The organism is Nostoc sp., from assembly GCF_036917615.1.
Taxonomy (GTDB): Bacteria; Cyanobacteriota; Cyanobacteriia; order Cyanobacteriales; family Nostocaceae; genus Nostoc.
On record NZ_JBALCZ010000077.1, the window covers coordinates 114895 to 172565 of the forward strand.

Below are 57671 nucleotides of genomic sequence, written 5' to 3' on the forward strand. Positions count from 1 at the left end.
TAAACTACCCGCAAAGCTTCTTTGTCATCGATTTGGATAGCATCATCAGCAGGTGCGCCTTCCATATTGGCTGTAACACGACCATTACCGATGCCTTCGGTGATGGAATTTCCTTCCATCTTGATTTCGCCGGTTTTGACATAGCTATAAAGTCCACTACCCAACGGATCGGCAACAACGCATTTAATTGCTGGATTTTTTTCTTTCAAGTACAATGTCACACCAGCAAAAGTACCACCAGTACCAGTTGCAGTTGTCCATGCATCTATTTTACCATCTGTCTGCGCCCAAATTTCCGGGCCTGTGGTTTCGTAGTGGGCGCGGCGGTTGGCTAAGTTATCAAACTGATTCGCCCAAATAGCATTTTCTAACTCAGCAGCGACTCTGCCAGATAGCTTGACGTAGTTGTTCGGGTCTTTGTAGGGTACAGCAGGGACGGGACGGACTTCTGCTCCGAGTGCTGTCAGTGCATCTATCTTTTCTTGTGACTGAGTATCGGGAATAATAATTAGGCACTTGTAGCCTTTGGCGTTGCAAATATGCGCTAATCCAATGCCAGTATTACCAGCGGTTCCTTCTACAACAGTGCCACCGGGTTTGAGTAGACCTTTCTCTTCTGCGTCTTCGATGATGTAAAGTGCGGCGCGGTCTTTGACGGAACCGCCAGGATTGAGGAATTCTGCTTTACCAAGGATTTCACATCCGGTTTCTTCACTGAAGCTGTTTAAGCGAATCAGCGGTGTGTGACCAACAGCGCCGACGAAGCCATTTTTAATATCCATTTTGACTGTACCTATGTTTTCATCTATAAAAATTTTGGCTTATAGCGGTGGCATGATTTACAGCTGATTTGCCTAAAATCCGATGATGCGTACACCTGGGTTGCCATTGGCATTCGCGTAGCGTCTCGTTAGAGAAGCCTCTGGCAGAAAAGGCATCGCCGATCAACCTGACAAAAGTCAAAAAACTGTTCGTCTGTCATTTGCATTGAGGGGGGAATTTGTACAACTAAAGGGGATGAAAGCATGATGATTTCCTCCAGGTTTTGCTGTCTACCCGACTGGCTTGTATTTCTTATTCTCACGCAAGTCATTCTTTTGGTGAGACGCTAATATTCGTTTTTGCCACAATTTTCCGGAAAGTAAGTGTATTTTGTGGTATTTAACTCCAGCTTAAGTTTAGCAGGCAATGATAAATAAACTAGTTAAATTACTGAGAGTGTTAAATAGATAAGTAAGTTAGTATACTCCATGATTAATGAGTTAATGCTGACATCATTTCATTGTCTTAGATGGGATAGACACAGATGACATCTGAAAGCGTAAGCGTAGGCTTAGACCGCCATAGGCATCGCCAAAAAGAACTTGAACACCGGGAACGTATACTACGAGAACGAGAAGTTGAATTGCGACTCCGAGAAATGGAAACTAAAATCCATGCTACCGATGCGGCTTTTCATCAAACTGTGAAGCATCAGCTAGAAAATTCCCACAAACCTTGGATGAAAAAAGTTATCCTCGGTGGAAAGCTGTTTGCTCTTAGTGTGGTAGCGCTGGTTGCAGTGAGGATAGCCTCAGTGCTGGCTAGGTTTATTATTATTGCTGCGCTTGGGTGAATGTCTTACAAATTATTTTTGGAATACCAAAAAACCAATCTTTAATAAAGGTGTAACTATGATGAGTGAGCAAGTAGTAACTGACAGATTTATTCAAGATTTAGAGCGTGTTGCTCAAGTGCGAACCGAGATTTCTGTGTGTTTGAGTAAACTGGCTGAAACAATTAATAAAGCTGAATTAGCTGGGGACTATTCATCAGGAAAACTCAGTTTAGAACGAGATATTGAAGATATTACAGTAGCTAGTAAAAATCTCAGCCAAGGTGTATTCCGCCTTTTAGTATTGGGCGATATGAAACGGGGAAAAAGCACATTTCTAAATGCCTTAATTGGAGAAAACTTATTACCAAGCGATGTTAACCCTTGTACCGCAGTGTTAACAGTTTTACGCTATGGGTCCCAAAAGAAAGTCACAATTCATTTTAATGATGGTAAAAGTCCGCAACAGCTAGATTTTCAGAACTTTAAATATAAATATACTATTGACCCGACTGAAGCTAAAAAACTAGAGCAAGAGAAAAAACAAGCCTTTCCTGATGTTGATTATGCAGTAGTTGAGTATCCTTTAACGCTACTAGAAAAGGGAATTGAAATTGTCGATAGTCCAGGATTAAATGATACAGAAGCGCGAAACGAATTATCTTTAGGTTATGTAAATAATTGCCATGCAATTTTGTTTGTCATGAGAGCTTCTCAACCTTGTACCTTGGTTGAACGTCGCTACTTAGAAAATTATATCAAAGGTCGAGGATTAACGGTTTTCTTCTTAGTTAATGCTTGGGATCAGGTGCGAGAATCATTAATTGATCCTGACGATGTAGAGGAGTTAAAAGGATCTGAGGAGAGATTACGGCAAGTATTTAACGCGAATTTAGCAGAATATTGTTATGTAGAAGGTCAGAATATTTATGACGAACGCGTGTTTGAGCTTTCGTCAATTCAAGCACTCAGACGACGGTTGAAAAATCCCCAAGCTGATTTAGAGGGGACTGGCTTTCCAAAGTTTATGGATTCACTTAATACTTTTCTTACCAGAGAACGGGCGATCGCAGAACTCCGTCAAGTCAGAACCTTAGCAAGACTTGCCTGCAATCATACCCGCGAAGCAGTTGCTAGACGTTTACCATTACTTGACCAAGATGTAAATGAATTAAAAAAACGAATTGATTCAGTGGAACCGGAGTTTAACAAACTCACAAGTATTCGGGATGAATTCCAAAAAGAAATTATCAATACAAGAGACACTCAAGCAAGAACAATTTCCGAATCTTTTCGCAGCTACGTTTTAAACTTAGGTAACACCTTTGAAAACGATTTCTTACGCTATCAGCCAGAATTAAATCTATTTGATTTTCTCAGTAGTGGTAAACGAGAAGCATTTAACACCGCACTGCAAAAAGCCTTTGAGCAATATATTACTGACAAATCTGCTGCTTGGACATTAACTGCTGAAAAAGATATTAATGCAGCTTTTAGAGAACTTTCTCGCAGCGCTGCACAATATGGCGCATCTTACAGTCAAATCACAGACCAAATTACAGAAAAGCTCACCGGACAAGACGTAAAGGTAAATACGACTACTACTGCTGAAGATGATAACTCTCCCGGCTGGGCAAAATGGGCAATGGGATTGTTATCTCTGTCTAATGGAAATCTTGCTGGTTTCGCACTAGCCGGCGCTGGATTTGATTGGAAAAATATTTTGTTAAACTACTTCACTGTAATTGGCGTTGGCGGGATAATTACGGCAGTGACAGGTATTTTTCTTGGGCCAATCGGGTTTGCGCTGCTAGGTTTGGGAGTAGGATTTTTGCAAGCAGATCAAGCACGTAAAGAGTTAGTTAAAACGGCGAAAAAAGAGTTAGTTAAACACCTACCCCAAGTGGCGCATGAGCAATCTCAGGTTGTATACAATGCAGTAAAAGAGTGCTTTGATTCTTACGAAAGAGAAGTAAGTAAGCGAATTAACGATGATATTGTATCTCGTAAATCTGAATTAGATAATCTAGTCAAGCAGAAAGAAACTCGCGAGATAAATCGTGAGAGTGAATTCAAACGTTTAAAAGATTTACAGGAAAATGTCATAGATCAGTTGCAAAAAATTGAGGCTGCGTATAGCAACTTATTAGCTTACTATAGCTAATATATCTCATTACTCTCGTTCCCAGCTAGAAGCTGGGAACGAGGAACTAACGAGGAACTATGCAACAACACTATGAAGGTTATAAGGATTTAGCAGATTCTCTCAAATCTGCATCTGCGTTACTGAATTTAGAGCGCAAATCGCAACTGCATCAAGATATAATTACCATTTGCAATCATCTGGTTAATCCTAGCTTTCGGATTGCGGTATTTGGGCCTTTTAATCATGGCAAGTCTACCCTATTGAATGCCATGCTGGGGAATCGTACTTTACCAATTGATTTAATTCCCACCACAGGCGCAGCGATTACTGTCAAGTATGGTTCTGATGTGCAAACTCGCATCATGTTCGTAGATGGCACAGAAATATATCGCAGTGGCACAGAAGTTTTACAACAATTTGCAATTCTTGATGGCAATAGGCAGATGCGAAAAGATGTAGCATCTGTGGAAGTTTTTTGTCCGCATCCCTTTTTGGAAACAGGTGTAGAATTGCTCGATTTACCGGGAACAAATGATCGAGATGAACAAGATAATTTAATTAGAGAACAACTCTTAAGTGCAGATTTAGTTATCCAATTATTAGATGCACGTAAGTTAATGACTTTGGGAGAGCGGGAAAATTTACGAGATTGGCTATTAGATCGCGGTATTAAAACAGTTATATTTGTTGCCAATTTTATTAACTTACTCGAACCCGATGATCAAAAACAAGTTCAAAATCGCCTAGTGTTTGTTGCGGAAAGCTTTCGAGCCGAATTACCTCCAGGTTTTAGTAATTTATATCGCGTCGATGCTTTACCTGCTTTAAGAGCCAGATTAAAAGGCGATGTTGCTGCTGCTAATAGTAGCGGCTTAGCAGCTTTTGAAACAGCTTTGCAAAATATTGTGGGGATTTTGCAACCAAATCGTGGTAGTGTGCGTTTGCCAAGAGTAGAGGCGATCGCTTCTCAAATCCAACTCTCATTAAAAGCTAAAATTGACCCGATTGCTATTGAAATAAAATCCTTTGATGATAAACAAAATACTAAAATCGAAATTAAACAAAAAGCAGCCAACTTAATTTCTAAAGGTTTTACTACTAGCGTAGGAGAGTTACGCGATTGGCTAGCATTACCCAAGCTACTCACAAAATATCAAGCTGATGCGGCAGCTGCATTGGCAGAAAATAACTTTAAAGCTTGGCAAACAAATACTCTTAAAAAAGACTTGAATCAATTGCAATCGGCTGCGCTGAAATGGCTTTATCAAGCTTACGAATTTTTCCAAGAGGAACGACCGCAAGATTTATTAATTCCCTTTCCTAGCGAACCGCAATTAACACTACCCTCAAAGCCAAGCAATACTGATGATTTGAGTGAACCTGGTTCCATCGCTGTTGGTGGTGGTATTGGTTGGTTGTTAGGCGGGCCGGTGGGTGCTGCTGTAGTTGGCAGTATTTCTTATTTGTTAAACAAGAATATCCAACAACAAGATGAACAATCAGCAAAGGAATCTTATCATCAGGAAGTTGCTAAACTTTGTATAACTGCAATTGAAGATTATTTCTCTCACTTCAGCAGTCAAGGGTTATCAATTTTGACTGAATATGAGCATAAAGCTGAAAAAATAATTTGCTTTGAACTCAGTCAAGAACCACTAGAAATTACTAATAAACGTGAAAGTTTGCAGGAATTACAAAACGGCTTTAATCAGTTGTTACGAGAGTTGGAAAAAGCCAAAATTGTCTCAAATTATCAACCTTATAAAGAAATACCAAAATACACAAACACTAAAAGAAAATATTCGCCACAGCCAGAGAGAGTTCAAACTTCCCCTGAAAAAGATACTGGTGTTAAGCAACAACAGGAAAATACTGCTAAGAATACTGGCACAAGGGTAGAATCTGTTTCTCCACCACCGCCAAAAGCTTCTCCCTCACCACGTCCAGAAGAGGTGGAGGCGAAATTTCGTGATTGGGAACTGAATGAAGAAATAGCGCGAATGAAAGCAGAGATGCGTAGCCCTAAGGCTTGTCGTCAGACATCGCCTGGTTTTAAAACTGGCAAACAGCAAAATACAACTCAAAGCAACAAAGCACCCAGTCAACCAAAAACCCAGACGGAAATAGATAAAATTACTCACGCTTACAGCATTTTAGGATTGCAAGCAAATGCTTCTTTGGCTGAGGTAAAGCAGGCTTATCGAACTTTAGTAAAAAAATGGCATCCAGATTTGTTTGTTAATCAGCCGCAACTGCAAAAACAAGCACAAGAGAAAATGCACTTAATTAATGAAGCTTACACAATTTTGAGTGAAAAATGAACAACAAGATACCCGGCTTATCAAAGAAGTCGGGTATCTTTAGAAACATTTCATCCTAATTTCATTTCTGGTTGCAAAGCTAAGGAGTAAATATAGAATTAGGAAACTGTTAGGTGAGACTTATGCAACTGCTATCTTTGAGGAATGGCTTTTTGGCGTTAACCTTGACTGCGATCGCTTCAGCCGGTGGGTTAATAACAGCTTGTACTAATACTGCTTCCCAGAACGAAAGCCAAGCCCCAAACGCAACTGCTACCAATGCTAGCGACAAGCAGATGGATCACAGCATGGCAATGGATTTAGGCCCAGCCGATGCTAATTTGGATTTACGGTTTATCGACGCTATGATACCGCACCATCAAGGGGCTGTGGAAATGGCTAAAGAAGCGCAGCAGAAATCAAAACGCCCTGAAATCAAAAAACTAGCAGACAATATCATTAAATCGCAGAACCAAGAAATCACTCAGATGAAGCAGTGGCGACAAGCTTGGTATCCCAAGGCGGGAGATAAACCAATGGCTTATGACAGTCAAATGGGTCACATGATGGAGATGTCATCTGACCAAACGAAAGCCATGATGATGAGTCAGGACTTAGGTGCAGCTGATGCTGAGTTTGATCTGCGCTTTATCAATGCGATGATTCCTCATCATGAAGGGGCTGTAACAATGGCAAAAGATGTATTGGGTAAGTCTAAGCTCCCTGAAATTAAGCAATTAGGTCAAGAAATTATCAAGGCACAAAATATAGAGATTAAGCAAATGCAGCAGTGGCGAAAAACTTGGTATAACAAGTGAGCCTAAGTACAGTTTTGCATAAAATCGTAGTGTTTTTAAATGCAGAGGGACGCATTGGCATTGTAGAGGGATGCATTGGCATTATAGAGGTATGCATTGGCATTGTAGAGGGACACATTGGCATTGTAGAGGGACGCATTGGTCATTGTAGAGGTATGCATTGGCATTGCCAAATTTAATTCGCTACGAATTAATGAAATGCTGTACTAATACCCAATACAGTTCAGTTAAGCATTTAATTTCTTCTCTTTGTGTCCTTTGCGTCCTTCTCTACGAGACGCTGCGCGAATGCGGTAGCCTGCGGCAAGCCGCTCCGCGTCTACGTTCAAAAAATTTATTTTTACAAAGAGTCTCAGCCTTAACTGAACTGCATTGTACTAATACCAATTCTGGTTTTGGCTGCGTCATAGTTGTCATAGATACTCATCTCCGGGCTATCCCAGTCATCTGCAAAGGTTGCTAGATGCGATCGCAAAATCTCAGCCTGCGCTTCGTTAATTCCTTGAGAGGCTAGGTCAATGTCATCCGACCTGATAAAAGTCACAATTACTCGCGTTCCTTCATCTACATCGGTAGGTTGTTCAGTAAGTTCCATTCGACCATTACGATATGTCCCTTCAACACTAGTTAACATTTATAACCTTGTTGCTTGTGAATAGTTAAACTGCTTTATAAAATTTTCTCTACCAAACTTTACTCATATTCAAAATAAACCCAGGCAATACGGACTCGCCACTAACGATAGCAGGATTATCCAAACATTCCTCTGGCAATCCAGGACGATAAATATAAACTTTACGCTGCTTACGGTCAATCAACCAGGCTAAGTGTATTCCTGGCTCCTTCATATATTCCTCCATTTTTTCTTTCAAAGTTTGGAGGTTGTCGCTGGGAGATTTGAGTTCGACTACAAAATCTGGACAAATGGGTGCAAATTTTTCTTGTTGTTCTGCTGAAAGAGCATTCCACCGTTCTAGTTTAATCCAGGAAGCATCTGGAGAGCGTTCTGCACCTGTTGATAACTTAAATCCGGTACTAGAGCTAAAAGTTATACCTGTACCATCTTGTTCCGACCAAACCCACAATTGTCCCAATATGTTACCTTGTCGATTTCCTGTCTCTGAACCAGTAGGAGGCATAATTAGCAATTCTCCAAATTTATTCCGCTCAATGCGTAAGTCACGATTCACCTGACAGAATTCAAAAAATTGTTCGTCTGTCATTTGCATTGATGACGGAATTTGCAAAACCAAAGGGGATGAAAACATCGAGATTTCCTCCAGGTTCGGATGCCTAGCCGAGTAACTATATTCTCACGCAAAGAAACAAAGACGCAAAGTTATATCTTGGCGTCTTTGCTTTTTTATCCGAAATCATTTTCAGATTTACTTGTTAGGCTGAGGAGTTACCCGCAAATAGGGTTTGACTTCCTCATAACCTTTGGGGAATTTCTGTTTGAGTACTTCTGGATCTTTGAGTGAGGGGACAATTACGACATCCTCTCCATCTTTCCAGTCAGCTGGTGTCGCCACACTGTAGTTATCAGTCAATTGCAGAGAATCAATTACCCGCAAAAGTTCATCAAAATTACGTCCTGTGCTGGGAGGGTAGGTAAAAGTGAGACGAAGTTTCTTGTTGGGGTCAATCACGAAAACCGATCGCACTGTCACAGCCGCATTAGCATTCGGGTGGATCATGTCGTAAAGGTCAGAAACCTTGCGATCCGCATCCGCCAAAATTGGGTAGTTAAGGGTGGTGCTTTGAGTTTCTTCAATGTCTCCCACCCAGCCTTTGTGGGATTCAACGTTATCAACGCTAAGTGCGATCGCTTTGACATTGCGCTTGTCAAATTCTGGTTTTAGCTTGGCAACTGTGCCAAGTTCTGTTGTGCAAACAGGTGTAAAATCAGCAGGGTGAGAGAACAGCACAACCCAGCTGTCACCTGCCCATTCGTAAAAATCGATGTCGCCGTGTGTTGAGGCTTGCGTAAAGTTGGGTACTGTGTCACCTAGACGGAGAGCCATGTGAGATTCCCTGTAGTTAAAAAAGCATATGTGTTCTACTTTGCCATCATGACATAAAACCCCTATTTCCCAATCGGGCTTTAGCGGTTTGAAACAAAATTTTAGGTTGTCACCACTCTTGGATAATAGATCGGGGAGGTAAAGATTAGTCAATCAATTTTGGATTTTGCGAAAAGTTGTAAGGAGGGTTTCCCTCCGTGGCAAACTTTTCAAGACGGATTTTGGATTTTGGATTTATTCCGCCCACAATGCACGGGGCATGAACCAAATAATTCTTTCTTCTTTAATCTAAAATTGGCAGTCAAAAGGACTGGGGACTTGTACTGAGCTACTTGTGCCGAGCGGAGCCGAGGTAAGCCGAAGTATTAGGAACTAGGGATTAGCTGACAAGCTCTAAAATTATCACCAGGGCTTTTCAAAGAACATATTTTTGAATACTCTCTCAGTGCCCAGTACCCAGTCTCTTTTATTTTTGAATAACTGATGATGATAGTAATATTTTTGGTTATTGGTGTTATCCTCAGCACAACTGCGAGTTTTGTTTTTGGAATTCCCTGGTTGATGCCGATTTTCGGTGCTGCTGTCCCCTATCCCATTTTCTTTTTACATGTGCGTCGTCAACAATATAAAAGTGCTTTTTGGTGGATGTTATTCTGGGGAGTGTTGCAGAGTATTGCCGTAATTGTAGCAACAATGATTGTACCACAAACAGCAGCAAAAAATATTCTTCGGGGACAGTCATACACTACGGAAATGTTGCACTGGATTCGCACGGGAGAAGGTTCAGAAGGTTCACTCAGTTTATTTTTACCAGCGCATTTATTGTACTACGGGATTTTTTGTATTCTCTGCGTTGTTACCTTAAGTAGTGTGGCATTGATATTTGGCACTTGGATGCTGAACTACATGAATTTTTATGTTGCAGAATTTGTGAAAGTTAGTGCTAAACGTTGGTTAGCAGCTATTTTAGGGTGGTATCCCTGGTCTATTTTGCGGATAATGGGGTTTATCGCAACTGGGGTGGCTTTAGCTGCATTAGGATTAAATCTAGTAACTCGTATCAGAGGCGAAGTTCCTAAGTCTCCCTTTCCTAAAACTTATATGTTAATTGGGATTGGTTTTGTGATTGCGGATATCGTTGTCAAAGCACTTCTAGCGCCTATTTGGCAAAAACTGCTATTGTCTGCGTTGGGTTAAATTGATTTGTTTGCCAGAATTTTCTGGTAGGCTTGGATTGTTTGCCTAGCGATCGCATCCCAGCTAAAATTTTCCAATGCATATTTTTGGGCGTTTAATCCGCGTCGTTGGCGTTCTGCGGGATTTTGCAAAGCTTCTTGCAGTAACTCTACTAGTGCTTGGACATCTGTTGCACCCACCCAACCCGACTCGCTATCACGTATCTGTTGACAAATATGCACTTGGTCAGAAATTACCACGGGTACACCTGCAACCATCGCTTCAGCTACAGCAATCCCAAAATTTTCGTAGTAGGAAGGCAAGACAAATAAATCAGCAGCTTGTAGTAAACTAACTTTTAGTTTACCAGTAACAAAGCCAGTAATTGTAGTGTGCGATCGCAGTGGTGAATTTTGAATTTGGGATATTATCTTTTGTTCGTAATCTGGATCTTGGGGATTTGTTCCAGCTAAAACAAAATGAAATTTATAACCAACCGCTAACAGCTTCTCTAGCGCTGGAATCAACAAATTTAACCCCTTTTTCGGGTCAATTCGTGACATAAACAGCACTAAAGGCACATCCTTTGGTATTTGCAACTGATCAGATACAACACTTCCCTCCTTTTTAAGGGGGGATTGAGGGGGGATCACACCCAAAGGAATCACCAAATCTGGCGTAGATACTCCAAATCTTTCTGATATTTTAGCTTCTTGATCGCTGGTAAAATGAATAGCCGCCGCACCAGCTAAATTTTGACGTTCTATAATTGCGACATAAAGCTGTTTTAATTGCTTTTTTTTGCGTAAATCAGCCGGATCGAGAGTACCCAAAGGACGGAAAATATAAGGTAGCTTTTGCTGACGACACACAATAGCAGCAGCACTAATTATTGGGGAGAATAAAGCATGAATATGTGCGATGTCAAACTCGTGAGCATGACATTTTAGCCAGTTTAATAAATCTAGGGAAAATTTGTAGCGACGAAACGGGGCACAACGAAAGTAAATTATTTCATAGCCATCTTGTTCAATTGGGCGATTTAAAGGAACATCCAGAGGTGTTTGACCATTATCACCATTACTATCAGTTGTGAGAATTGTAACTTCTACTCCCTCTTTTACCAACGCTGGAGCTAATCCTAGTACCATTTGACTAGGCCCGCCGTAAATCAGAGAAATTGAGGGAACAATTTGTAATATTTTCATTTTCTTGTAATTTGTGATTTGTCCCTTGTCCCTTGTCCCTTGTCAGTTGTCTTTTGTCCCTTGTCTTTTGTCCCTTGTCAGTTGTCTTTTGTCCCTTGTCCCTTGTCAGTTGTCAGTTGTCAGTTGTCAGTTGTCAGTTGTCAGTTGTCAGTTGTCAGTTGTCAGTTGTCTTTTGTTATTCACTAATGACCAATAACCAATGACCAATACTTCGACTACGCTCAGTACAAGTGACTAATGACTATTAACCAATTCTTGATAAAACTCTAATTGCTGTTTAGCCAAAGCTTTATTTGTGTATTTAATCATTGCCTTTTTATAACCCATTTCCCCCAGAGTGTTAGCATAATAGGGTTTATCTATTAATTGAACTAAGCAATTAGCAAGGGCTTGAGCATCACCTTCGGGAAATATTAAACCAGCATCGCCAATTACATAAGGAATTTCACCAGAATCAGAACCAATTACAGGTACTTGGCAAGCCATTGCCTCAATTAGCACATGACCAAATTGTTCTTTCCAACCAATAGAAGTTAAGGTTTTAAACTTAAAAGTTGTTTCTGAAGGCAGTACCAAAGTACTCATTAAATTGATATAGTTTGTCACCTTGTCATGAGGGACACTTTCTACCAAAATTAACCTTTCTTTAATATTGTTATCTACCGCTATTTTGATTAATTCAGTTTGTAACTCTCCGCGTCCCAGTAGTAGTAATTTCCAAGGTTTCTTTTTCAAACTGATTAAGGCTTGTAAAAGTGTTAATAAACCCTTTTCTTGCACAAATCGCCCAACAAAGCCTACCACAAAATCTCTTTTTCTAATGCCCAAATTAACTGCTAATTCTGGTTGGACTTTGGGAGTAAATAGATTTTCATCTACGCCCAGTTGTGGCATAATTTTAATTGCTCCTTGATATCCTCGTTGCCGTAAAACTTCTGCTCCATCCTGATTGCCAGAAATTATGCCGTGGCTGTGGTTGAGGTTATATTTTTCTAACAAAGAAACTGGAGGTTTCAGTTCATAGGGAAGATTCCACCAAGTAAAAAATACATTTTTGGCCTTGAGTTTTAATAGCTTATTTAAAGCAATCATTTGAGTATAAGCCAATGCTCTAGACCCTTGTTCTACCTGGATGACTTGGGGACGAAATTGTTTTAACAAAGATATCAAATCAGCACCAAAGGTAAGGAGTCCCTGATGATTTTGACTAAAATTAGAAACTGGAACTATTCTAAATGTGCCTTCATCACGGTATTCCGTTTCAATGATTCTGTTTTGCACGCCACCTGGTTTCCAGCGTTTTGGGACTACAACTGTCACTTCAACTCCCGGTTCTAGTTGAGATAAAGCGCGTAATTTTTCACAGTTGAGGTCTACGATATAAGTGTGACTAGCAACTAAGATTTTCATTGATATTTATTAATTGTTATTTATTCTTTGTCAGTTGTCCTTTGTTATTTACTAACTCCTAACTCCTAACTCCTCACTCCTAACTCCTAACTAAACTTGTTCATCCAATCGACTGTAAATTTGACCATCGTTCCATATTGATTGGATGAAAGTACTCAAGGCTTTGAAAAAACCCAAAATGTAGAAAAAAGCCCGAGTGGCAATTTTGATGGGGGAACCGCTTTTGTTGCAAGGTGGGTGTCCCAAGACGTGACAGTCAAATAAACGGCCGTATAAGCGTAAAGCTTGAGTAGGAGTAAGGTTTTTCAGCCCCAGTAAAAAATGGTTGTGGTAAAAGGTGAGTTGATATTTTAGCGATCGCATACTAATATCATGACAACCCCCTGTTTCTTCGCCTAAATGCACCAAATGGGCCTCTGGGTCGTACCAAATCTTATATCCCGTCTGTCGCACCCGCAAACAAAAATCTGACTCTTCGCGCACTGCACTACCACCAAACCTCTCATCAAACCTCAGCCCGTACTTAGTAAAAATTTCGCGGCGAAAAGACATATTACAACCCCTCGCTGTTAGTACTTGCTGGGGTTTGATGGTATGTACTAAATCAATATGATACCAAGCAATTCCTGGGTCCATAGCTTGGGGAGGCAGATATTCAATCTCTAAATCTCCTCCAGAATCACCCAATTTCATTCTGTCAAATACCCGTCCGGCCACAGCCCCCACCTCTGGGTTTTGCAAATAATTTTTTGCATGGGCTGCTAACAATCCAGCGGTTAACTGAACATCATCATCAATAAACAATATTATTTCACCAGATGACCGCCGGACAGCATAATTCCGCGCCCCTGGCAAACTTGCCCAATCTAAGCGCAACCATTTAATTTTACCTGCCCCCGCCATCTCTTCTAGGTAGGCTTGAATCTCTGCTTGGTGTTTTGGGGTTTGGTCTACCACCAAAACTTCAAAATTTGGATAGTCCTGTTTTAAGACATCCACAATGCTATCGCGTAGCGCTTCCTCTCGACCATAGGTCGGGATTACTACAGTAATTAATGGATAATTATGCATGATCTTTATTAAGTAATTTTACTATTTCTATAATAGCCTTGTAAAAATTAATTTTCATTAGCTTCAGTAAGCTGCCATTGTTTTAATTTACATTCTGACTTTTTACGGGTTCTGGAAAAGCTGTCTCCCAACCTCTCCCTTTTTAGGGGAGAGACTTTGAATTTTTCCCCTTCCCTAGTAGGGAAGCTTGCCCGGTGGTTAGGTTGGGTGTGGGTTTTTCCGCATCACCTAAAAAGTCAGAATTCACATTCAGTCAATTGTTTACACTGCTGCTGCATAGAGATTATCAAATAACTCATTTTGCTTTTCTGAGTTATGCACAATTTGCGCTTGAGTTAATGCTCCTGCACTTAAAAATTCATAATGTTCTCGTTTATCGGTTCTTTCAAGAAATTGAATGATTTGTTGCAATGCTTGCTCTGCCAAATAGTCATAGGTGCTATTAACAATTTCCCAATATTCATTACTTTTGGTTTTATCTCCTTGCTGCCAATTACTCCAGTGCCTGATTTCATTAATTGGTAATTCTAAAATATAGCCATTTTCCCCATGACGAATAAATTCTGGTAAGGCGCATACATTTGTCGTAATTGCCGGAGTGCCAACAGAAAATCCTTCAATGATACTATAGCCATAAGTATCATGTAATGTCGCCATTAATTGAAAATGACTTTGCGATAATAACTGAATTACTTTTTCATTAGGAATGTTTTTATGAAAGACAACGTTGTTTAAATCCAGCAATTTTAAATCCTCTACATATTTGGTGCGATCGGGGAAATCTGTCGGCACTCCTGAACCATGTGCTAGTTCCGAAATTATATGTACAGTAATAGGTAAACCTAATTTTTCAGCTTTCTTGGCAAGTCTTAAAGCAACAACCCCGCCTTTGCGGGCAATGTGATTTCCGATAAATATAAGCTGGAGATTTTGCGGCTCTTGATAAAGTTTCGATTGGTTAACCCTGACTGGAAAGTTAGGATGGATTACATCCACTTTCTTACTTACTTTTTCTTCTATCTTCCAACCTTCTATCCGTTTAATTAATCTCAACTTGGCATAATCAGAGATAGCGATAATCTTTTGGCAATTTTCTAATGCTAATCGATTATTTAATAATTCATAAATTGCAGCTTCACATTGATTCTGAGGATTTCTATATAAAACACGATGATCCTCAAAGGTGAGAAACCAAGGTTTATTTGTATATAAAATTCTGTTGAAAGAATGAATTGCTTGGTATCTTTCCCATACAGGTTGCCAAGCCATAAAGCTGCCTAAAGGATACCAAATTTTTTCTATAGGATATCTGCCTGCAGGAAAAGGCTTAGGACGGATGAGTGTATGCCGAGAATTTCGAGGTAGGTTTGGAATGCTGAGGTGTTTTTGACCTCCTATGATAACTTTTACCATTTTTATTTCATTTAAATTGTTTTTAGACGTTTTTTCTGGTTTTTTTGCTGAGGGTCGGCATCTTCCTTATCTTGTTTCTCCAATTCTGGTAATTTAAAAAGAACTCCCGCAAAAAACCAATAATAGACAGCAACCGGATCAACATCCAGAGGATAGTAGTAGGTGTTGTAGCTAATAAACAATATAAACACCCACAAAGCTGCTCCGTAACTGCGGAAATTACGGTTCTTTATGGAGCGATAGGTTTTAAAGCCAATAATTGTTAAACTAGTGACCAAACTCAGAAAACCTAGTAATCCAAAAATTCCAACTTCAAAAAGGACTTTGGGGTAGTAGGTTTCCACAAGCTTAGTTTTACCCATTACACGGGCAGAGTTAGTTGCTCGACCTAAGCCACTTCCCAATGGCCCGTCTACGTTTTTCCAATTCTCTTCAAATTGCTGGACGATAAAATCTTGAGGTGGTGAAGCCTCCCATCGACCTGTAAAACTCTCGGTTCTCTCTTGCACGACAACAGGGTTAGTCACAATCGCAATTCCCAAAACTAGGGCAAGTCCTATCCCTATGGGGATAAATCGTTTAAGGTTGCCAATTTGACCAGTAAGCAATAGTAAAATCCCGAAGCAGATTGGTACTAAGGCTAAGGCGATTCTCTGTCCAGAGATTACAGCATTGATAAAGACTGTCACTAAAGAACCTAAACCGACCAGCCGCCATATTAGGGAAGGGTCGGTGAAGCCGGTGGCAAAGGTAAAAAAGGTGCTAGCAATTAAGAACCATGCCCACTGCCAAGGAGCTACAAATGTACCTGGTAGGCGAATAACCCCTTCTTCGGGACTATATAAGAGCGCTCCACCAAAATAACACCGGGCTTCTAGTGATGTGACAAATAGGGCATTTCCTTCAAGACCTCTAGTGCCATGACATACACCAGTTAGTAGTAACAGGTATTGAATAAATCCCAGCACACAGCAAATCAGTGTCAGGACAATCTGGAGGCGCGATAAAAATAGTAAATCCCGCTTATCGCGAATTAGATAGTAGGCACAACCAATCAGGGGGACATAGCCTAAAAATACTTTCAGTCCTAAAATTCCCATGCCTAAGGGTATTTCTTTGGATGCTTTTTCCAATAGCCCCACACTAGGCGGGTTAAGCTGCTGACCACCATTAACGAACAACAGCGTTAACAGACTGCTACCCAAAACAATATAAAGTGGGATTTTAATGCCTTGGGGAATAATTAGGGGTAGCCCCTGTTTACGGCAAGTCTGCCAAAGTCCAATTAGCGCTGGAACGTAAAAAGCATCTTTAGCTAATTGGAGTATGGGACTATTGCCCAAGTAGTAGGTGATAGTACCCCCAATAGGTACGTAAATGATGAAGGCATATAGCGCTTGGCGCGGGTATTTATAGGAAAAAGATATGACGAGTATCCCCAAAACACCAGGAACTGCCGCTTTAATTCCACCTACGAAAAAAAGCAGAATGCCAAAGAAGACACCGCCAAAGGTGGCAGTGGTGAGTAAGCTAGTGAATTCTTTACGTGCTTGGGCTGCTTTGCGCTTTTGGGCTAACTGTTCTTTGAGGCTAAGAGTAGGAGTTTCTTTTTTAGCCTGTTTTTTTGATTTTTTATTTTTTGACTTGGATTTCGGCATAGTGGCGCTGTAGCCTATCAGCCTTAAAAAATATCTATAGCTTACATACAAATGAATTGGAATGGCTATAGCGTGTACAAGCTGAATTCATCCTTAACTGATTGAGTTAAGGATTTTCGATCAAAAATATTGAAGTTTAACTTCATTGAACCATAAAAAAGATTTTCTCCTGTTTCTACAATGTAAACTGCTCCAGGAAATGGTAATGGTTCAATAAGTTTAGCTTTGTTTTCTAATACGCCTCTGACTTTACCGTGGTCTATATAATATTTGTAGTATCCATAACCCCGATTATATTCTGCGGTTTCTGGTAAGAAATTTAAGTCATATCGGATAATATTGGATGTGCCGCACATTGAATAGAAATTTTTTCTTTTAATATATATATATTTACTACCTTCTTTATATTTATAACCTTTATTGATAAACCATCCATTAGAGTTAGGATGTTGCTTAATAAAGGCGGCTAAGTTTTGACTGATGCAATCATCTGCATCAACTGCCATAGTGTGAGTTGGAGAAAATTGACGAGCAGACATTAATCCCTTCAAGATTTTTCGCCCTTTATCTGTGTCTCCTCTAGCTATAGCGTTTGTCTCGTTGGGAGGAGGAAAGTCAACTGTAATATACGTAATCTGGGAATGATTAAATTCTATTTTTGGCTGTTCATGGCAAACGACAATAGCATGAAAATCAGGAGAGGTTTGATTGCAAATTGATTTGATGCATCTTTCAAATGATTGGGTGACACGCTCCCAGGAATTGGAAACTTGCGGACTTTTAAGTGGGATAACAAAAACAAGCATTTTATTACCTTATATAAGATAACGAAAGAACACATACAGACCTCTGTCCTTGTTATAAAAGAGGTTTACAATGTACGTAAAAATGCAAATGCAAATACTACATCTTCCGCAGATGATCAAGGCTGGTTAATTTGCAGAAGTTGTGACGACGAAAAAGCTGCACTTTTGAAATGTGAGATAGTAGCTACTCCCTTCCCCACAAAGAATACCTAATTTAACGAACCGTGAAAACGCGTCCCTTGCGCCTCTCGTAGAGAAGAGAAGGAAAAAGAAAAAGTAGATAGGTAATCTTACACGGTGAAGGGAGTAACTTAGACTGCTATGTGTTGCTGGACTTGCGAAACTAATTCATTTGTCCAGTGGCTAGCAAGGTCGGCATTGGCAGCTTCCACCATAACCCTGATCACTGGTTCTGTGCCAGAGGCGCGAACCAAAATTCTGCCGGAATCACCCATTGCAGCTTCAGCATGAGCGATCGCTTGTTGGAGAGGTTGGCAATCTTGCCATCCCAAACGGCGATCGCGATCTATGACTCGCACGTTCCGCAACAATTGCGGATAGGTCTGGAAGCTTTGATTTACTAATTCGCTAAAGGGAACACCCGCCTGTTTCACCAAAGCTGCTATATGTAACGCTGTTAATAAGCCATCTCCAGTAACAGCATAATGACGGCAAAGAATATGACCTGATTGTTCGCCGCCTAGCATTCCCCCAGTCCGCAACATTTCGGCTTGCACATATTGGTCGCCGACTGCGGTGCGAATCAAGTTACCACCAATTTGCTGCCAAGCTTTCTCAAACCCTAAGTTGGCCATGACAGTAGATACAATCAGGTTATTCGGCAGTTGCTGGTTTTGTTGTAACTGGCGTCCCCATAGGTAGAGAATGTAATCGCCGTTAACTTGCCTTCCTGTATTGTCTACTGCTAAGACGCGATCGGCGTCGCCATCGAAGGCAAAGCCAATGTCGGCGTTGTGTTCTTGTACTGTTGCACAAAGAATATCTAGGTGCGTGGAACCGCAGTTTACATTAATGCGATCGCCATCTGCTTCGTTATGCAAGCAGATTACCTCTGCTCCCATTTGTGTAAATACTGATGGTGCTAACCCGACTGCTGCTCCCCACGCCAAGTCTAAAACAATCTTCATTCCTTGAAGATTTCGGGCACTGTTCAAGGGTTTTTTCAACGCCTCGCTATAATGCCCCACTAACTCGAAACGTGAGTAATGCCGTCCGCAATTACTGATCGCAATAGGTGATATCTTGCCACGCAGTCCGGCTTCAATTTCTGCCTGCAATATTTGCGCTAACTTCCCACCATCGGCATCAAAAACCTTAATACCATTGTCTTCTGGAGGATTATGGCTGGCAGAAATCATCACTCCGCCGATGGCATTACTAATGCTGGTGAGATAGGCAACGCCAGGAGTGGGACATAATCCCAAATACCAGACCTCTAATCCTGCTGCTGTTAACCCTGCACTCAAAGCCATTGCCAGCATATCGCTGGAGTTTCTAGAGTCCTGTCCGAGAATGACTGGCCCTACTTGAGTAGCATGGTTACGTAAAACAATCCCTGTCCAAAAACCAACTTGTAATGCTAGGGGCGCACTCAGGAATTCTCCGACTCGTCCGCGAATCCCATCTGTACCAAATAAAGGATTTGCTGGTAGTGGGATTAAATTCAGTGCAAAACTGCTCTCAATCCCTTTGCCCAATCCATCAGCTTCAAAAGCAGAACCCCCAGAAATGCCCAATGTCCGAGTTATAGATGAAACCATATTTTTAAACACTCCACACAATCACACTGAAAATAGCACTTAAGACTTTATTCACCAATTTCGACATGCTTTGTCTCTTTAGAAATTCATTCTAGATTAAGCTTACTTACGTAATAATACTTAAGATTTGCCTGTTTGATTGTAAATCTTTCATGAAAGTCAGTATTGGTTTTTACATTCTCAGTAAAGTCTTCACATTGTAGCTAATTATTGCTTTTAGACCCTCAACTTTCGTCTTGATTTTGATATATATTAGTTCACACTTTGCAATGCTACTAACGAAAAAAAGCTGTAATAAATATTACCCTGTTCCCTGATAAGTGTTTTTCAGGAAAGCTGAGAATGAAAGCAAAATTTAGCTAATATAAAAAATCAAAACACCGAAATGTAAAGTTCTATTGCCTTAGCCTTGTTGCTGTGCAAAAAACTACAAAATCTTTACAGCTTAAAAAATTTTAATATAAATTCTCATCAAATAGTTTTAAGGTAACGTTTTAATGGCTTCTTTAGCCGTTAGTGAATTAAAACTCCGGCAGTTAACTTTTTAAAGTTGAGAAATTTAGCATGAGCAGCAATTTAGCAACCAAATTACGTGTAGGCACTAAGAAAGCCCACACGATGGCAGAAAATGTAGGTTTTGTCAAGTGCTTTTTAAGAGGAGTAGTCGAGAAAAACTCTTACCGGAAACTAGTTGCTAATTTTTACTTCGTCTACTCAGCGATGGAAGAGGAAATGGAAAAGCATCGCCAGCACCCAATTCTTTCTAAAATTAACTTTCCTCAGCTAAACCGCAAGTCTAGCCTAGAGCAAGACCTGAGTTATTACTTTGGTGCCAACTGGAAAGAGCAAATCAAACTATCTCCCGCAGGTGAAGCTTATGTACAGCGCATTAGGGAAATATCTCAAACAGAACCAGAACTGTTAATCGCCCATTCATATACTCGTTACCTGGGTGACTTATCTGGGGGACAAATTCTCAAAAATATTGCTGTAACAGCGATGAATTTGTCTGATGGGCAAGGAACAGCTTTTTATGAGTTTCCAGAGATTCCTGATGAGAAGGCATTCAAAGCCAAATATCGTCAAACTTTGGATGAATTACCCCTTGACGATGCTACAACCGATCGCATCGTTGATGAAGCTAACGCCGCCTTTGGCACGAACATGAAGATGTTCCAAGAATTGGAAGGCAATTTGATCAAGGCGATCGGTGTAATGTTGTACAACAGCCTCACACGGCGACGGACACGCGGCAGTACTGAACTCGTCACTGCTGAGTAAACTTTATTAAGTAAAATTTTGTAAGTCTAGGGGCAACCTCTCTGGGTTTACCTGAATAAAATCAGGCGATCGCGGGGATGTTGCCCCTACTGCTGTTTGTTAGCGATCATGGCTAAAGCTTGTGCTGCGTATTGATGACCAGGATTCAGTTTAAGTGCTTCTTGAAAAGCAGCGATCGCTTCATCTTTTCTATCGCTGTAATAAAATAATATATAACTACCTAGTCTGTAGTAAAGGCCAGATATCGGCTTCGGTTGAACTTTTGCAGCGAATTGGCGAAAAGCAGCCATAACAGACGATAATTCCTGCTTGTCATATATTGCTTCACCAGTAATTAAACAGGTTTGAAGGTGATAATTAAGTTCAATTACTTGATGGCAAATAGCTAAAGCTTCATCAAGTTTCCCCTGCTGTATGAGTGCTGTAGCTAACATTCTGTATATATGTTCATTATACCCATTGGGTTCAAGAGCAATTACTTGACGAAATGTAGCGATCGCTTCTTCTGGTTTTTGTATATTTAACAACCACATTCCTAAATCAGTGTATATCTGAACGCTAGGCTCGATTTTGAGGGCTTGTTGATAAACTCTCAACGCCGCTTCTGTTTTATTCTGATCAGATAACAGCTTTGCCAATCACACATAAGCTAAAACATCATCCGGTTTTTGTTTGATTACCGATAGCCAAAGGACTTCCGCCTCCTGGTAGTTTCTTATGTTTTCAGCGTATTTTGCTTGTTTTATCAATAGCTTAATAGTCTTAGCAGAATTCATTTACGGTAATCTCACTAATTTCTATCTACAGAATATATAAACGTCTGATTCCTAATCTAGTCAGCGATCAGGGAAAATATAAACAGGCATAATTGATTAAATAATGGCAACAAAATTAGGTAGTTTCTGCGTGATTTTCATCCTACACTGAATATTGCTGTGTGACTACTGTCTTCATCTTGTAGCGGTAGATTATCTTTATCATAGAGAACTTTCATGTGTCTGCTAAATTGTTCCTCGACAAAATAGCTGCTAGAAAATTCACTTGCAAAAGAAACCTGATGAAAGTGATAATCTAAATTCAGCAAATTGTAGACAAGTCTTAAAAAATAATCATCTATCCAAAAATCTACATCAAATAGTGAAATGCCATATTTTCCTTCCAACCTGCGATTTAAAGTTTTGAGTAACCAAGACCATTGAGGCTTGAGAGTCGGATCGATGCGGTTACCAAATACAGGATTAAAAAACTGATTTACTTGAGTTGTTCTTACATCAATAGAACATTTTCCTCTTTGGGAGAACAGCTACCTAAAAATAGATTTACCTTAGGCAAACTTTCTAAGTTATCCTGATTGAGTCTAAAACTTCTCACCAAACCCTCTGCGGATATTAACAACTCACTAAAGCGAGGAACATGCAGATAAATTCTATATTCATTAACATCTTGAATAGGGAGAGTTATGACTTGGTATTGAGATATTATGTCAGCTTGGCAAAAATCAGGTAAAATCGTTATTTTTTGATTTTCTGAAACGTAGTTGAGTACATTTTGATAACTGTGTAGCACCTGTACACCACTTAATTTGTTCATCAAAAATCCCTTTTTAGATAGTTCCTGATGAACCTCATCTAAAAGTACAATATCAGCTAGATCAATATCATTTATTTTAACTAAGCTCTGCTCATTGAGATATTTATTTGCCCCAAAGGAGACAAGCAGCATTTTATGAGTTGTTAATCTAGTACAGTGGTGTTCTTCCTTATATCCAGAGCAACTATTGAGCAAGAGATTCATCTCTAAAAGTTGATAATTTGAGAAAAATATGCTATTCTGAACTGCAATCTCTTTAATATTTCTCCCTGGAAAACAAAGCTGAAATCGCTGTAAATATTGTTTGAGCCAAACTTCTAAGATTAAATTAGTAGCCCCCAATATCAAATCTTCGCCCTCAGCGCTAAATGTTGCTTGAAATTCTTCTTGCAGATTTTCTACAGTTTCTACTAGATTAAGTGTCTGAGAAATCAATTTCTTGCCTTTATTAGTCAAGCCGATAGAGCCAGGAGAGCGATTTAGCAGAATTACTCCGAAATAATCCTCTATTTGCTTGACTTTTTTACTAATTAATGATTGACTATACCCTAGTTTTTGTGCTGCTTTAGAGAAGCTACCACAGTCATCTACTGCTTTTAAAATTTTGATGTGATTTAGGGTAATATCTTCGAGTTTAATCTTATTCATGCTGGGTAGGGCAAGATTTTTAATTACAACGGAATTAAGCTGTTCTGCTGTGTATATTCGGAGATAACTAGTTTGTGGAAGCGAATAGTGTCTTCCAACATAGATTCAAATTTGAGTACTATTAAGTCAACGCCAACAGCTTCGTATTCTTTCAGGCGTTGAATGATAGTATAGCGATCGCCAACGAGTTGAGCAGATAAACCGAGATTGGCTTCAATGGTTTAACTGATATCTAGTTTGTTGTGGGCAACTACGTTAGGATCGATTTGCTCTTGAAAGTATTTGATCTGCTGCTGATCCGCAGAACGATAAATCGCTTCTAATCTGGCTTAGGCTTCGGCGGTATGCTCACGAACAATCGCAAACGCACTCATTGCCACTTTAATCTGACGCTGGTAGCGATCGCTAGCCAATCTTTTCACTTTCTGCACCAATACTGCTGTTTTTTCAGGATCATCAGCGTTGATAAATAGATAATCTCCCTGACGAGCCGCTAAGTTAATCGCCCGGTCTGATTCACCAGCAATGAAAATGGGTGGTGTTGGTGTAGGCTTATCTGAGAGAATACCACCCGCGATCGTGTAGTATTTGCCGACGTAATTAAAAGCTTCAACTGTCCATAGCCCCTTGATTACATTAATGTATTCTTCTAATCGCGCGTAGCGATCGCTGTGGGGTAGCCAGATATCTCCATAGCTTTCTACTTCTAATTTCCACCAACCTGCAATACCACTCAGAGCGAATCTGCCATTACTGAGTTGATTTTGAATGTTTGCACTCAGCTTGGCAACGACCGCAGGCAATTTAAAACCAGGTTGTACAGCTGCAACAATCTTGATATTCTTGGTGTTCAAACTTGCTAAAGCTGCTGTAATCCAGGCGTCAGCGACATTATAGTTAGGCCCATGAACTGCATTCAAGTAATGTTCAGGAATGTAATAGAAGTGATAACCTAACTCGTCTGCCTGAACTGCCAGCTTTACCAAATCTTGAGTAGATAAATTAGCCTCATGGTTAACAACCCGCAACCATCCACCACAGACCGGCGACCAAATTCCAAACTGAAGTGGCATAAAATTTTTCCCTGTGCCTTTTTTTACCAGACATCAACTAAAATACGGTATTTATATCTCTTTACCGTGGTTTAGTAGTTCAGACTACCACATTTATTTCTACTGTGTATAGTTGCAGATGACACACGAAAATCTGTTGTCTATCATGATAGAACCCATTTAATATCTTTTTTCTAGCTAGCAGCTAGTCGTTTGAGCATTAATCGGATAAAACAAAGCTTCAGCTTGGCATTGGCACGAGCTACTTGAAGAGATAAATTTCTTTGGAGTTCATACCAATTTTCAATTAACCCTTCTGTGCGCATTAATTCTAATTGTGTAAAAGCTCGAATTGCACTAAAAAAATGAGTAAGGACTGCCTCAGTCGTCCTTACCATAAATTTACCAATACCACAGACTTGTTTAATAGCTCTGTGGTAACACTCAATTACCCAATGTATTGAATGTAATTCTTGAAATTCGGCTTTAGAGATTGAAGAGAGTGCATCGTTTTCAGAGATGTACATAATGTAATATCTGGAAGTTTCGTTTTTGAAACTCCTGCGAAATACCTTCACCCAACCAAATTTTTTCAGATGCACTATTAAACCAGTTTCTGGAATTTCTAGATTTTGGACTTGGGTAAAATTTTACCATCAACTGAACATGAGCGATTTTTAGCTATTCCAGTTAAAAACCCTAACTCCAAGTCTATAAAGAACTTTAGGTTTTTTTGGCTCGAATACCAAGTGTCAGTAGTTACTGTTTTTGGACTTAACCCCCAAGTCAAAACCTCAACAATCATCTCTGGCAAATAATCATTTTTGGTTTTCCCCTCTTGTTTGTTATAAATCCGATAATTCACAGGTGCAGACTTACCTATAGCTCTAATAGTCTGAACCCTAAATCTACCTAACATTAAGTATTATCTGTCATTTCATTGTCCCTACTAATTGGCGATCGCATCTTAAATTTCGCCCATCACCCTGGATACACATCTTGCTGTATTTATCAATGCGTAACTTCTATTATCGATTCTTTCATCAAGCCAAAGGCGCTCATGTTGCCCTTAGCACATCGCCCAGTTCTACATATCTTGAAGCCTCAATTTTTCACTTCCTCGGCGATGTCGCTTTTTCTTCCACCTCCTCTACCGTTTGTGCCACAATGATTTGAGGAATCAAAACCAAACCTAAACTCAACAGTAACGGTAATATTTTCAGGCTAACCATAGACTTTCAGCTTAAAATAACTAAGTCAATCTTCAAACCAAGCTTAATCTCAGTATTTAAGTTTGTAACCTGTAAAACTTAACACACTGAGTCAATCAGGCAAAAATATGGCTGCAAAAATTCCTGTCACAGTGATTACAGGCTTCTTAGGTAGTGGAAAAACCAGCCTAATTCGCCACCTACTACAAAACAACCAAGGACGCCGCATTGCCGTTTTAGTCAATGAATTTGGCGAACTCGGTATTGATGGCGAATTGTTAAAATCCTGTCAAGTTTGCCCGGAAGATGGTGAGGGCGACACCAATATTTTTGAATTAACTAACGGCTGCTTATGTTGCACTGTGCAGGAAGAGTTTTACCCGACGATGCAAGAGTTAATTAAGCGGCGAGATAGCATCGACTGCATTTTGATTGAAACCTCTGGTTTAGCCTTGCCAAAACCGCTGGTGAAGGCTTTTCGCTGGCAAGAAATTCGCAATGCGGCTACTGTAGATGCGGTGATTACCGTAGTAGATTGTGCGGCGGTAGCAGCGGGGACATTTGCTAGTGATCCGGAGGCGATCGCAGCCCAGCGGCAAGCAGATGATAATCTAGAACATGAAACACCTTTGCAAGAACTGTTTGAAGACCAACTTGCTTGTGCAGACTTGGTGGTATTGAATAAAATTGACTTGGTAGATGCCGAAACAAAAGCCAGAGTTGAGGAATTGATTAAACAAGAATTGCCTAGAGTAGTGAAGATTGTCGAGAGCGATGCCTACGGCGGGCTACACCTACATTCTCAACTTGACGCATTTATATTATTAGGATTTCAAGCCGCAGTCGAAGACAACTTAGATTCTCGTCCCAGTCATCACGATACCGAAGAAGACCACAACCACGACGAAGAGATTATCTCAGCTAATTTAATTTTGGATCGTACCTTTGACCCAGAAAAGCTGCAACAGCAGTTGCAAACATTGGCACAACAACAAGAAATTTACCGGATTAAAGGCTTTGTGGCAGTGCCAAACAAATCCATGCGCCTAGTAATGCAGGGCGTGGGAACCCGATTTGATAAATTTTACGATCGCCCCTGGAAACCAGAAGAGGCTAGGCAAACGCGCTTAGTTTTCATCGGTCGTGATTTGAAATCCTCAGAAATCGAATCGCAGTTAGTAGCTTTATAAGTTATGAGTTATGAGTTATGAATTATAAAAGGCTATTTAATTCAAAACCTCAAAACCAAGCTAATAACTTAAAATTCCTAATTACTAACTGATCATTTTTAACTCCTTACTTTACAAAAATATGACTATCTCTCAACTATTTAACGTTGCCAATCTTTTCGTATTGCCATTTTGGACGTTGATGATTTTATTGCCAAATTGGAAAGTTACACGGCAGATAATGTCATCTTATCTACCTTTTGTGCTGCTAGCTGGGGCATATTTATATTTGTTTATCAACAGCATTACGCCAGAAAATGCCCAAGCTTTATCGAATCCCCAATTAGCTGATATTGCGCGATTTTTTGCAGATGAAACAGCTGCTGCAACGGGTTGGATTCATTTTTTAGTGATGGATTTATTCGTCGGTCGCTGGATTTATTGGGAAGGGCAAAAAACAGCTATTTGGACAATTCACTCCCTAGCTTTGTGTTTGTTTGCTGGCCCTTTAGGATTATTGTCTCACATTTTGACTTACTGGATTGCTAAGACATTTTTCCCGAAGTTTCAGGAGAATGAAGCGGTGACGATAGAAGAAAAAGCTGCATCATCATCTGGAACATAATAGTAAGGGCGCACAGATGTGCGCCCCTACCGTTTGTTGCTCTTATTAGGTAAATTGATAATGGATAATCAGTTTACTTCCGATTACCAATTACCTGATTTAAAATCATTAAGCGTTGTCATGTCTATAGTTGGCATCTAACCAACAACGTGGTAGAACTTCACCTGAAGGAAAAACGAGATTTTCTTTTTTAAAGGGATTAGGTGGCTGTTCTTCTTCACCTTCTTGTTGTCGTCCTTGAACGACATCATTATTCGGATCAAGCAATTCCTGAATCTCAAGAATTTTTACTAATTCGCCAGTATCTTTGAGTTGTAAAAGCATAGAAATTGCCTCCATAAGTTTGCATGAGGTGTACTGGGAGTTTTAACATAAACTCGCTCACATCTCAACCGATTTAGAACGTCGATATTCCTTAAGTGATAAAGGAAATTTTTACCAGATATACAGACATAAATTACACGAGATTTATCTATGTGTATCTGTTATTTTTATTTTTATAAAATGGAGACAGCAAATAAATTCCAAATGCAGCATATCAAATCTAAAATTGAATAAGGAATGCTGACCGAGAAAATTGTCTAATTCAAATAATCTTAGTTTTAGCGATTAGATTTCGCGTTGATATTTTTCTAAAATATCTACTAAGGTCACTTGGCATTGCAGTGGAAGTAAATCGATTAAAGGAAGTTCTCTTCTGCCGCCACCAATTTTTACTGGAATTGATTGCAAGACTTTTATAACTTGGTCTTCATTTACATTTTTGGAAGTAATTAAGGGATACAACTGTTCAGCAACAAGGGTATGCAGTTTGGCATTAGATAAATAAAGATGCCATTTGGCAATGTCTATGTAGACATTTTCGCCAATTTCAGCTGCTAGGGCTTCCAGTAGTTCTGTGGTGTTAGTCTTAGCCATAAAAATAACCCTACATTGAGAAAGAGCGCGAAATCTCAGACTTTTTTAGATTATCACTCAATTAACAGGTTAATCCTACTACCACAGGTTACAATCGCCCCAGCATCAGCAGTCCGTCTTCAGGTGGATTTGGATGGAGTTTCGGTGTAGTTGGCGATCGCCGCAATATAAATTAGATGCACCAACAATATTCCTGTCCAACTTACAGTCAACCACGGCAGCCACTCCCAGGTAGTACCTTTCAAGTTGTGGAAAAACCACAAGCCAGAATTAATACTAGCAGCGATCGCCACATGGATGGCAAAATTCATCCGGTCATCTATTTTGCGGTAATCAGGGTCTTTGCGATCGGGTTCGCGAGGCCAACGAGGAGGCATAAATATTTGTTACAGATTTAAATACACCCTACTCATTCTAAGGTTTTTGGGGCATTTATGTCGCGCATATAGGCTCAATGCCTATTCTTCCTGTGTTTAGCGGGTGTAGCACTAGTGACTTCCAACTCATCATACTTATTGACTTTATAGATGATCGTCGAAAGTAACCAACTGAATACAAAGATGGCAATAATTAAGTAACCAATTGTGCCAAAGTTATCACCTAGTTGACTAATGAAATCCCAAAACGGACTTTTCAGTTGTAACTGATCACCAATAATGTTCAACGCCTCAATTCCACCAATGACCACAGCAACTAGTACAGAAACAAGGGTGATGGTCATGTTGTAGTAGAGCTTGCGGATTGGTTTGACGTAAGCCCAGCCATAAGCACCAAGCATTAAAATGCCGTCAGTGGTGTCAATCAGAGACATACCTGCCGTGAACAAAGCTGGAAACAATAGAATCGACCAGATAGGCAAACCTTTAGCTGCTTGATTGGCAGAAATCCCCAGCAGTGCTACCTCTGTCGCCGTGTCGAAGCCTAAACCAAAGAGGAAACCTAAAGGAAACATTTTCCAGCTACTATCTATTAACCGAAACAAAGGACGGAAGATGCGACCGAGTAGCCCACGTTGGTTTAAAAATTCATCTAAAGATTGCTCGTCGTAGATTCCTCCGCGCTTGACACTTTGGAAAGTCTTATAAACATCCCACAGCACCACCATATTGATCGCTGCAATTGCTAGTAGGAAAAGTGCAGAAACGGTACTGCTAATTAGCCCCCCAACCTTTTCAAAATTGGGAAAGTTGTTATGGATGGTTGTAGTGGTTAAGGCGATCGCAATAGAGGCGGCAATTACAACGGTGGAATGACCTAAAGAGAAGAAAAACCCAACAGCAACAGGTCGTTTGTTCTCCTGCATCAATTTACGGGTAACATTGTCAATCGCGGCGATGTGATCGGCATCTACAGCATGACGTAGACCAAAGCTATAAGCTAATACGGCAGTGCCAAGTAGAAGGGGGTAGCGATGGAATGCAATCAGGGCAACTACCCAGACCAAAATATTCACGCTAATCAAGAACGCATAAATGTTGATAACTTTACGTCTAACGTTTCTGGAACTATCGTTGAAAACACGCGAAAATCTGGATAGCATTTATCACTCCTAATAAAGAGATATTTCGTACAAGGTGAAAAATTAATGAGACTCAGTATGAGCTTTACCAGCATCCTGAGCCAGCTATTTCGGTTTCATTCATGAAAATTACTTATATTGACATTCATGTAAGGTTTAGTAAAACCTATCTAAATGACAAAGGTATTGCAAGCCTATGTCAAAAGTGTGGCTAGTCGGTCATACTTGATAACGGTGAGCAGCATTGGCAGGCTGAAATTTTTATAAATAGAATTTGTCAGCCCAGTAAGAAAATCCCATTCTTACTTCTTTAGGACTGACGCGCAGAAAAACTGCGTAGGCGTAGCCCGCCGTAGGCATCGCTATAAATCTGACCTAACTTGTGTAATGTTTGAGGAGTTTAATGAAACTAGATAAATTACTTGACATCCTGTTGCTCACAGGATCTGTATTACTATTCTTCACAATTCCAGCCCAAAGCCAGGAGGTAAAAGGGAGAACTTGCAACAAGTTAGTAGTTCAACTAGTACAAATGGGAATAAGAATCAATTATTACCCCGACTCAGTTCTAGACAACTAGTTCAGCCAAGCAAAAAGATTCGACCACTCAGTGAAATCAAGCATCCACTGACTAGTGCTCAAATGCTAGTGCAGTCGTCAGAACCAAATACAGAAGTTGTGCAAGTTACGGGAGTCAAACTGAATTCCACTAATAAGGGAATTGAGGTGATTTTAGAGACTACCCAAGGGGATAAATTACAACTCACAAATCGCAGTCTGGGTAATAGCTTTATTGCAGATATTCCTAATGTTCAACTGCGGTTAGCTAGTGGTAATAGTTTTCGGCAAGAAAAACCAACTGCGTAAATTACTGAAATTATAGTTTCAAATCAGGCTAATAATACTATCAGGGTAATGGTGACAAGTGAGACGAGTTTGCCTGTTGTGGAACTATATGACAGTAATGAAGGTTTGATTTTCGATATTGCCAGTGTTGCACCGACAACACCACAGCAGCAAAACCCCACTCTACTAAGGGGAGGGGAAGGAGAGAGATCACAACAAACTCAACCAGAGCAATCATCAGCACAGAGTGATGAACCGATTGAATTGGTGGTGACGGGTGAGCAAGATAGTTATCGCATACCGAATGCCTCTACTGGCACACGAACGGATACCCCTCTGCGGGATATCCCCCAATCTATTCAAGTTGTTCCTCAACAAGTGATTAAAGATCAGGGGATCATCAGGGTTGAAGATGTTCTTCAGAATGCAGCTGGAGTCACATCAGAAGGAGACTCTAGGTCGCAAACACGCACTTTTAACATTCGTGGATTTGCAGCCAGGGGACTGCGAAATGGATTCGCTCAAGTCGGGGGTTTTGGAGCGCCGCCAGACTTGGCTAACAATATTGAACAGGTGGAAGTGTTGAGAGGGCCAGATGCCCTGTGGTCTGCCTCTGGCAAACCAGGCGGTACGATCAACTATATTACTAAGCAGCCCCTGAACTACCCTTATTTTGCAGCAAGCCTCACGGCTGGACAGTTTGGCTTTTATCAACCCTCGATTGATTTATCTGGCCCGCTAACGACAGACAAACGCTTGTTGTACCGTCTCAATGTTGCCTACCAGAATTATGGTGGCTTTGCTGATTTTGTTAATGGACAAACGATTTCGATCGCACCTGTGATCAGCTATAAATTCAGTGATGCCACGAGCTTGAAGTTTGAGTATGAATACAACTACAACGAGCGGAATGAGTACAGTGGTTTACCCTTAGACCCGCATCGTTGAAGTTGCCCATCACTCGCAACTTCAACTACCCTGACCCTCGATCCAATGGCATGAGCCATGAACTCACCCTCAGCTTGGATCATAAGTTTAGCGATCGCCTTAGCCTGCACACCGCTCTGGCAGGAACCTTTTTTGATGGCAGAGATCGGTACGTGACTGCTTTTGATTTCGATCCACAGACAAATCAGGTGTTTCGGACATATCAGGATCGTAGTCCTCTTGATAACAGTACGTATTCTTGGCAAACCAATTTGAATGCCCGGTTTAACACGGGTTCAATACAGTATCAACTTTTGGCAGGGGTCGATCTGGTTCATTCGATTTCTAAGGACGGTTTTACCAACCCCAATGAGGGTTTTTTCAATGATTTGTTCAACCCCACGTACAATAACTCCACATACAAAGATCCGTCATCTAAGTATTTTAATTTTAAGCGAGAAAGTACTAGTGACTCATTAGGGGTCTATTTGCAAGATCAGGTGACGCTGTTGCCCAACCTCAAGCTGCTGCTTGGGGGCAGATACGATGTTTCCAGTGGTTCCGATAAAACCGTTGAAATCTTTCAAGGAGAGCGAACCGAATCTTACTCTGACTCTAACGCAGGTGATTTCTCTCCCCGCGTCGGCATTGTCTATCAACCGATCGCACCAATTTCACTTTATGCTGTCTTTAGCCAGTCTTTTAATCCCCAAAGTGGGCTAACTCGTCAGGGAGAGCCTTTCGGTCCTGAACGCGGGACTCAGTAGGAAGCAGGAATTAAAACTGAGTTTGGCAACCTGGCAGCAACCCTAGCGCTGTATGAGATTACTAAAACCAATGTCCTGACCCCCGATCCTGAAGACCCTGAGAATTTCTCGATTCCCATTGGAGAAGTCAGAAGTCGCGGGATTGAGTTGGGCATGAATGGAGAAATTCTGCCAGGTTGGAATATCTATGCCTCTGCATTTCTGAGTGACCCAATTATCTCTAAATCGAATGACTTGCCGGTTGGGGATACGCTGCGAAATTCTCCTAGACAGGGAGTCAGTTTGTGGACGACCTATGAAATACAACGGGGTGATTATAAAGGCTTAGGCTTTGGCTTCGGGTTGTTTTATGTGGATGAGCGCGAAACTCAAGTCCCGAATAATTTTGTGTTGCCTTCTTATGTACGTGCAGATGCTAGTCTCTTTTATCGGCATGAAAACTGGGATGTGCAATTGAATTTTAAAAATCTGTTTGAGACCCGGTATTACGAATTGGGGAGTTACACTGCCTTCGCGGGTGAACCGTTTAGTGTGCGGGGAACATTTTCAATCCGGTTTTAGTAAGTTTTTAGGTTTAACAGCGATCGCTTTCATCCATGCGCTCGCCAAAATAACAAATGCGTTCGCCGAAATAACAAATGCGTGCGCCGAAATAACAAATGCGTGCGCCGAAATAACAAATGCGTTCGCCAAAATAACAAATGAGTCCGCCGAAATAACAAATGCGTTCGCCGAAATAACAAATGAGTCCGCCATGATTGCAACAATTTAGCTTTGTTACGCCAGCGTAACGCACCCTTTTCCTATGGTCGACGCTACGCTGCTTTACCGCAAATCTTTGGTAGAGGAAATTTTTCCGACTTGTGTGTACACCGTAGCTTTAAATCGGAGAGCGACAGATTTGAACTTTAGTTCAAGGCAGGGAGAGGTTTATCGAACTCACGTCCAACCAACCATCTTAGGAGGAAAACATGACAGCGATAACCACAAAACAGAAATTAAAATTTATCCGGGGTGGCTGGACGACCCGCATTTTAGAATTTTTAATCAGTATCGCAGCGCTTTACCTTCCTTGGACTGGTATCCGGCAATGGTGGATTAAGCATAAGGTACGAAAGACCAGGAAAAAAGATTTTGTTGTATAAAAACTCATAAGCTTGTAAACAACAACTTTTAGTAAAGTGTGATAAATTTGGTCAAGCAATTTTGGATTTTGGACTAGATAAAGAGATTAAGTAAGTCGGCACAATAAAACCCAACTGTGTAAAGAAAAGTAAACAAGGCTCAAACCCTTTTTTGCCCGGCTTATTGCCTCCAGCAAGAACTGCCTTATTCCAACGATAATTATTTACGCCAACCTACTTATCTCTGTGTTAGATAAACTGCCAGAAGATGAGGAGTTTGAAAGCCCAACCGATCTCAATAAAGCTATAGGTAAGATAATCTAGGTTATTGCTCTGGCAAGGAGTAATCTCCTGATTTCCCGCCACTCTTACTTATTAAACGAATCGATTCAATTTGAATCGACTTTTCTAAGGCTTTTGCCATATCGTATAAAGTCAGGGCAGCCACAGAAACGGCAGTTAAGGCTTCCATCTCTACACCAGTTTCAGCTTTGGTTTTGACTGTAGCTTGAATTTGATAACCAGGTAGTTGCGGATCGGGTATAATTTCAACTGCGATTTTTTGCAGAGGCAACGGATGACACAGAGGAATTAAAGTGGCTGTTTGCTTGGCTGCCATAATCCCAGCCAATCTTGCAGTTGCTAACACATCTCCTTTTGGCACATTTCCGGCTTGAATGGCAGCGAAGGTTGTAGGTAGCATCCGCACATTGGCAGCAGCTACTGCTTGGCGGACGGTGGGTGCTTTGTCAGACACATCCACCATCTGTGCCTGTCCTTGGCGATCTAGATGGGTTAAGTTGGCAAAATTAGATGGAATATCTTGCATTATTTAGTTAGAACGTGTTAATATAGATTATCGGTGAGGGCGTGTAGCTCAGTGGACTAGAGCACGTGGCTACGGACCACGGTGTCGGGGGTTCGAATCCCTCCTCGCCCGTTTTTGAAAGTTAAGAGTTGAAAGTTAGGAGTGAGGAATTAAAGTTCCTCACTCCTAACTTTTAAGTTGTTCAAGGCATAGGCATCTGGAGCGCGACCTAGTGCAAAGCGCAGGGAGTTGGATAGGTTTTTGCTCGACTGGGTAAGGAAGATTACAAGTGCAACAGAAGTGATTACAGCACCGTAGCCAAACATATTGCGGTAGCCTACAAGTTCTGCTACGGTACCCAGAAGAGGAGCGGCGATCGCAATCCCCAAGTCAAGTCCAGCTATGCATATAGCAAAAATTTGCCCCCGTTCTTGCGGCAGGGAGCGGTCTGCCATCATCGTGATCATCATCGAGATTAATGTACCAACACCACCACCTTCAGCAATCGCAGCCAGTAAAAAAACGATCGCGCTGTCAGCTTGCCACAGCAGTATTAACGCTAAAAGGTAGCAAAAGATACCAAGGGTGATAAACAAACCACGACCAAAGCGATCGCTTGCCTTACCAGCAAACAACCTGATACTAAAACTAGAAATTGCCGCAGCTGTAAAAAACAGTCCGCCATTCAAGTTCACCTGAGTGGATTTGAGGAACAACGACACAAAGGTATCTACAGCACCGAGGGACAAACCAACCAGCAACATAACTATAGTTGGAACTCTCACCCGTGGACTAGCCAAAATTTGCCAAAAGTTGGGATCATTTGCCTCAGTTTGCTCCTGTGTCTGCACTGGGGGATTAGTAACTTGTATAATCCCCAAGAGGGCGAAAAAACCCAATTCAGCAGATAACAGAAATAATATCCCGTAACCACTTGTAGCTTCTAAATACCCTCCCAAGGCAGGGCCAATTGCCAAACCCAAAGGAGTTGTCAGGCTCATGTAACCAATAATTTCACCACGAGTTTCAAGGGGAGCGAAATCTGCGATTAAGGCACTGTAGCCAGTAGCAAAAGCGGCTATGCTAATACCGTGAAAAATCCGCACCAGGATCAACAGTGGAATTGATTGGGTTGCCAAGTAACCAAAGGGTGCGATCGCAGCTACTATCGTACCAATCACCAAGACAATTTTTCGACCACGTTCATCGGCTAACCGTCCCAGCATCGGGCGAAATAGCAATAACCCAATGGCGAAACTGCCCATCACAATCCCAATTTCTTGCTTGCTTGCGCCCACATCATTGATGTAAAGCGGTAGAGTTGGTAAGAGCGAAAATATACTCGACCAGAATAATAAACCTGCTGTAAATAAAATCAGCAGGTTGCGCCGCAGATCGACGTCAAAGGTATTAAATGCTTTCAAGGTAGATGCAATTTAATGAGTTTTTATCAATAGTTAGGAGTTAGGAGTTAGGAGTTAGGAGTAAACCAATATTTACTCTTGACTGTTTACTCATGCCCAATGCCCAATAGTTCTCTACGATAGGCTGCACCAACGGTAACGGCTCCATCGAGCGTACCCCTACGGGGAAGCAAGCTACGCGTAGCGTCTGGTAGAGAAGTCGAGATGCTCAGTACAAGTGCCCAATGCCCCATGCCCCATGACTATTGTTACCTTAGTCAACATTTCTTGCTACCACCTCTCGCACGCGATAGATAGGCCGTCCTTGGGATTCATGGTATGTACGCATAAGCAATTCTGCCAAAAGACCAAAGCAAAACAACTGGACTCCAGTTACCAGTAGGAGAACTGCCAAAATCAATAAAGGGCGATTACCTATGTCCTCATGTAAAGCAAATTTGACAAAAGTCAAGTAAATTCCGATCGCTGTCCCCGAAACCATTGAAATCAAGCCCAACAGTCCAAAAACGTGCATTGGGCTAGTGAGGAATCTTTTCATAAATAGAATGGTTAACAAATCCATCAACACGCGGAATGTCCGCCAAATGCCGTACTTACTGCGACCAAAGCGACGGGCGTGATGACGCACTGGCATTTCGGTAATTCTAGCTCCTTCAATGTACGCCAGGGCAGGTAAAAATCGGTGTAATTCCCCGTAGAGGTTCATATCTGCCAACAGTTCTGCACGATAGGCTTTTAGCGAACAGCCATAGTCATGAATATTCACGCTAGTGGTACGGCGAATTAGCCAATTGGCAATTTTGGAAGGAAGTAACCGATTCACAGCACCATCTTGGCGTTTTTGCCGCCAACCACTCACTAAATCGTAACCCTCGCCCAGCTTTGCTAATAACATCGGGATATCAGCCGGGTCATTCTGGAGATCAGCATCTAAAGTGACGATCGCTTTACCTACTGCATAATCAAACCCAGCAGCCATAGCCGCAGTTTGTCCGTAGTTGCGACGCAAAATCACCGCCTTTAAATCAGTGCGGATTTGCGCCTGTTCTTTGAGAAATTCCCCGGAACCATCTGTAGAACCATCATCCACACAAATGATTTCATAATTTATCTGACTAGAGGATAAAGTAGATGCGATCGCTTCTAGTAAAAGCGGCAAACTTTCCACTTCGTCATGTATCGGCACCACCACTGAAACATCTGGGACAATTACGGAAATCGCCCCATTTTCCTCACTAGTCCTTTCGGAAACCAACCCACTCCTCATATTCCTCAGCGCCCTCAGCGTCTCTGTGGTTCGTAACTCTTGATAACTCTACCAGCACCCCGCAGCTGCTGATAGTACGACTGACTAACCGTATCTCCCTGTTCCGAGAGAATATCAATACCAATCCCATCCCGTCCCTGCTTTTTACCAGAACTATGGATGTAATAACCATCCGCCAAATAAAGTCCGACATGGGTTGCTTTTTGGGGAGTTCCAAAAAATACCAGATCCCCGGCTGCTAATTCTGCAATAGTAATCGGTTGAGTAAATTCTTCCTGCTGATAGGCATCTCTAGGTAACCAAATACCCACCGAAGCAAACGCCGCCTGCATCAACCCAGAACAGTCGTAATTTGGACTAACCGTACCACCCCAAAGGTAATAATTTGATTGTTGCATCGCTTTTTGGGTAAAGGCGATAACCTCTGCTAGGAGTTTTTTAATCTCCGATTCTGAAAATGTTGCAGCCTGATAATGTACAGTAGCAGATTGTAATGAATCAAAATCTGAAAGAAATACCCATCCGGGATAGTCATCTTCACACAAATAGACCTCAACCGCTGAATTTTGATGATTTGATGTTACCCATAAATGTCGCCCAGATGCGGCTTGAGTTGCCAAGCGTGTACATTCAGGAGAATCATATAAATTCAGGTCAGCTAAACACTGATACTCCCCTGATTTTGGATTTTGGATTTGGGATTTTAGATTAAAGGACATTATTCGAGAATGATTTTTTTTAATAAAGACGAACAACTCGAAAATCTTGGGTTAGGCATTTTAGATGCAACTTGGGAAGCATTTGGGACTTTAGCCCGTAACCAAATTGCCCTGACTTGGGTTGTTTACGATCCACCAGTGCTAGTAAATACTGGTGGTGCGCTGACTCCCAAAGCTTTTTGGGATCACCCAGTTCGTGGTTTCACTTATCGCGGTGTCGAGCGGATTTATCCCGCCAGTGTTGTCAAGCTATTTTATCTGGTGGCGGTAAACGAATGGTTAGAAAAAGGCATGAGTCAAACCTCCAAGGAGTTGGAGCGAGCCTTGCGGGATATGATTGTAGATTCTGGTAATGATGCTACCAGCTTGATTGTGGATATTCTCAGTGGTACCACTTCAGGGCCAGAATTACCAACCGGGCCCTTTGAAACCTGGAAATATCAGCGTAATATTGTTAACCGCTATTACCAATCCTTGGGTTGGGAAGAAATGGAGACGATTAACGTCTGTCAAAAAACTTGGAGTGATGGCCCTTATGGACGAGAACGGGCATTTGTGGGAGAGTTACTGGAAAATCGCAATATGTTGACAACAAATGCGATCGCCAGGTTACTGCATAGTATTGTAGGTGGAGTGGCGGTTTCAAGCGGGCGATCGCAAGCAATGATGGCTTTGCTCAAACGGACTCTCAACGATTTGCCCACTGACAGAGAGGAAGATCAGGTGGCAGGTTTTTTAGGTGGTGGACTCCCTGAAAATGCTCAAATTTGGTCAAAAGCAGGCTGGACAAGTCAAGTTCACCATGATGCCGGGTATATTGAGTTACCAGAACAGCGCCCTTATCTTTTAGTGGTATTTACTGAAGGGAAAGCGCAGGCTAAAAGTCGGGATATTTTGCCCTTTGTTTCTAAATTAGTTGCCGAAGCGATCGCTAGTCTATAGCAATCCTAAATCATTCACGAACAACAAGATCCCCGACTTCTTGAAGAAGTCGGGGATCTAAGGCTGACGATTTTCACAAATCAGATAGGATTGCTATATTTCAACTTAAATTCGTCAAACTTCAATACTTCCGAATCAGGCTTGCGAGTATCAAAACGATAACTACTGATCGTACCCGTTGCTGTATCAAAAATACTGAAAACCGTAATATCATTACTCGCAATATAAGGTATTGGTTTCCCATCTTCACCTAACAAGGGGGAAATTGTTGGCACTATCGGTTCTAAACCATTGGGATCACCAAGCTTAATATAATCCTCTTGATACCCAGTTGGCACTTCTCGCTTTCTGTCACCCCAAGCAGCACCGTAAGTATTACCCACATTAGATGTTTCCAGAAAGTGCATTCCATTGGGACTAACAAAGCGGTTCCACAAATGAGAATGCCCATAGAATACCAATTGCACATTAGCTGCTTCTAATAAAGGAACAACATCGCGGATAATATAATCTGCATCTTTGGAGTACTCGTAACGCACTGCTTTGATATTGCTGTTATCCCGTTCAATTATCTGTACTGGTTCTGTATAAGCAGGAACTATATTATCACCCAAAGTGTGGGGCGGATGATGAAACATCACAACTTTGTATTTTGCTTGTTTAAACTCAGGGCTGTTGAGTTCTGCCTCTAGCCAATTGTACTGCTTGCTACCTTTAGCAATTGGCTCATAAATCAACTGTCCATAACCCCAATTTTCAGAATTATTTAAATCCTTTTCTGCTTCTTGATATCTACCCTTATGCTTTCCATCTAATTTGGGAGTGCGCCACATATTCGTAGCGTACAGTACCACCAAACGTATATCACCAAAACTGACTGCATAATACCTTTTTCCACCTTCTTTACTTTTTGGTAAAGAGAAAATCTCCTCGTAGGTATTAGTATTAAAAGAATTATCTATTAAAGATTTGTCTGGGTAGATTTTTTGAGCAATGGCACGGGGAATTGTATCATTAAATTCATCATCTAAACTTTCCGTTCTAGCAAATCGCCCCATCACCTCATGATTGCCAATGCAAGTAAACATGGGTGCATTTTGAATTATTTGTCCACCAGTATAGGTTGTCTTAACACCGTCGTGCGTCATTTCGTATTTAGCACGACCTTGTAAACCAGGAAACAACGCACCACCACTATTATGATCAAACCATTCTGAGGCGCGATCGCTGACATTGACCAAATCACCAGCAAACCACACCCCATCGACTCGTCCAACCGTTTCTACCACCTTTTGCAGATTTGCAGATGTCATCGGCTTTAACTGATGGTCAGAGGTCAGCAGAATTTTTAATGCTGTATCCGGTTCTGGAGTCGCTGCGAGGCTAAAAATATCACTGCTAACACTCTCACCGTCTTCTCGCCCACTCGTAACACGATAGTTTACCCGTAAACCAGAAGTTAACCCAGTCACCTCAGCTTCATGTCGCCAAATGTTCCGCCAGACTGGTTTTTGATAAACTTGGCCGTCTTTGGTTTGGTTTGCAACTCTTGACTCTTGGTCTTCACGCGTGCGACTGAGTTTGGTAATATTTGCCTTAGCAGTTTGTTTGAGATTTTCGCCGTAGGTTACTGTGTGATTAACACCAGCAAACTCAGTAAACCAAACTACTCGCACTGAGGTTTCAGTTGGCAGTTGCAAAAATGGGTCGGTGAGCAGTTGGGGTGCTGATGTCATAATTGTTTGCCCAAATGAACGCACATTTACCAGAGTAAAGCATATAACAAGCACAAGCATAGCCACTGAGGAGATTTTACGGCTACTTAAGCGTCTGAGCATGAGTAACATACCAAATTTTTAGGGTATTCACCGACTGAACGCAATCTTATTATTAGCCTTTTTTGCGGACAGGGTTAAAAATTTATCCTCCATAGCGCTTTTCGTTTGCAATACACTTTGACCTCTCTTCTAAAAGGAGAGAGGCTTTAAATCTTACTCCCCTTTCCTTGTAGGGAAGGGGCTGGGGGTTAGGTCTCAATTGGACTCAACACAGAAGCGCTATAGTTTCAGCATTAGCTTCATCTGTAGGCTTATCCAACTTTTATAAAGTTTTATACTAATTTTTACCTAATTCAGTGGAATTACTGCATGACATATCACGTGGGGTAAATTAAATTTATATAATTTGTAGCTTTGTTGAAACATACTACTTCTATAAATATCTGATTACAGATTAATTGTTTTTAATTTATAGGTATACAACAATTGAAAGGCAGCAGATTCTTATCTGACTAGCGGCAATTTTTCATATTTTCAAAACTTTGGAAATACTGCGAGGTATAAGCTTCGTGGTCAGAGTTTACTGCGCGGTTTTTGGTAAAAATACACAACTTATAAAATCCTGATATTTATGTCTGTATTAGAACTGCAACAGTCTGTCTTGAATTCACTCCAAAATCTGAAAAGTCTTGATGCACTCAAAAAACTGTTTTGGAGTCAGTTAAACTATGAACGAGTGAATAAAGAACTTTCTCATAGACAATTGACTGATGCAGTTGCTAACGAACTGACAGAAGATCCCTTATTATTAGCATCTGGTGGTGCTAATAATGCTTTTCACATTATTTATGCACGTTTGAGTTCAGAAGAGTTGTCAAGACAAAGTGAAAGAAAAGTCGTTGACTATCTTTTAAAAGAACATCCTTACACAGAAGGTTTGTTTCCTAATAACAAAACATTTATAATCCCGTTAAATGATATTTATTTGCTAGGTGTATTAAACTCTATTGCTGTATGGGAATATCTTAAAACAGCTTGTTCTCAAATTCAAGGCAAAACTTTAGAGTTACGCAGTATATATATGAATAAAATTCCAATTCCAAACGCTTCGACTATAGAACGAGAAACCATATCTCAACTAGTCCAAAAATGCCTAGACGCAAAAGGCGTTAACTGTGAAATATGGGAGAAAGAAATAGATGAACGAGTCGCCGCCCTGTATGGCTTGTAGAACAATAGACTAGAATTAAACTCAGTAGGGTTAACCCTAACGATGGCAGATATTTACGAAGATGTCCTAACCGTATAAGGTTGAAAAAATCATGCAAGCAGCTTTACGCATCACAACTAAAGTTTTACCAGGAAACAAAATAGAAATAGAACTTCCAGAAGTCGAGATTGGTGACACCGTTGATGTATTTGTTATTTTGCCAGAAAAGCCTAAAGTAAAACGGCGTTCTGCAATAGAAATTATAGAAGAAGTTCACGCTAAACGCACACCAAAAAGTGCTGAAGAAATAGATAGGCAGCTGCAAGAGGAACGGGATTCATGGGACAGTTAATACTCCCCTCTTCTGGGATCATCTATATAGATACATCAGTCGAACAAATCGCCCAAGGATATCGACGACTAGAATTAATTGCAGATAAAGTTGAAGCTCAAAAATATCCGAAACGCAGTGAATAAAAACGGATGGCTAACGAGACAGCAGCCAATATCCGTTCTAGTATAGAGTTAATGGATCAGACAGATGAAGCTGAAACACTGGTAAAAAATCTAGTGCAGATGATTGAAGAAAAACGGCTTCATGTCAAAGTTTACACCAAGGGAACTTTACACGCCAAAGCCTATATTTTTGACTATGGTATTATCTATGATGGCAAAGGTAGAGCCTTAGAACGGACAGAAAAAGGTATTGCTATTGTTGGCTCATCTAATCTTACTCTTTCCGGCATCACTCACAATACTGAACTCAATGTCATAATTCACGGAAACGATAATCATACAGAATTAACCAACTGGTTTGAGGAACTGTGGAACGAGGCGGAAGATTTTAATGAAGCCTTGATGCGCGAAATGAAACAATCTTGGGCGGGTTCCTTAGTCCGTCCCTATGATGTTTACATGAAAACTCTTTATTGTTTAGTAAAAGATAGATTAGAAGATACCACCCCAAAAGACTTGATTTTGGAAGACGAAATTACTAAACAATTAGCAGATTTTCAAAAAGTTGCTGTTAATCATGCTGTGCAAAATATCCGAGATTATGGTGGCGCTTTTGTCAGTGATGTAGTCGGACTAGGTAAAAGCTTTATTGGTGCTGCAATTGTCAAACGTTTTGAACAAACAGAACGCGCCCGTCCCTTAATTATTTGTCCTGCGCCACTGATAGAAATGTGGGAACGTTACAACGAAGTTTATCAGCTAAATGCTCGTGTTCTGTCAATGGGAATGCTGAAAGAAGACGATGAAAGCGGTTTCAAACTTTTATTAGATGATTTCAAATATAAAGATAGAGATTTTGTATTAATTGACGAAAGCCATAATCTCCGAAATCACACTACTCAAAGATATAAAGTAGTAGAAACATTTTTAGCCACTGGGAAACGTTGTTGCTTATTGACAGCAACTCCCCGCAACAAAAGCGCTTTGGATATCTACTACCAGCTAAAACTGTTTCATCAAGATGACAAAACAGATTTACCGATAGACCCTCCCGACTTAAAGCAATACTTCCAGTTAGTGGAAAAGGGCGAAAAGAAATTACCAGAGTTACTATCTCATATCCTGATTCGTCGCACCCGCAACCATATCTTACGTTTTTACGGCTTTGACGCGCAAACCCATCAAACAATAGACCCGGCTAACTTCCGAGAATACCTTGACGGAACCCGACGCGCTTACGTAATTGTCGGTGGTAAACATCGATTTTTCCCTAAGCGAGAACTAGAAACCATTGAATACAGCATCGAAGATACATACCAAGGGCTTTACCAGGAATTACGTCAATATTTAGGCATATCTCGCAAGCGTCAACTAGCTAAACCACTAGTCAACGAACTTAGCTATGCTCGTTATAGGTTATGGAATTATGTATTAAAAGACAAACAAAAACAAGAGCCTTATAACACTTTACAACGCGCTGGCGCTAACCTGCGAGGGCTAATGCGAGTGCTATTATTTAAGCGCTTTGAGTCGAGTGTTTATGCTTTTAAAGAAACTATTCAAAAATTATTGATAGTCCATGAAAGGTTTGTTAATGGACTATCTCAAGGATTTATTCCCGCAGGAGAGGAAGCGCAAATCTTGCTATCAGCAGATTATAACCAAGCTGAAGAACAAGATTTGATGGATGTATTACGTCAGGTGTCTGGTAAATATGACTTGGCGGATTTTAATGGACAGAAATTACAACAGCATATTGAGCATGATATTAACCTACTCCAAAAAATTCAAGCGTTAGTTGAACCAATTACACCTAATAAAGATGCCAAATTACAGACTTTGATAAATTGGTTAGATAAACCTATACTCAAAGATAAAAAACGGCTGATTTTTACTCAATACGCTGATACCGCTAAATATCTGCACGAGAATTTAAACCCACAAGGTAAGCAAGATGATATTGATGTTATTTATAGCGGAAGTAATAAGAATAAAACTCGTGTAATTGGTCGATTTGCACCTAAAGCCAATAAAGAATATAAATTTAAGGCAGGTGAATGTGAAATAAATACGCTCATTGCTACCGATGTATTAGCAGAAGGTTTAAACCTTCAAGATGGCGACCTCATAATCAATTATGATTTGCATTGGAACCCAGTAAAACTAATTCAACGTTTTGGTCGCATTGACAGAATTGGTAGCGATAAAGATGTAATTTATGGATATAACTTTTTACCTGAATTAGGCATTGAACGTAATTTAGGCTTAAAGCAAAATCTAAAAAATAGAATTCAAGAAATTCATGACTCTATTGGTGAAGATGCTGCAATTCTTGACCTAACTGAACAATTAAATGAAGAAGCTATGTATGCTATTTATGAGCAACAGAGTAAACAATTGAGCTTCTTTGACATGGAAGAAGAAGAGGATTTATTGGATTTAAATGAAGCTGAATAAATTCTCAGAAAACTACAGAAAGAAGACTTAGGTGAATTTGAGCGGATTGCCAGTTTACCACATGGTATTCGTACAGCTAAATTCTCTATGCAACAGAAGGGGACATACGTTTTTTGTGAAGCTTCAGACCCCAATCGACCTGAGATCCAAGGCTATCAGCAGTTGTTTTTATTAGACGATGAGGGAAATATAGTTTCTAGGGATATCCCCCGCATTCTGGGTGCAATTAAAGCTGATTATACTACTCCCACCTTAACAGTTCGCAAACAGCATAACTCTGCTGTGATGCGTATCAAATGTCAATTTGCAGAAGAAGTGAAACATCGCCAAGCAGAACGGGAATTTAACCAACGTTTGACTCAGGGACAACGGTATATTCTCCGTGAACTGAGAATATTTTTTAAATTAATTACAGACGAAGAAGTAAAAGGTCAAGTTAATATTCTAGAAAAAGCGTTTCGCAGTTCTATGATTCAAGTAATCAACCGAGAGTTAAATATACTGCGACGTAATGGTTTCATCGGTCAGGAATTGTTTAATCAATTGGTGCAAATTTACCGACAACATAATATGCGCGAATGGTTAAATAATAATAGTTTGCCTACGCTGTCTGTACCAGTTCCAATTATTATTTATAGTGAAGCTTTGGAATAATTTTACGCTAAGGATTTGATCTCGTTTCGCAGACATGATTGAAAAAACCTGCCAATCTTTTAAAAAGACTAGCAGGCATGGCTTATCATCAATCGGAGCGGCGGGATTCGAACCCACGACCTCCACTACCCCAAAGTGGCGCGCTACCAAGCTGCGCTACGCCCCGGTCAGAATTACCATTCTATAGCAAAACTCTAGGATAATCAATAGGCAAATTTAAAAAACCTTAAGTATCCCAGTAGCTTGCAGTAAATCTGGAACAGCAGAAGCATCCCATTTACCTTCTACACATCGCCCTGTATTCAAGATTAAGCGCAGAGTGTAAGCATCAGGATAGCCTTCTACCTCCATCCATAATAAATCGCTTTCGGCTTCACAAGCAATTTTTTCCTCCTCCATTAATTCAGTTGCAAGTTGTTTGATGGTGTCTGCTAGCTGTGCTAATAGACGGCAAAAATCATTCAACTCAGCTTCGGTTAACTCAATTGCCCAATCATCTGTACCGACTAAACCTTTAAAATCAGGTACATCAGGGTTCCAGCCAATACGCCAACCACATCCGCTTTTTACAACGCGTTCCATAAAAAGTTAGGAGTTAAGAGTTAGGAGTTAGGAGTTAGGAGTTATTGATTTACAAATCATAATGCCATTACTTGAGTAATTCGGCACCTCCCCGTTGGGGTGGCTGTGGGGTAGTTGATTTAGTCGGACTGGGTGTGGTGTTAGGGCTAGGGGATTGGGTATTTTGGGAAGTGGGATTAAATATATTGACTAAGACTTGCACGAGGGCATCTCGCTGGCTGCGGGTGAGACGGGTGATGGCTTTGCGATCGCCTTCTATCGGATTTTCCCGTAGTGAATCATTTCCAGGATACGTAGTATCATACATGATTTCATTCGCACCCAGGTAATCAGCTAAAGTTAGCTTCCAATCCAAGCGATAAATTGGGGCACGCCCTTTGGTATAAATGTGATATCTAATCAGGCGAGTTACCAAGGTGTTGTTTTCGGCAACTTTCCCATTTTCTTTGCTGATATACTTATTTTCCCGTGGTAAATCTGGCAATTGCTGATATACTTTTTGCCAAACATCGCTAGGAGTGATTCTCTGAGCGTATGCAGGTTGGATACTAAATAAATTTCTATGTATTGATTTGCTTGCCCCTGAACCCAAAACAATTACACCCACTACCATTAAGGCAGTGAGTGTCTGCCAGGACTTGAGTAGGGGTTGAATGAACGATAAATTTTTGCTCATCCTACCTTCTCTAAAGCCTTTTTTTATAGTTCGCCAATAATTTCTGGCTGAGTCAATTCATCGGACATTTCGATAATTGCCCTTAACACTGGCTTCATCATCACATCTTCGTTACTTTCAAAGTCTTCATAACGCCGACGTTTAGCACGATTTGCCACCTGAACCGTAATGCGGTAACGATTTGAGGCTGCACTAATCAGATCCTCAGCACGGTGCATAATTTGAGACTGAGTTGTCTCGAACTTAGAACGCTTTAGCATAATCAGTGGTTCTTGGGGTCATTCCCCAGTGTAGCAGTACTGAAAAATATGCTGCTGTGTGTTTAATCGCTAGCAACCTCTCTCTTGATAGAGGTTGAGAATATTTTAATCACTTTATAAGTTAAGTTACTTATAAATATTACCTGACTAAAGTCACACACCCTTATGGCTGACCTTGTGGAAACTGCTGTCAATGCAGGAAACTTCAATACCCTGATAAAGGCTGCTGAAGCTGCAAATTTCATAGAAATTCTGAAAAGCCCTGGTTCTTTTACACTATTTGCACCGACTGATGAAGCCTTTGCCAATCTGCCAGAGGGAACTTTAGATTCGCTACTACAAGATATCCCCAAGCTAATGAAAATTGTGGCATATCATATCGCTAGTGGAGATGTTCGGTCTGATGACTTGGTACAAATTAATGAGGCAGAGACGCTTGAGGGGTCAATTGTAGCCATTGAATCTGCCGACGGCAAATTTAAGGTAAATAACGCCAATGTCCTCAAAACAGATATTCTGGCAGACAATGGCGTGATCCATATTATTGATCAGGTGTTAATGCCTGCAATGGTGGCAGGGAAGTAAGGGCATCGGGCATCGGGCATTGGGGAGCCACTGCGTTGGTGAGGCAGTCCGATCTTGGGGGTTTCCCCCATGAGGAACTGCCGAAAGGGTTAAGAGGCTTGAAGCAAGTGGCGTCATTGGGCATGGAGAAGAGTGCAGAAAAGAGGAATTTTCCCCCTGCTCCCTGCTCCCCTGCTCCCCTGCTTCTTCCCCAATCCCCAGTCTCTAGTCCCCAGTCCCCAGGATGCACCCACTGCGTGCAGGAAGAGTTAATGACAACTGCTGAGTTTCTCCTTCACCATTCCACTCAACTTCAGCAGTACCATATAACTGCTTGTTGGGTTGAGTACGCAAACTGGCGATATCTACATTCGCTGTTGCCGAACTTGTGCCAGCGTTGAGGGCAATTATCAATTCCTCTGTCCCCAAAGTTCGCGCAAAGATATAAAGTTGTCCTTGAGCATAAAGAACTTGGTAATCACCTGTACGCAAAGCTGGGTAAGTGTGACGCAGGGCAATTAATTGGCGATGAGTATTGAAAATTTCTTTGTCCCACTTAGCTTCTAAAGGAAAACCACGGCGTGAATCTGGATCTATCGCACCAGGTAAACCAACTTCATCACCATAGTAGATACTGGGGGCACCAGGAAAGGTAAGTACCAGTAAAGTTGACAATTCCACGCTAGCTTTATCGCCGCCTGCAATAGTCATCAATCGGGCTGTATCGTGACTTGCTAGCAAATTGAGTTGAGTCAGCTGAATTTCCCAAGGGTAAAGTTGTAATACTTCCTGGATTTTGGTGGCGTAGTCGGCAGCAAATAAGGGTGGGTAAGGTTGATAGTCGCGGCTTTGAACTTGTTCTAAGACTACGCGATCGCCAGCTGCAAAGGCAATTGTTGGCCCAGCAAATAGATAATTCATTACCCCGTCAAATTGTGTCCCATCCAGCCACTCGCGAGAATCTCCCCACACTTCGCCGACAATGTAAGCTTCGTGATTGACTGCCTTAACGCGATCGCGAAATTCCTGCCAAAAACCAGGAGTTTTTATTTCAAATGGTACATCCAATCGCCAACCGTCGATGCCGAATTTTATCCAATATTCGGCAATTTCCATAATGTATTCCCGTACTTCTGGGTTGTCGTGGTTAAATTCTGGCAAGGCCCGATTTCCCACCCAACCCCCGTAGTTTGCAGGAAATTCCCCATTGTATGGTGCAAGAGGCCAGCCTTCAATTTTGAACCAATTTACCCAAGGCGAATGGGGGCCATTCTCTAAAACGTCATGGAAAAAGAAAAACCCACGGCTGGAATGGTTAAACACCCCATCCAGAACAACTTTGATATTCCGTTGATGGGCTGCATCGAGCAATTCCTTAAAAGCCTCGTTACCCCCTAACATCGGGTCAACTTGATAATAATCGTGGGTATGATAGCGATGATTGCTAGCGGATTGAAAAATGGGTGTAAAGTAAATTGCGTTGATTCCCAGATCCTGGATGTAGTCTAAACCCTCCATGATGCCCCATAAATCGCCGCCTTTATAACCCTGGAGTGTTGGCATAGCGTCCCAATCTTCCCAACGGGCTTCACGCAGCAGCCGTTTGCGCGGCTGTTTGCTTCTGGCAAAGCGATCTGGAAATATTTGGTAGAAAACAGCGTGTTTTACCCAGTCTGGTGTTTGAATTTGCATGAATAACTTTTTGTACCTTCAGAAGCGATCGTTGCAAATATTAGCTTCTTTATGGCTCTTACTTATGATAGAAAATCTGTCATTTCTCAGTAGTCATTAGCAATTTAGGCTTTATAGTACTTTTTTATACGTAAATTTTATCAGGTTTCCTATTTTGACTACAATTTGTTTTAGTTTTTAACAGATCAACAAGACAGACCCGCCACTGATTGCATTCTGACACCAAGCCGCAGAGAGTCTCCGGCTCCGTTCCGGAATTCTTCTTCAAGATTTATTAAATTTATCTTTTTTATTTATTACTTAATTATTCTTAATTTGCTTTTCTTCACTTTGTCCGTAATGATTTAGGCAGACACTGGATTAGTTTAATAGCTTCATAAAAATTACCATTGATCCTTGCGTTGGGCAATTCTTAGATGCGGCTGCTCAAAGATGCCTCATGGCCAGAGAAAATCACTATGAGGGAGACATAATTTAGGAATATGAGTTATGAAGTAGCAATTGTCTTAGGAAAAACTTCCCGTCTCCTAAGCTTATTTGATGTTATCTCTAAAAAAAATGGATAACTATAGTCGCATCAAATAATCAAGGCTAAAAAACTACATTGTCTGCATGAATCCTAGAGCGACTTATCCTGCTAAAATCACCATTTTGCTGACAGTAAATAAATTTAATTTGAGGTATAAATGAGACACGAAAAACTTTCCCCCGGACTACTTTTAGCATTTAAAGACTATCAAAATGAAGGAGAGCAAGCTTTAGTTACACACAAGCGATCGCTTGGTATTATTGCCCACAAAAGCCCGGTCAAGCCTACTAAGAGCGTCGTTTTTATCTACTGCGAACCTGATGCAGACTTGAGTTATCTCTCACAATATAATATTGAAGTCAATCAGAACTCTGGGAGTGTGCGGACGGCTTTTTTACCGTTAGATAGTTTAGATGTCTTATCTGAAGAAGATGTTATTCAGCGGATTAAGCCATCACGCAAACTTCATTTGAGGATGGACACTGCACTGGTAAAAGTCAAACTGCCGGAGTTCAAGAACCAAACCGGACTGACTGGTAAAGAAGTAATCATTGGCATTATAGACAGTGGCATTGATCCAAAACACCCCGCCTTTGCTGGACGAATTTTACACATTTGGGATCAAACACTGCCAGGCCCAGGAGTTACGGAGGGTGGCTATGGGGCTGAATTAACCGGAGCGCAACTGACAATTTCTCAAGATACTGGCGGTCATGGTACTCACGTTGCTGGAATTGCCGCCGGTGCCGATGCTAACTATGGCGGTGTAGCACCAGAAGCGGAATTAATTGTCGTCAGGTCAGATTTACAGGATGCCCATATTGCTGATGGTGTGCGTTACATTTTCCGAGTTGCAAAAGAGTTGGGACGCCCAGCAGTGGTGAATCTTAGCTTGGGTGGACACGCTGATGCCCATGATGGTAGCGATTCTTTATCAAAGGTTATTGACGCCGAAACTGGCCCTGGAAGAATTGTTTGCTGTGCTGCGGGTAACGAAGGAAACAATAACATTCATGGACAAGCGACGATACACAGTGGACGGACTCGTGGTATGCGTTTTAATGTTCCTTTGAATCAAATAGGCATAGTTTGGTTAAATGCTTGGTATTCCAAAGACAGTGAGTTGGAAGTGTCGGTGCGGAGTCCTAACGGTTTTGTCACCCCCTTCCAAAAAATAATTACTGACGGTAATGCCGCGCAAGATTACCAGTTACCAGATGCACGGGTGCAATTAGCGACACCAGGGCCAGATAAAGCTAACAGCGACCATAATTTCTTTGTGCAAATCCGGGGTATTGGCCCCTCGCCAGTAATGGGAGGTGTTTGGCAGTTGCGAGTCCGCAATGCTTCCTCAACTGACACACGTTTAGATGTCTGGACGCTAGATGACAGTTCATCAGTGTTTTTTACCGGGAAAAGTGTGAAGGATGCGGTAAAAATTGGTTCGCCGGGAACTGCCAGCAGTGCAATTACAGTTGCCGCCTATACTACTAAAACCAAGTACACAGATATTGATGACCAAGTGCGAGAAATGGGCTTAGAATTGCATACTATTTCGGAATTTAGTAGTGAAGGGCCTTTACGCAATGATGGACAGAAACCGGATATAGCAGCACCAGGAGCAATGATTGTTTCCACACTTTCCGCCGATGCAAATTTTGACCGCTCATCGATGATTAATTCCAAGTTTGTGGTTCAGGCTGGTACGAGTATGGCGACACCGTTGGTTAGTGGATTAGTGGCACTGCTGTTGCAGCGAGATCCTAAACTTGATCCGGCTGCTGTGAAAGACTTACTACGCAAAAATAGTGCCATTCCCGGAAAACCCGCAGGCACATTTGATCACAAATGGGGTTATGGAGTGATTAATGCTTTAAATCTGTAATTAGACTGAAAAAGGTGGATATTATTTCTGTACAAGGGTAGGCGATAAAAACCTATAACTTTGATAAGTTAAGGTAGGGAATTATTGCCTACCCTTTTTACCAAGGAATTGCTGATGAATTATCAGAAATTAGATGCCGCTCTTGCTACAGGGCTGAATGATGTTCAAGACCCAGAAGAAACTAGTTTGGAGGTTTTCATCCATACTGAACCAATTTTAGACTCTGCTGCAACTGCTGTTTTAGAAAGTTTAGGCGTCAGTGGTATTACCAGTGGCAAAGATATTTTTACGGCAACACTGTCACAAAATGCCATTTCCCAATTGTCAGAGCAACCTTGGGTGAGGTATTTGAAGCGATCGCAGCAATTACGTTTGGTTAATAGGAGAATAAATATAGGGAAGTTGGGTGCTTAATGGGCATTGCCTAACCCTAGACTGCGCGGATAATTTTTTACAGTTACTATGAATCAGGTTTTTGTTTTTCTGGAAACTTACACTTCACCTCAATTTGCAGATTACTTTCAGCTGAACCTTCGGTAATGTAAGGAATGCCTGCTTTACCACCCAACTTAATACCAAATGTAAGTTTTACCTCTTCAATCTCAGCAGTATTAAAGTCTTTAAAAGCACTCAGAGCATAGATAGTATAAGAGCGAATCATTTGGCGAGCTTGTTGCATCCGAGCGATCGCATCTGTTCGCACATCCTTGTATTCTATGCCATCATCGTCCTCCTCAATTTCCTGAGTTATTTCGGTGGCTGTGACGTTAATCTCAATCTGCTCAATCTCCCCGTCTGCTTGGAAAAATAGTTGCTGCACTTCTGACATGGGCTACCTCAATTAAGTTTTGTAACGTATCTGAATAAATTTCAGCTTGCTTGCAGAAAACTAACAGATGGTATTGTTTCTAGTAACACAGCCATTGATTGTGTCTGTCAAGATTATTCCGCATTTACCAACCCAAGGTGTGTTAAATGGCACGATACGCGCTTGTTATTGGCATCGCCGAATATGTCAGCCCATCATTATCGCGTTTGTCGAAGACTACAAATGATGCTGAGGCTGTAGCGCAACTCCTAGAGCAATATGGTGATTTCCAGTCTGTGCAAAGACTACCACAGCGCTGGAATAAAGATAAAAACGGCTATGAAATGGGAGCGCAAAAAGTTACTGGCGCTCAACTTGGGCAAGATTTGAGAACATTCCTGCTAGAGCAAGCAGCTAATAATGAAGCGCTGATTTATTTTAGCGGACACGGTTTTACTATTTCCGACAATTTAGGACAACAAAAGGGATATTTAGCAAGTTCCGATTGTCAGATTGAATTTAAAGAAAACGAAAATGCTGAACAAAAATATGGCATTCCCCTGGATAGTCTTAACGACTTAATTCGAGATTCGCAATTGAGTAGTTTAGTGATGCTCCTCGATTGCTGTCATAGCGGCTATTTCTTAGAAAGACAATTAATAGAAAGAACTCTTAACGCTTTCAGTACACAAAAAGATTATTACTTAATTACAGCTTGTCGCGGCTTTGAACGCGCCGGAGTGATTAAAAGTGAAGAATATAGCATTTTCACAGGTGCAGTTGTTAAGGGATTGGCGGCAGAAAATGCAAGTAGTAGTAGGCGAATAAGTGGCGATCGCTTATTTGATTTTATCAGCAACGAACTTAAAGGTTCTGTACAGGAGCCGATTCGCATGGGTTGGGGACGTTCAATTACTTTAGTGACTTATCCCCAATTAGATATTCCTACAGGCGAAAAAATTATTTTCAATCAGGAAAATCCTTATCGGGGACTTTATGCTTTTGAATCAGAACAAGCGCAATATTTTTGTGGACGAGATGAAGCAGTTCGTACCCTAATTTCGCGTCTAGTAGAGAGTCGATTTTTGGCTGTAATTGGCTATTCAGGTAGTGGTAAATCTTCGTTAGTAAAAGCCGGTTTGTTACCGCAACTGAAAGGCGATCGCCTCCCTGGAAGCAGTGAATGGGAAATTGCATCTTTTACACCAGGAGAGCATCCTTTAGGTAAATTGGTTGATATTTTAGCTCGACAACAGCAGCAAAATCAGCCGCATCTATTATTTATCGATCAATTTGAAGAAATATTTACCCTTTGTCAAGACGATGAGGAACGCAAAACTTTTATCCGCTTAATAGCACAGGAAGTAAATAAGGCTGAGGTAGAAACGCGGATAATTTTGACGATTCGCGGTGATTTCTTAAATCGTTGTGCTGACTATCGAGAAATTATTACTCTTATTAATAATATTCCTCCTACATCATTCATCATCACACCGATGTCTTTTGCTGAGTTAGAAGAAGCAATTGAAAAACCAGCCAAATTACATGGGGTAACATTTGAGCGTGGTTTAGTTTCGCAAATTTCCGCCGATGTAGTCAACCGTCCTGGTGTATTACCTATACTACAATATGCGCTTAAAGAGTTGTGGCGAGTTTGCATTGAAGAACCGGAATCGCCAGAACCACTTTTAACTCGTAAAGGTTATGAGGAAATTGGCGGAGTTAAAGGAGCTTTAGACAAACGAGCGACAATTTTGTATGAAAGTTTAACAACTATAGATCAAGCCTTTGCGCGTTGCTTGTTTATGGAATTAGTGCAATTAGGTGAAGCTGGAGAAGTGACGCGGCGGCGTGCTACCTGGGATAGATTAGAAGTAGTTGCAGATTCTCCACAACAATTGCAAAGGGTTGTAGGATTGCTAGCGGGTTCTCAACAGCGCTTAATTATCACCGACGAAAAGACGGTTGAAGTTGCTCATGAAGCGCTTTTATCTGAGTGGAAATTATTAAATACTTGGATTGCTGAAAATCTGGAGAATATTCGTCTGAGTCGTTCTTTAGAGGAAGATTGTCAGGAATGGCTACAAAGATTTAAGAAATCGGATGATGCACTGTTAGCGGGTGCAAACTTGGCTGTAATTTATGAGTGGATGAATAAGACTCAGCCAAGACTTACGCCATTAGATTCAGAATTTTTGCATAAGAGTTTGGAGAGACGCGATCGCCAAAATCAGGCAGAATTAGAACAAGCCAAAAAACTCCAACGAGAAGCAGAAGCCAAAGCCAAAGCGGAATCACAAAGAACTAGATTTGCGATCGCTTCTGCAACACTTGTAGTCTTATCTCTAGGATTGGGATTTTTTTTTGTATGGCGATTAAGAACAGACAATACAGTCAAAAATACGATAGCTTCTACTGCTTTAACTTCAACACCTAAGCTACTTTTAGATGCAGGTTATCAACTTGAAGCAGTTATAGAAAGTGTTAAAGCACTCAAGCAATTACAAAATATAGGTCTTGAAGATCCTAACACACTCAATAAATTTAAATTAGTAATTGATAAAGTGCAAGAACATAACCGTTTAGAGGGACATACGGATTCTGTTACCAGTGTAAGTGTCAGTCCTACAGAAAACCTTATTGTTTCTGGAAGCAGAGATAAAACTGTGAAAATTTGGAAGTTTAATGGCACTTTAGTTAAAACTATGACACATGATGCTGCTGTCTATAGTGTCAATTTTAGTCCTGACGGTCAGTATATAGTCTCTGTTGGTGCTGATAAAAAAGTGAAACTCTGGAAGAAAGATGGTACTTTCCTGGATTCGGTTACAGAAGAGAAAAATATCTATTTTGTCAATTTTAGTCCTGATAAAGAAATAATTTCTACTGGGGAAGATGGTACTGTAAAGTTATGGAAATATGACTCATCAAAAATTATAAAAAAACCTTATAAAACCATACTAGGAAATGGCAAAGACAAAGTTTGGAGTGCAGAATTTAGTCATAATAATAGTGGTGAAAATATTGTCATTGCCTCCGATGATGGAAACATTAGAATATTCACCAAAAATGGCACTCCTGTTGCTACTTTATCAGGACATATCGCAGCAGTCAATTATGCAAGTTTTGGTCTTAATAACAATGCTATCATTTCCTCTAGCTACGATAATACAGTTAGAATGTGGCGAAGGGAAAATGACAAAAAAACGTGGTCAAATGTGACAATAGTAGAAGCTAATACTGCCTACAAAGTTAAATTTAGCCCAGACTATAAAACGATTGCTGCTACTAATATTGACGGAAATATCCAACTATGGAGAGATGGTCAACTCACTCAACAATATTTTATAGGAAGACACAGAGATAAAATCACAGACTTGAGCTTTAGCAATGATAGTAAATTGATTGTTACTGCTAGTCGTGACAAAACTTTAAGGATATGGAGTTTAGATTCTCAGTCTGAAAATACATCCCAGACAAATACTACTAGTTTATTAAAAAAAGGCTGTAGTTGGCTATGGGAATATTTAAATAATAATGACAAGGCACACCAAAAATATGTTGATGTTCGTCATATTTGTGGAAATGCCAAAAAATAAAAAGATTTAATATGATTAAAATACATAATTTAAGTGTATAATTCTGATGACAAGTATAAGGATTTAAGGCATGAAAAACTTAGAAGCTAATTCCGATAATTCCGAATCCACCCAGTCTCAAAGTCAGGATGCTGGAGGAAAAGGAACCAACTCCCAACAATCTCCATCAGAACCTGGACCTTCTCACACACAACCTGCACCTTCTGACACACCAGAACCTGGACCTTCTCACTCTGGAACAACACATAACAGCCCAAAAAAAGCCGATAAATAGCCGCCTAAGAATCTAAGCAATTCTCAGTGCAGGACTTTGACGCTCGCATAAATGGCAATTATTTCATTAATTAGATTCTTTTCGTACAATTCTTTTTGGAGGGGATTTTATTGCTCAACTGATTTCAAGCGATCGCCTGAATCCATAACCATAACTAGCAAATGGGTTATTAGCAAATAGACCTCTTGCAAAAGTAAAAAAATTAAAAATGTCATTCTGAGCGGAACGCAGTGGACAGAAGAATCTCACTACTCTGTTTAGCTCCGCTCAATATGACAATTTAAGCATTTATGCAAGAGGTCTAATCTCTTTAAACTTATGTTTTTGACCATAACCGGAAATTTAGTTATATCTCTCAACATGAGTGTAGTCTAGCGATCGCACCTCATTTCTTATCCAAATTAATACAAATGTTCTATTTTTTCTCCTTATCAGCCGCACTATCCATCAGCAACAGCATTCTGTAAAATTCATCCCTGAGAATATTTGCTCCCCCCTTACCTGTGGTGGCAGACAGTCCTAAACTGAAGATGAGAGTTGAAAGGCAGTCAGGAGAAATTTGGTGAAGAAAGTATTATCAATCATTCTTGGTGGTGGCGCGGGTACTCGGCTTTACCCCCTAACGAAACTACGCGCTAAACCAGCAGTGCCAGTGGCGGGGAAATACCGCTTAATCGATATCCCTGTAAGTAACTGCATAAATTCCGAAATATTCAAAATCTACGTCCTGACACAATTCAACTCAGCTTCCCTGAATCGTCACATTGCCCGTACCTATAACTTTACTGGCTTCAACGAAGGGTTTGTAGAAGTGTTAGCCGCACAACAAACACCAGAAAACCCAAACTGGTTCCAAGGTACAGCCGATGCTGTACGTCAGTATCTGTGGTTAATGGAAGAATGGGATGTAGAAGAATATCTAATTCTCTCAGGCGATCACCTCTACCGCATGGATTATCGCCAGTTTATCGAGCGTCATAGAGAAACGGGGGCTGATATCACTCTCTCAGTCATCCCCATCGATGAGCGTCGTGCCTCAGATTTTGGCTTGATGAAAATTGACGATTCTGGTAGGGTAATCGATTTTAGCGAAAAACCCAAAGGTGAAGCGTTACTCCAAATGCAAGTTGATACAAGTGTACTAGGATTATCAAAAGAACAAGCCCAGCAACAGCCTTACATCGCCTCAATGGGGATTTATGTCTTTAAAAAAGAGGTTTTGTTCAAGTTGTTAAGAGAAGGTATAGAAAGGACTGATTTCGGCAAAGAAATTATTCCTGATGCCTCTAAAGATTACAACGTTCAAGCTTACCTTTTTGATGACTACTGGGAAGATATTGGAACAATCGAAGCATTTTATCATGCCAATTTAGCCCTGACTCAGCAGCCCCAGCCACCCTTTAGTTTCTATGATGAAAAAGCGCCAATTTATACCCGCGCTCGCTACTTACCTCCAAGTAAACTTTTAGATTGCCAGGTAACAGAATCAATTATCGGCGAAGGTTGCATTTTGAAAAATTGCCGCATTCAACATTCAGTGTTGGGAGTGCGATCGCGGATTGAATCTGGTTGTGTGATCGAAGAGTCCCTACTCATGGGTGCAGATTTTTACCAAGCTTCTGTGGAGCGCCAATCTAACGTAGAAAAAGGTGACATTCCCGTAGGTATTGGTACTGACTCAATTATTCGCGGTGCGATCATCGATAAAAACGCCAGTATCGGTCATGATGTCAAAATTATCAATAAAGATAACGTGCAAGAAGCTGACCGCGAAAGTCAAGGTTTCTACATCCGCAGTGGTATTGTCGTCGTGCTGAAAAATGCTGTAATTCCCGATGGAACGATCATTTAATAGTTAGGAGTCATTCAACTTTGGATTTTAGATTTTTTCTTCAATCCCTTCGGCTTGGTGCAGTCACTCATGGGGGAAACCCCCTTCTCTACGAGACGCCAAGGGCGAACGCGTAGCGTATCGTAGAGAAGACCGCGCTGCTTCACCAAAATC

The 57671-nt window shown here is 40.9% G+C and carries 54 protein-coding genes, 2 tRNA genes and 3 pseudogenes (1 of these 59 running past the window's edge); 26 read left to right on the forward strand and 33 right to left on the reverse strand.

Features of this window, described 5'->3' with window-relative positions; translation table 11 throughout:
• On the reverse strand, window positions 1–782 hold the 5' portion of the coding sequence (locus tag V7K85_RS27920; protein WP_334818612.1) for a cysteine synthase A. 193 nt of this gene lie to the left of the window's left edge; only the first 782 of its 975 coding nucleotides appear in the window; the start codon lies at window positions 780–782; its stop codon lies beyond the left edge, outside the window.
• 158 nt (window positions 783–940) lie between these two features.
• Window positions 941–1027: pseudogene (locus V7K85_RS27925) on the reverse strand (Uma2 family endonuclease); the annotation flags it as partial.
• Between the two features lie 279 nt (window positions 1028–1306).
• Between V7K85_RS27925 and V7K85_RS27930 the strand changes: the two are divergent.
• From V7K85_RS27930 to V7K85_RS27950, 5 genes are all read left to right on the forward strand, one after another.
• Window positions 1307–1615: a hypothetical protein gene (locus V7K85_RS27930; RefSeq protein WP_334818614.1), complete on the forward strand. Its 309-nt coding sequence runs from the start codon at window positions 1307–1309 to the stop codon at window positions 1613–1615.
• 61 nt (window positions 1616–1676) lie between these two features.
• A complete protein-coding gene (locus V7K85_RS27935) occupies window positions 1677–3758 on the forward strand; it encodes a dynamin family protein (RefSeq protein ID WP_334818731.1) in 2082 nt (693 codons plus the stop codon).
• 59 nt (window positions 3759–3817) lie between these two features.
• Window positions 3818–6061, forward strand: coding sequence for a dynamin family protein (locus V7K85_RS27940; RefSeq protein ID WP_334818616.1), 2244 nt, complete (start codon window positions 3818–3820; stop codon window positions 6059–6061).
• A 122-nt stretch (window positions 6062–6183) separates the two neighbouring features.
• On the forward strand, window positions 6184–6858 hold the full coding sequence (locus V7K85_RS27945; protein WP_334818619.1) for a DUF305 domain-containing protein: 675 nt from the start codon (window positions 6184–6186) through the stop codon (window positions 6856–6858).
• Window positions 6855–7037, forward strand: a complete 183-nt coding sequence (locus tag V7K85_RS27950; protein ID WP_334818621.1) for a hypothetical protein — start codon at window positions 6855–6857, stop codon at window positions 7035–7037. The genes V7K85_RS27945 and V7K85_RS27950 overlap by 4 nt, the downstream gene beginning before the upstream one ends.
• 179 nt (window positions 7038–7216) lie before the next feature.
• Here the strand turns inward: V7K85_RS27950 and V7K85_RS27955 are convergent, their stop codons facing one another.
• The 3 genes from V7K85_RS27955 to V7K85_RS27965 all read right to left on the reverse strand — a co-directional run bounded on the left by V7K85_RS27955 (window position 7217) and on the right by V7K85_RS27965 (window position 8882).
• Complete coding sequence (locus tag V7K85_RS27955) at window positions 7217–7492, reverse strand: hypothetical protein (RefSeq protein WP_334818623.1); 276 nt, start codon at window positions 7490–7492, stop codon at window positions 7217–7219.
• A 49-nt stretch (window positions 7493–7541) separates the two neighbouring features.
• Entirely contained in the window at window positions 7542–8126 is a 585-nt protein-coding gene (locus V7K85_RS27960) for a Uma2 family endonuclease (RefSeq protein WP_334818625.1), read from the reverse strand.
• A 117-nt stretch (window positions 8127–8243) separates the two neighbouring features.
• Window positions 8244–8882 (reverse strand): peroxiredoxin, encoded by a 639-nt coding sequence (locus tag V7K85_RS27965; protein ID WP_334691752.1) that lies wholly within the window; start codon window positions 8880–8882, stop codon window positions 8244–8246.
• 483 nt (window positions 8883–9365) lie between these two features.
• Here V7K85_RS27965 and V7K85_RS27970 point away from each other — a divergent pair, with 483 nt between their 5' ends.
• Window positions 9366–10079: a hypothetical protein gene (locus V7K85_RS27970; protein ID WP_334818627.1), complete on the forward strand. Its 714-nt coding sequence runs from the start codon at window positions 9366–9368 to the stop codon at window positions 10077–10079.
• On the opposite strand, the gene hpsP is transcribed toward V7K85_RS27970, so the two are convergent.
• The 7 genes from hpsP to glmM form a co-directional block, all read right to left on the reverse strand.
• The gene (gene hpsP, locus V7K85_RS27975; protein WP_334818628.1) at window positions 10076–11266 is read right to left on the reverse strand and encodes a hormogonium polysaccharide biosynthesis glycosyltransferase HpsP; all 1191 of its coding nucleotides are present in this window, start codon (window positions 11264–11266) and stop codon (window positions 10076–10078) included. The two genes, V7K85_RS27970 and hpsP, sit on opposite strands and share 4 nt — an antisense overlap.
• Before the next feature lie 234 nt (window positions 11267–11500).
• A complete protein-coding gene (hpsO, locus tag V7K85_RS27980; RefSeq protein WP_334818629.1) occupies window positions 11501–12676 on the reverse strand; it encodes a hormogonium polysaccharide biosynthesis glycosyltransferase HpsO in 1176 nt (391 codons plus the stop codon).
• A gap of 90 nt (window positions 12677–12766) precedes the next feature.
• Window positions 12767–13747 carry a hormogonium polysaccharide biosynthesis glycosyltransferase HpsN gene (hpsN, locus tag V7K85_RS27985; protein ID WP_334818630.1) on the reverse strand — a complete coding sequence of 327 codons (981 nt, stop codon included), beginning with the start codon at window positions 13745–13747 and terminating at the stop codon, window positions 12767–12769.
• A gap of 261 nt (window positions 13748–14008) precedes the next feature.
• Window positions 14009–15160, reverse strand: coding sequence for a glycosyltransferase family 4 protein (locus V7K85_RS27990; RefSeq protein WP_334818632.1), 1152 nt, complete (start codon window positions 15158–15160; stop codon window positions 14009–14011).
• Window positions 15161–15171: 11 nt separating this feature from the next.
• Window positions 15172–16818, reverse strand: coding sequence for a hormogonium polysaccharide biosynthesis protein HpsL (gene hpsL, locus V7K85_RS27995; protein WP_334818634.1), 1647 nt, complete (start codon window positions 16816–16818; stop codon window positions 15172–15174).
• A gap of 65 nt (window positions 16819–16883) precedes the next feature.
• Window positions 16884–17624: a glycosyltransferase family 2 protein gene (locus V7K85_RS28000; protein ID WP_334818636.1), complete on the reverse strand. Its 741-nt coding sequence runs from the start codon at window positions 17622–17624 to the stop codon at window positions 16884–16886.
• Window positions 17625–17935: 311 nt separating this feature from the next.
• Window positions 17936–19405, reverse strand: coding sequence for a phosphoglucosamine mutase (glmM, locus tag V7K85_RS28005; RefSeq protein ID WP_334818638.1), 1470 nt, complete (start codon window positions 19403–19405; stop codon window positions 17936–17938).
• Window positions 19406–19969: 564 nt separating this feature from the next.
• Between glmM and V7K85_RS28010 the strand changes: the two genes are divergently transcribed.
• Window positions 19970–20686 (forward strand): biliverdin-producing heme oxygenase, encoded by a 717-nt coding sequence (locus V7K85_RS28010; protein WP_334818640.1) that lies wholly within the window; start codon window positions 19970–19972, stop codon window positions 20684–20686.
• Between the two features lie 86 nt (window positions 20687–20772).
• Here V7K85_RS28010 and V7K85_RS28015 read toward each other — a convergent pair whose 3' ends face one another.
• The 4 genes and pseudogenes from V7K85_RS28015 to V7K85_RS28030 form a co-directional block, all read right to left on the reverse strand.
• Window positions 20773–21324 carry a tetratricopeptide repeat protein gene (locus tag V7K85_RS28015; protein ID WP_334818642.1) on the reverse strand — a complete coding sequence of 184 codons (552 nt, stop codon included), beginning with the start codon at window positions 21322–21324 and terminating at the stop codon, window positions 20773–20775.
• Window positions 21325–21952: 628 nt separating this feature from the next.
• Window positions 21953–22924 carry a LysR family transcriptional regulator gene (locus V7K85_RS28020; RefSeq protein WP_334818644.1) on the reverse strand — a complete coding sequence of 324 codons (972 nt, stop codon included), beginning with the start codon at window positions 22922–22924 and terminating at the stop codon, window positions 21953–21955.
• Between the two features lie 329 nt (window positions 22925–23253).
• Window positions 23254–23997: an LLM class flavin-dependent oxidoreductase gene (locus tag V7K85_RS28025; RefSeq protein ID WP_334818645.1), complete on the reverse strand. Its 744-nt coding sequence runs from the start codon at window positions 23995–23997 to the stop codon at window positions 23254–23256.
• Window positions 23998–24170: 173 nt separating this feature from the next.
• Window positions 24171–24856 (reverse strand): annotated as a pseudogene (locus V7K85_RS28030) (transposase); the annotation flags it as partial.
• Window positions 24857–25315: 459 nt separating this feature from the next.
• Here V7K85_RS28030 and cobW point away from each other — a divergent pair.
• Window positions 25316–26377: a cobalamin biosynthesis protein CobW gene (cobW, locus tag V7K85_RS28035; protein ID WP_334818647.1), complete on the forward strand. Its 1062-nt coding sequence runs from the start codon at window positions 25316–25318 to the stop codon at window positions 26375–26377.
• A 121-nt stretch (window positions 26378–26498) separates the two neighbouring features.
• Window positions 26499–26981, forward strand: a complete 483-nt coding sequence (locus V7K85_RS28040; protein WP_334818649.1) for an ABA4-like family protein — start codon at window positions 26499–26501, stop codon at window positions 26979–26981.
• A 108-nt stretch (window positions 26982–27089) separates the two neighbouring features.
• Here the strand turns inward: V7K85_RS28040 and V7K85_RS28045 are convergent, their stop codons facing one another.
• The 4 genes from V7K85_RS28045 to V7K85_RS28060 form a co-directional block, all read right to left on the reverse strand.
• Complete coding sequence (locus V7K85_RS28045; protein ID WP_334818651.1) at window positions 27090–27305, reverse strand: acetyltransferase; 216 nt, start codon at window positions 27303–27305, stop codon at window positions 27090–27092.
• 285 nt (window positions 27306–27590) lie between these two features.
• Window positions 27591–27899, reverse strand: a complete 309-nt coding sequence (locus V7K85_RS28050) for a DUF3181 family protein (protein WP_334818653.1) — start codon at window positions 27897–27899, stop codon at window positions 27591–27593.
• Window positions 27900–28018: 119 nt separating this feature from the next.
• On the reverse strand, window positions 28019–28276 hold the full coding sequence (locus tag V7K85_RS28055) for a hypothetical protein (protein ID WP_334818655.1): 258 nt from the start codon (window positions 28274–28276) through the stop codon (window positions 28019–28021).
• A gap of 74 nt (window positions 28277–28350) precedes the next feature.
• A complete protein-coding gene (locus tag V7K85_RS28060) occupies window positions 28351–29439 on the reverse strand; it encodes a HoxN/HupN/NixA family nickel/cobalt transporter (protein WP_334818657.1) in 1089 nt (362 codons plus the stop codon).
• A gap of 480 nt (window positions 29440–29919) precedes the next feature.
• Here V7K85_RS28060 and V7K85_RS28065 point away from each other — a divergent pair, with 480 nt between their 5' ends.
• From V7K85_RS28065 to V7K85_RS28075, 3 genes and pseudogenes are all read left to right on the forward strand, one after another.
• Complete coding sequence (locus V7K85_RS28065; protein ID WP_334818658.1) at window positions 29920–30285, forward strand: AMIN domain-containing protein; 366 nt, start codon at window positions 29920–29922, stop codon at window positions 30283–30285.
• A 48-nt stretch (window positions 30286–30333) separates the two neighbouring features.
• Window positions 30334–31212 carry a TonB-dependent siderophore receptor gene (locus V7K85_RS28070; RefSeq protein ID WP_334818660.1) on the forward strand — a complete coding sequence of 293 codons (879 nt, stop codon included), beginning with the start codon at window positions 30334–30336 and terminating at the stop codon, window positions 31210–31212.
• Between the two features lie 2 nt (window positions 31213–31214).
• Window positions 31215–32519, forward strand: a pseudogene (locus V7K85_RS28075) (TonB-dependent siderophore receptor).
• On the opposite strand, the gene V7K85_RS28080 reads toward V7K85_RS28075, so the two are convergent.
• Window positions 32505–32714, reverse strand: a complete 210-nt coding sequence (locus V7K85_RS28080; RefSeq protein ID WP_334818662.1) for a hypothetical protein — start codon at window positions 32712–32714, stop codon at window positions 32505–32507. The pseudogene V7K85_RS28075 and the gene V7K85_RS28080 sit on opposite strands and share 15 nt — an antisense overlap.
• 49 nt (window positions 32715–32763) lie before the next feature.
• Here V7K85_RS28080 and V7K85_RS28085 point away from each other — a divergent pair, with 49 nt between their 5' ends.
• Window positions 32764–33060: a hypothetical protein gene (locus V7K85_RS28085; protein WP_334818664.1), complete on the forward strand. Its 297-nt coding sequence runs from the start codon at window positions 32764–32766 to the stop codon at window positions 33058–33060.
• Between the two features lie 347 nt (window positions 33061–33407).
• Here V7K85_RS28085 and moaC read toward each other — a convergent pair whose 3' ends face one another.
• On the reverse strand, window positions 33408–33911 hold the full coding sequence (moaC, locus tag V7K85_RS28090; RefSeq protein ID WP_334818666.1) for a cyclic pyranopterin monophosphate synthase MoaC: 504 nt from the start codon (window positions 33909–33911) through the stop codon (window positions 33408–33410).
• Window positions 33912–33948: 37 nt separating this feature from the next.
• Between moaC and V7K85_RS28095 the strand changes: the two genes are divergently transcribed.
• Window positions 33949–34022, forward strand: a tRNA-Arg gene (locus tag V7K85_RS28095).
• A gap of 38 nt (window positions 34023–34060) precedes the next feature.
• Here V7K85_RS28095 and V7K85_RS28100 read toward each other — a convergent pair.
• The 4 genes from V7K85_RS28100 to V7K85_RS28115 all read right to left on the reverse strand — a co-directional run bounded on the left by V7K85_RS28100 (window position 34061) and on the right by V7K85_RS28115 (window position 37300).
• Window positions 34061–35314: an MFS transporter gene (locus V7K85_RS28100; protein ID WP_334818668.1), complete on the reverse strand. Its 1254-nt coding sequence runs from the start codon at window positions 35312–35314 to the stop codon at window positions 34061–34063.
• 86 nt (window positions 35315–35400) lie between these two features.
• Window positions 35401–35547 carry a hypothetical protein gene (locus tag V7K85_RS28105; protein ID WP_334818670.1) on the reverse strand — a complete coding sequence of 49 codons (147 nt, stop codon included), beginning with the start codon at window positions 35545–35547 and terminating at the stop codon, window positions 35401–35403.
• Window positions 35548–35567: 20 nt separating this feature from the next.
• A complete protein-coding gene (locus V7K85_RS28110; protein ID WP_334818672.1) occupies window positions 35568–36581 on the reverse strand; it encodes a glycosyltransferase family 2 protein in 1014 nt (337 codons plus the stop codon).
• A gap of 14 nt (window positions 36582–36595) precedes the next feature.
• On the reverse strand, window positions 36596–37300 hold the full coding sequence (locus tag V7K85_RS28115) for a C40 family peptidase (RefSeq protein ID WP_334818674.1): 705 nt from the start codon (window positions 37298–37300) through the stop codon (window positions 36596–36598).
• 9 nt (window positions 37301–37309) lie between these two features.
• Here V7K85_RS28115 and V7K85_RS28120 point away from each other — a divergent pair, with 9 nt between their 5' ends.
• The gene (locus V7K85_RS28120) at window positions 37310–38242 is read left to right on the forward strand and encodes a serine hydrolase (RefSeq protein WP_334818676.1); all 933 of its coding nucleotides are present in this window, start codon (window positions 37310–37312) and stop codon (window positions 38240–38242) included.
• Between the two features lie 80 nt (window positions 38243–38322).
• On the opposite strand, the gene V7K85_RS28125 is transcribed toward V7K85_RS28120, so the two are convergent.
• Entirely contained in the window at window positions 38323–39978 is a 1656-nt protein-coding gene (locus tag V7K85_RS28125) for a metallophosphoesterase family protein (protein ID WP_334818678.1), read from the reverse strand.
• A 673-nt stretch (window positions 39979–40651) separates the two neighbouring features.
• Here V7K85_RS28125 and V7K85_RS28130 point away from each other — a divergent pair.
• The 5 genes from V7K85_RS28130 (at window position 40652) to V7K85_RS28150 (ending at window position 44797) form a co-directional block, all read left to right on the forward strand.
• Window positions 40652–41251, forward strand: a complete 600-nt coding sequence (locus tag V7K85_RS28130; protein WP_334818680.1) for a hypothetical protein — start codon at window positions 40652–40654, stop codon at window positions 41249–41251.
• Between the two features lie 91 nt (window positions 41252–41342).
• On the forward strand, window positions 41343–41582 hold the full coding sequence (locus tag V7K85_RS28135) for a hypothetical protein (RefSeq protein ID WP_334818682.1): 240 nt from the start codon (window positions 41343–41345) through the stop codon (window positions 41580–41582).
• Complete coding sequence (locus tag V7K85_RS28140; protein WP_334818684.1) at window positions 41570–41707, forward strand: hypothetical protein; 138 nt, start codon at window positions 41570–41572, stop codon at window positions 41705–41707. Before V7K85_RS28135 ends, V7K85_RS28140 begins: the two co-directional genes overlap by 13 nt.
• A 6-nt stretch (window positions 41708–41713) precedes the next feature.
• Entirely contained in the window at window positions 41714–44143 is a 2430-nt protein-coding gene (locus V7K85_RS28145; RefSeq protein WP_334818686.1) for a helicase-related protein, read from the forward strand.
• Window positions 44144–44230: 87 nt separating this feature from the next.
• On the forward strand, window positions 44231–44797 hold the full coding sequence (locus V7K85_RS28150; RefSeq protein WP_334818688.1) for a hypothetical protein: 567 nt from the start codon (window positions 44231–44233) through the stop codon (window positions 44795–44797).
• Window positions 44798–44889: 92 nt separating this feature from the next.
• On the opposite strand, the gene V7K85_RS28155 is transcribed toward V7K85_RS28150, so the two are convergent.
• The 4 genes from V7K85_RS28155 to V7K85_RS28170 form a co-directional block, all read right to left on the reverse strand.
• Window positions 44890–44963 (reverse strand) — tRNA-Pro (locus V7K85_RS28155).
• Window positions 44964–45013: 50 nt separating this feature from the next.
• Complete coding sequence (locus V7K85_RS28160; protein ID WP_334818690.1) at window positions 45014–45379, reverse strand: DUF1818 family protein; 366 nt, start codon at window positions 45377–45379, stop codon at window positions 45014–45016.
• Between the two features lie 67 nt (window positions 45380–45446).
• Window positions 45447–46055 carry a hypothetical protein gene (locus V7K85_RS28165; protein ID WP_334818692.1) on the reverse strand — a complete coding sequence of 203 codons (609 nt, stop codon included), beginning with the start codon at window positions 46053–46055 and terminating at the stop codon, window positions 45447–45449.
• Between the two features lie 23 nt (window positions 46056–46078).
• Complete coding sequence (locus V7K85_RS28170; protein WP_229550577.1) at window positions 46079–46315, reverse strand: DNA-directed RNA polymerase subunit omega; 237 nt, start codon at window positions 46313–46315, stop codon at window positions 46079–46081.
• A gap of 165 nt (window positions 46316–46480) precedes the next feature.
• On the opposite strand from V7K85_RS28170, the gene V7K85_RS28175 reads away from it, so the two are divergent.
• The gene (locus V7K85_RS28175; RefSeq protein ID WP_334818694.1) at window positions 46481–46900 is read left to right on the forward strand and encodes a fasciclin domain-containing protein; all 420 of its coding nucleotides are present in this window, start codon (window positions 46481–46483) and stop codon (window positions 46898–46900) included.
• A gap of 204 nt (window positions 46901–47104) precedes the next feature.
• Here V7K85_RS28175 and V7K85_RS28180 read toward each other — a convergent pair whose 3' ends face one another.
• Entirely contained in the window at window positions 47105–48571 is a 1467-nt protein-coding gene (locus tag V7K85_RS28180; RefSeq protein WP_334818696.1) for a glycoside hydrolase family 13 protein, read from the reverse strand.
• Between the two features lie 686 nt (window positions 48572–49257).
• On the opposite strand from V7K85_RS28180, the gene V7K85_RS28185 reads away from it, so the two are divergent.
• Window positions 49258–50985: a S8 family peptidase gene (locus V7K85_RS28185; RefSeq protein ID WP_334818698.1), complete on the forward strand. Its 1728-nt coding sequence runs from the start codon at window positions 49258–49260 to the stop codon at window positions 50983–50985.
• Between the two features lie 114 nt (window positions 50986–51099).
• Complete coding sequence (locus V7K85_RS28190; protein ID WP_334818700.1) at window positions 51100–51399, forward strand: hypothetical protein; 300 nt, start codon at window positions 51100–51102, stop codon at window positions 51397–51399.
• Window positions 51400–51445: 46 nt separating this feature from the next.
• Here V7K85_RS28190 and V7K85_RS28195 read toward each other — a convergent pair whose 3' ends face one another.
• A complete protein-coding gene (locus tag V7K85_RS28195; RefSeq protein ID WP_334818702.1) occupies window positions 51446–51814 on the reverse strand; it encodes a CU044_2847 family protein in 369 nt (122 codons plus the stop codon).
• Window positions 51815–51960: 146 nt separating this feature from the next.
• On the opposite strand from V7K85_RS28195, the gene V7K85_RS28200 reads away from it, so the two are divergent.
• The 3 genes from V7K85_RS28200 (at window position 51961) to V7K85_RS28210 (ending at window position 57518) form a co-directional block, all read left to right on the forward strand.
• Entirely contained in the window at window positions 51961–55392 is a 3432-nt protein-coding gene (locus V7K85_RS28200; RefSeq protein WP_334818704.1) for an nSTAND1 domain-containing NTPase, read from the forward strand.
• Window positions 55393–55462: 70 nt separating this feature from the next.
• Window positions 55463–55666: a hypothetical protein gene (locus tag V7K85_RS28205; RefSeq protein WP_334818705.1), complete on the forward strand. Its 204-nt coding sequence runs from the start codon at window positions 55463–55465 to the stop codon at window positions 55664–55666.
• A 562-nt stretch (window positions 55667–56228) separates the two neighbouring features.
• Complete coding sequence (locus V7K85_RS28210) at window positions 56229–57518, forward strand: glucose-1-phosphate adenylyltransferase (RefSeq protein WP_334818706.1); 1290 nt, start codon at window positions 56229–56231, stop codon at window positions 57516–57518.
• Window positions 57519–57671 lie beyond the last annotated feature (153 nt).

Coding starts and splice junctions, on each gene's coding strand:
- V7K85_RS27930 (WP_334818614.1), top strand. CDS start 1,307: ATGACATCTGAAAGCGTAAGCGTAGGCTTAGACCGCCATAGGCATCGC.
- V7K85_RS27935 (WP_334818731.1), top strand. CDS start 1,677: ATGAGTGAGCAAGTAGTAACTGACAGATTTATTCAAGATTTAGAGCGT.
- V7K85_RS27940 (WP_334818616.1), top strand. CDS start 3,818: ATGCAACAACACTATGAAGGTTATAAGGATTTAGCAGATTCTCTCAAA.
- V7K85_RS27945 (WP_334818619.1), top strand. CDS start 6,184: ATGCAACTGCTATCTTTGAGGAATGGCTTTTTGGCGTTAACCTTGACT.
- V7K85_RS27955 (WP_334818623.1), bottom strand. CDS start 7,492: ATGTTAACTAGTGTTGAAGGGACATATCGTAATGGTCGAATGGAACTT.
- V7K85_RS27960 (WP_334818625.1), bottom strand. CDS start 8,126: ATGTTTTCATCCCCTTTGGTTTTGCAAATTCCGTCATCAATGCAAATG.
- V7K85_RS27965 (WP_334691752.1), bottom strand. CDS start 8,882: ATGGCTCTCCGTCTAGGTGACACAGTACCCAACTTTACGCAAGCCTCA.
- V7K85_RS27970 (WP_334818627.1), top strand. CDS start 9,366: ATGATGATAGTAATATTTTTGGTTATTGGTGTTATCCTCAGCACAACT.
- hpsP (WP_334818628.1), bottom strand. CDS start 11,266: ATGAAAATATTACAAATTGTTCCCTCAATTTCTCTGATTTACGGCGGG.
- hpsO (WP_334818629.1), bottom strand. CDS start 12,676: ATGAAAATCTTAGTTGCTAGTCACACTTATATCGTAGACCTCAACTGT.
- hpsN (WP_334818630.1), bottom strand. CDS start 13,747: ATGCATAATTATCCATTAATTACTGTAGTAATCCCGACCTATGGTCGA.
- V7K85_RS27990 (WP_334818632.1), bottom strand. CDS start 15,160: ATGGTAAAAGTTATCATAGGAGGTCAAAAACACCTCAGCATTCCAAAC.
- hpsL (WP_334818634.1), bottom strand. CDS start 16,818: ATGCCGAAATCCAAGTCAAAAAATAAAAAATCAAAAAAACAGGCTAAA.
- V7K85_RS28000 (WP_334818636.1), bottom strand. CDS start 17,624: ATGCTTGTTTTTGTTATCCCACTTAAAAGTCCGCAAGTTTCCAATTCC.
- glmM (WP_334818638.1), bottom strand. CDS start 19,405: ATGGTTTCATCTATAACTCGGACATTGGGCATTTCTGGGGGTTCTGCT.
- V7K85_RS28010 (WP_334818640.1), top strand. CDS start 19,970: ATGAGCAGCAATTTAGCAACCAAATTACGTGTAGGCACTAAGAAAGCC.
- V7K85_RS28020 (WP_334818644.1), bottom strand. CDS start 22,924: ATGAATAAGATTAAACTCGAAGATATTACCCTAAATCACATCAAAATT.
- V7K85_RS28025 (WP_334818645.1), bottom strand. CDS start 23,997: ATGCCACTTCAGTTTGGAATTTGGTCGCCGGTCTGTGGTGGATGGTTG.
- cobW (WP_334818647.1), top strand. CDS start 25,316: ATGGCTGCAAAAATTCCTGTCACAGTGATTACAGGCTTCTTAGGTAGT.
- V7K85_RS28040 (WP_334818649.1), top strand. CDS start 26,499: ATGACTATCTCTCAACTATTTAACGTTGCCAATCTTTTCGTATTGCCA.
- V7K85_RS28045 (WP_334818651.1), bottom strand. CDS start 27,305: ATGCTTTTACAACTCAAAGATACTGGCGAATTAGTAAAAATTCTTGAG.
- V7K85_RS28050 (WP_334818653.1), bottom strand. CDS start 27,899: ATGGCTAAGACTAACACCACAGAACTACTGGAAGCCCTAGCAGCTGAA.
- V7K85_RS28055 (WP_334818655.1), bottom strand. CDS start 28,276: ATGCCTCCTCGTTGGCCTCGCGAACCCGATCGCAAAGACCCTGATTAC.
- V7K85_RS28060 (WP_334818657.1), bottom strand. CDS start 29,439: ATGCTATCCAGATTTTCGCGTGTTTTCAACGATAGTTCCAGAAACGTT.
- V7K85_RS28070 (WP_334818660.1), top strand. CDS start 30,334: ATGGTGACAAGTGAGACGAGTTTGCCTGTTGTGGAACTATATGACAGT.
- V7K85_RS28080 (WP_334818662.1), bottom strand. CDS start 32,714: ATGGCGGACTCATTTGTTATTTCGGCGAACGCATTTGTTATTTCGGCG.
- V7K85_RS28085 (WP_334818664.1), top strand. CDS start 32,764: ATGGTCGACGCTACGCTGCTTTACCGCAAATCTTTGGTAGAGGAAATT.
- moaC (WP_334818666.1), bottom strand. CDS start 33,911: ATGCAAGATATTCCATCTAATTTTGCCAACTTAACCCATCTAGATCGC.
- V7K85_RS28105 (WP_334818670.1), bottom strand. CDS start 35,547: ATGGGGCATTGGGCACTTGTACTGAGCATCTCGACTTCTCTACCAGAC.
- V7K85_RS28110 (WP_334818672.1), bottom strand. CDS start 36,581: ATGAGGAGTGGGTTGGTTTCCGAAAGGACTAGTGAGGAAAATGGGGCG.
- V7K85_RS28115 (WP_334818674.1), bottom strand. CDS start 37,300: ATGTCCTTTAATCTAAAATCCCAAATCCAAAATCCAAAATCAGGGGAG.
- V7K85_RS28120 (WP_334818676.1), top strand. CDS start 37,310: ATGATTTTTTTTAATAAAGACGAACAACTCGAAAATCTTGGGTTAGGC.
- V7K85_RS28125 (WP_334818678.1), bottom strand. CDS start 39,978: ATGACATCAGCACCCCAACTGCTCACCGACCCATTTTTGCAACTGCCA.
- V7K85_RS28130 (WP_334818680.1), top strand. CDS start 40,652: ATGTCTGTATTAGAACTGCAACAGTCTGTCTTGAATTCACTCCAAAAT.
- V7K85_RS28135 (WP_334818682.1), top strand. CDS start 41,343: ATGCAAGCAGCTTTACGCATCACAACTAAAGTTTTACCAGGAAACAAA.
- V7K85_RS28140 (WP_334818684.1), top strand. CDS start 41,570: ATGGGACAGTTAATACTCCCCTCTTCTGGGATCATCTATATAGATACA.
- V7K85_RS28145 (WP_334818686.1), top strand. CDS start 41,714: ATGGCTAACGAGACAGCAGCCAATATCCGTTCTAGTATAGAGTTAATG.
- V7K85_RS28150 (WP_334818688.1), top strand. CDS start 44,231: ATGCAACAGAAGGGGACATACGTTTTTTGTGAAGCTTCAGACCCCAAT.
- V7K85_RS28160 (WP_334818690.1), bottom strand. CDS start 45,379: ATGGAACGCGTTGTAAAAAGCGGATGTGGTTGGCGTATTGGCTGGAAC.
- V7K85_RS28165 (WP_334818692.1), bottom strand. CDS start 46,055: ATGAGCAAAAATTTATCGTTCATTCAACCCCTACTCAAGTCCTGGCAG.
- V7K85_RS28170 (WP_229550577.1), bottom strand. CDS start 46,315: ATGCTAAAGCGTTCTAAGTTCGAGACAACTCAGTCTCAAATTATGCAC.
- V7K85_RS28175 (WP_334818694.1), top strand. CDS start 46,481: ATGGCTGACCTTGTGGAAACTGCTGTCAATGCAGGAAACTTCAATACC.
- V7K85_RS28180 (WP_334818696.1), bottom strand. CDS start 48,571: ATGCAAATTCAAACACCAGACTGGGTAAAACACGCTGTTTTCTACCAA.
- V7K85_RS28185 (WP_334818698.1), top strand. CDS start 49,258: ATGAGACACGAAAAACTTTCCCCCGGACTACTTTTAGCATTTAAAGAC.
- V7K85_RS28190 (WP_334818700.1), top strand. CDS start 51,100: ATGAATTATCAGAAATTAGATGCCGCTCTTGCTACAGGGCTGAATGAT.
- V7K85_RS28195 (WP_334818702.1), bottom strand. CDS start 51,814: ATGTCAGAAGTGCAGCAACTATTTTTCCAAGCAGACGGGGAGATTGAG.
- V7K85_RS28200 (WP_334818704.1), top strand. CDS start 51,961: ATGGCACGATACGCGCTTGTTATTGGCATCGCCGAATATGTCAGCCCA.
- V7K85_RS28205 (WP_334818705.1), top strand. CDS start 55,463: ATGAAAAACTTAGAAGCTAATTCCGATAATTCCGAATCCACCCAGTCT.